47 protein-coding genes and 3 pseudogenes (1 of these 50 running past the window's edge) are annotated in these 57,671 nt (G+C 72.3%); 25 read left to right on the top strand and 25 right to left on the bottom strand.

Going from position 1 to position 57,671, the window contains the following annotated elements:
* Together ACFZBT_RS26455 and ACFZBT_RS26450 are read left to right on the top strand one after the other, a co-directional pair.
* Positions 1-355: the 3' portion of an SMP-30/gluconolactonase/LRE family protein gene (locus ACFZBT_RS26455; protein ID WP_391108027.1), read on the top strand. The gene continues 572 nt to the left of window position 1, outside the view; the window shows 355 of its 927 coding nt (coding positions 573-927); its start codon lies beyond the left edge, outside the window; its stop codon occupies positions 353-355.
* Between the two features lie 173 nt (positions 356-528).
* Complete coding sequence (locus ACFZBT_RS26450) at positions 529-1,851, top strand: aldehyde dehydrogenase family protein (protein ID WP_391108024.1); 1,323 nt, start codon at positions 529-531, stop codon at positions 1,849-1,851.
* Between the two features lie 25 nt (positions 1,852-1,876).
* Here the strand turns inward: ACFZBT_RS26450 and ACFZBT_RS26445 are convergent, their stop codons facing one another.
* The gene (locus ACFZBT_RS26445; protein WP_391108021.1) at positions 1,877-3,400 is read right to left on the bottom strand and encodes an alpha/beta hydrolase; all 1,524 of its coding nucleotides are present in this window, start codon (positions 3,398-3,400) and stop codon (positions 1,877-1,879) included.
* A 122-nt stretch (positions 3,401-3,522) separates the two neighbouring features.
* Between ACFZBT_RS26445 and ACFZBT_RS26440 the strand changes: the two genes are divergently transcribed.
* Positions 3,523-4,467, top strand: coding sequence for a MerR family transcriptional regulator (locus tag ACFZBT_RS26440; protein WP_391108302.1), 945 nt, complete (start codon positions 3,523-3,525; stop codon positions 4,465-4,467).
* 282 nt (positions 4,468-4,749) lie between these two features.
* On the opposite strand, the gene ACFZBT_RS26435 is transcribed toward ACFZBT_RS26440, so the two are convergent.
* Positions 4,750-5,841, bottom strand: a complete 1,092-nt coding sequence (locus tag ACFZBT_RS26435) for a DUF5937 family protein (protein ID WP_391108019.1) — start codon at positions 5,839-5,841, stop codon at positions 4,750-4,752.
* A gap of 22 nt (positions 5,842-5,863) precedes the next feature.
* Positions 5,864-7,438: an AbgT family transporter gene (locus ACFZBT_RS26430; RefSeq protein WP_391108016.1), complete on the bottom strand. Its 1,575-nt coding sequence runs from the start codon at positions 7,436-7,438 to the stop codon at positions 5,864-5,866.
* Positions 7,439-7,675: 237 nt separating this feature from the next.
* On the opposite strand from ACFZBT_RS26430, the gene ACFZBT_RS26425 reads away from it, so the two are divergent.
* The 7 genes from ACFZBT_RS26425 (at position 7,676) to ACFZBT_RS26395 (ending at position 19,874) form a co-directional block, all read left to right on the top strand.
* Positions 7,676-9,586 (top strand): CocE/NonD family hydrolase, encoded by a 1,911-nt coding sequence (locus tag ACFZBT_RS26425; RefSeq protein ID WP_391108013.1) that lies wholly within the window; start codon positions 7,676-7,678, stop codon positions 9,584-9,586.
* Positions 9,587-9,786: 200 nt separating this feature from the next.
* A complete protein-coding gene (locus ACFZBT_RS26420) occupies positions 9,787-12,906 on the top strand; it encodes a SpoIIE family protein phosphatase (RefSeq protein WP_391108010.1) in 3,120 nt (1,039 codons plus the stop codon).
* An 83-nt stretch (positions 12,907-12,989) separates the two neighbouring features.
* On the top strand, positions 12,990-14,558 hold the full coding sequence (locus tag ACFZBT_RS26415) for an ATP-binding cassette domain-containing protein (protein ID WP_391108007.1): 1,569 nt from the start codon (positions 12,990-12,992) through the stop codon (positions 14,556-14,558).
* Positions 14,555-15,628 carry an ABC transporter permease gene (locus ACFZBT_RS26410; protein WP_391108004.1) on the top strand — a complete coding sequence of 358 codons (1,074 nt, stop codon included), beginning with the start codon at positions 14,555-14,557 and terminating at the stop codon, positions 15,626-15,628. Before ACFZBT_RS26415 ends, ACFZBT_RS26410 begins: the two co-directional genes overlap by 4 nt.
* 274 nt (positions 15,629-15,902) lie before the next feature.
* Positions 15,903-17,066: a substrate-binding domain-containing protein gene (locus ACFZBT_RS26405; protein WP_391108001.1), complete on the top strand. Its 1,164-nt coding sequence runs from the start codon at positions 15,903-15,905 to the stop codon at positions 17,064-17,066.
* Positions 17,067-17,234: 168 nt separating this feature from the next.
* Complete coding sequence (locus ACFZBT_RS26400) at positions 17,235-18,341, top strand: FAD-dependent oxidoreductase (protein WP_391107998.1); 1,107 nt, start codon at positions 17,235-17,237, stop codon at positions 18,339-18,341.
* Positions 18,342-18,473: 132 nt separating this feature from the next.
* Positions 18,474-19,874, top strand: coding sequence for a cytochrome P450 (locus ACFZBT_RS26395; RefSeq protein ID WP_391107995.1), 1,401 nt, complete (start codon positions 18,474-18,476; stop codon positions 19,872-19,874).
* A 262-nt stretch (positions 19,875-20,136) separates the two neighbouring features.
* Here the strand turns inward: ACFZBT_RS26395 and ACFZBT_RS26390 are convergent, their stop codons facing one another.
* Positions 20,137-20,274 carry a hypothetical protein gene (locus tag ACFZBT_RS26390; RefSeq protein ID WP_391107992.1) on the bottom strand — a complete coding sequence of 46 codons (138 nt, stop codon included), beginning with the start codon at positions 20,272-20,274 and terminating at the stop codon, positions 20,137-20,139.
* Between the two features lie 101 nt (positions 20,275-20,375).
* On the opposite strand from ACFZBT_RS26390, the gene ACFZBT_RS26385 reads away from it, so the two are divergent.
* Positions 20,376-23,066 carry a family 78 glycoside hydrolase catalytic domain gene (locus ACFZBT_RS26385; protein WP_391107989.1) on the top strand — a complete coding sequence of 897 codons (2,691 nt, stop codon included), beginning with the start codon at positions 20,376-20,378 and terminating at the stop codon, positions 23,064-23,066.
* 13 nt (positions 23,067-23,079) lie between these two features.
* Here ACFZBT_RS26385 and ACFZBT_RS26380 read toward each other — a convergent pair whose 3' ends face one another.
* Entirely contained in the window at positions 23,080-23,271 is a 192-nt protein-coding gene (locus ACFZBT_RS26380) for a hypothetical protein (RefSeq protein WP_391107986.1), read from the bottom strand.
* A gap of 13 nt (positions 23,272-23,284) precedes the next feature.
* A pseudogene (locus tag ACFZBT_RS26375) lies at positions 23,285-23,712 on the bottom strand (acyl-coenzyme A--6-aminopenicillanic-acid-acyltransferase form); the annotation flags it as partial.
* Here ACFZBT_RS26375 and ACFZBT_RS26370 point away from each other — a divergent pair.
* Positions 23,668-23,877: pseudogene (locus ACFZBT_RS26370) on the top strand (transcriptional regulator); the annotation flags it as partial. The pseudogenes ACFZBT_RS26375 and ACFZBT_RS26370 overlap by 45 nt on opposite strands.
* A gap of 127 nt (positions 23,878-24,004) precedes the next feature.
* Positions 24,005-25,486, top strand: a complete 1,482-nt coding sequence (locus ACFZBT_RS26365; RefSeq protein WP_391108299.1) for an MFS transporter — start codon at positions 24,005-24,007, stop codon at positions 25,484-25,486.
* A gap of 22 nt (positions 25,487-25,508) precedes the next feature.
* Here ACFZBT_RS26365 and ACFZBT_RS26360 read toward each other — a convergent pair whose 3' ends face one another.
* The 5 genes from ACFZBT_RS26360 to ACFZBT_RS26340 form a co-directional block, all read right to left on the bottom strand.
* Positions 25,509-28,409: an AAA family ATPase gene (locus ACFZBT_RS26360; RefSeq protein ID WP_391107983.1), complete on the bottom strand. Its 2,901-nt coding sequence runs from the start codon at positions 28,407-28,409 to the stop codon at positions 25,509-25,511.
* A gap of 208 nt (positions 28,410-28,617) precedes the next feature.
* Positions 28,618-29,625 carry a (-)-alpha-amorphene synthase gene (locus tag ACFZBT_RS26355; RefSeq protein ID WP_391107980.1) on the bottom strand — a complete coding sequence of 336 codons (1,008 nt, stop codon included), beginning with the start codon at positions 29,623-29,625 and terminating at the stop codon, positions 28,618-28,620.
* Entirely contained in the window at positions 29,609-31,057 is a 1,449-nt protein-coding gene (locus ACFZBT_RS26350) for a cytochrome P450 (RefSeq protein ID WP_391107977.1), read from the bottom strand. The genes ACFZBT_RS26355 and ACFZBT_RS26350 overlap by 17 nt, the downstream gene beginning before the upstream one ends.
* A gap of 313 nt (positions 31,058-31,370) precedes the next feature.
* Positions 31,371-31,844 carry an SRPBCC domain-containing protein gene (locus ACFZBT_RS26345; RefSeq protein WP_391107973.1) on the bottom strand — a complete coding sequence of 158 codons (474 nt, stop codon included), beginning with the start codon at positions 31,842-31,844 and terminating at the stop codon, positions 31,371-31,373.
* Between the two features lie 35 nt (positions 31,845-31,879).
* Positions 31,880-32,299, bottom strand: coding sequence for a DUF779 domain-containing protein (locus tag ACFZBT_RS26340; protein WP_391107970.1), 420 nt, complete (start codon positions 32,297-32,299; stop codon positions 31,880-31,882).
* Between the two features lie 102 nt (positions 32,300-32,401).
* Here ACFZBT_RS26340 and ACFZBT_RS26335 point away from each other — a divergent pair, with 102 nt between their 5' ends.
* Positions 32,402-33,157: an alpha/beta fold hydrolase gene (locus ACFZBT_RS26335; RefSeq protein ID WP_391107967.1), complete on the top strand. Its 756-nt coding sequence runs from the start codon at positions 32,402-32,404 to the stop codon at positions 33,155-33,157.
* A 122-nt stretch (positions 33,158-33,279) separates the two neighbouring features.
* Here the strand turns inward: ACFZBT_RS26335 and ACFZBT_RS26330 are convergent, their stop codons facing one another.
* The 6 genes from ACFZBT_RS26330 to ACFZBT_RS26305 form a co-directional block, all read right to left on the bottom strand.
* A complete protein-coding gene (locus ACFZBT_RS26330; RefSeq protein ID WP_391107964.1) occupies positions 33,280-34,134 on the bottom strand; it encodes an SDR family oxidoreductase in 855 nt (284 codons plus the stop codon).
* Positions 34,135-34,205: 71 nt separating this feature from the next.
* Positions 34,206-35,393 carry an FAD-dependent oxidoreductase gene (locus ACFZBT_RS26325; protein WP_391107960.1) on the bottom strand — a complete coding sequence of 396 codons (1,188 nt, stop codon included), beginning with the start codon at positions 35,391-35,393 and terminating at the stop codon, positions 34,206-34,208.
* Positions 35,390-35,587, bottom strand: coding sequence for a 4Fe-4S domain-containing protein (locus tag ACFZBT_RS26320; RefSeq protein ID WP_391108296.1), 198 nt, complete (start codon positions 35,585-35,587; stop codon positions 35,390-35,392). Before ACFZBT_RS26320 ends, ACFZBT_RS26325 begins: the two co-directional genes overlap by 4 nt.
* A 41-nt stretch (positions 35,588-35,628) precedes the next feature.
* Complete coding sequence (locus tag ACFZBT_RS26315) at positions 35,629-36,870, bottom strand: cytochrome P450 (RefSeq protein WP_391107957.1); 1,242 nt, start codon at positions 36,868-36,870, stop codon at positions 35,629-35,631.
* A gap of 63 nt (positions 36,871-36,933) precedes the next feature.
* Entirely contained in the window at positions 36,934-37,311 is a 378-nt protein-coding gene (locus ACFZBT_RS26310; protein ID WP_391107954.1) for a hypothetical protein, read from the bottom strand.
* A gap of 172 nt (positions 37,312-37,483) precedes the next feature.
* The gene (locus ACFZBT_RS26305; RefSeq protein ID WP_391107951.1) at positions 37,484-38,968 is read right to left on the bottom strand and encodes an MFS transporter; all 1,485 of its coding nucleotides are present in this window, start codon (positions 38,966-38,968) and stop codon (positions 37,484-37,486) included.
* Positions 38,969-39,062: 94 nt separating this feature from the next.
* Between ACFZBT_RS26305 and ACFZBT_RS26300 the strand changes: the two genes are divergently transcribed.
* Positions 39,063-39,590, top strand: a complete 528-nt coding sequence (locus tag ACFZBT_RS26300; RefSeq protein ID WP_391107948.1) for a MarR family transcriptional regulator — start codon at positions 39,063-39,065, stop codon at positions 39,588-39,590.
* An 18-nt stretch (positions 39,591-39,608) separates the two neighbouring features.
* Here the strand turns inward: ACFZBT_RS26300 and ACFZBT_RS26295 are convergent, their stop codons facing one another.
* The 3 genes from ACFZBT_RS26295 to ACFZBT_RS26285 all read right to left on the bottom strand — a co-directional run bounded on the left by ACFZBT_RS26295 (position 39,609) and on the right by ACFZBT_RS26285 (position 43,236).
* A complete protein-coding gene (locus ACFZBT_RS26295; RefSeq protein ID WP_391107945.1) occupies positions 39,609-42,014 on the bottom strand; it encodes a SpoIIE family protein phosphatase in 2,406 nt (801 codons plus the stop codon).
* A gap of 115 nt (positions 42,015-42,129) precedes the next feature.
* Positions 42,130-42,468 (bottom strand): aldehyde dehydrogenase family protein, encoded by a 339-nt coding sequence (locus ACFZBT_RS26290; RefSeq protein WP_391107942.1) that lies wholly within the window; start codon positions 42,466-42,468, stop codon positions 42,130-42,132.
* A 72-nt stretch (positions 42,469-42,540) separates the two neighbouring features.
* Positions 42,541-43,236 carry an FCD domain-containing protein gene (locus ACFZBT_RS26285; RefSeq protein WP_391107939.1) on the bottom strand — a complete coding sequence of 232 codons (696 nt, stop codon included), beginning with the start codon at positions 43,234-43,236 and terminating at the stop codon, positions 42,541-42,543.
* A gap of 95 nt (positions 43,237-43,331) precedes the next feature.
* Between ACFZBT_RS26285 and glyA the strand changes: the two genes are divergently transcribed.
* The 6 genes from glyA to purU are packed head-to-tail and all read left to right on the top strand — an operon-like array spanning position 43,332 to position 50,464.
* On the top strand, positions 43,332-44,636 hold the full coding sequence (glyA, locus tag ACFZBT_RS26280; RefSeq protein WP_391107936.1) for a serine hydroxymethyltransferase: 1,305 nt from the start codon (positions 43,332-43,334) through the stop codon (positions 44,634-44,636).
* On the top strand, positions 44,633-45,853 hold the full coding sequence (locus tag ACFZBT_RS26275; RefSeq protein WP_391107933.1) for a sarcosine oxidase subunit beta family protein: 1,221 nt from the start codon (positions 44,633-44,635) through the stop codon (positions 45,851-45,853). The genes glyA and ACFZBT_RS26275 overlap by 4 nt, the downstream gene beginning before the upstream one ends.
* 13 nt (positions 45,854-45,866) lie before the next feature.
* Complete coding sequence (locus tag ACFZBT_RS26270; protein WP_391107930.1) at positions 45,867-46,148, top strand: sarcosine oxidase subunit delta family protein; 282 nt, start codon at positions 45,867-45,869, stop codon at positions 46,146-46,148.
* Complete coding sequence (locus ACFZBT_RS26265) at positions 46,145-48,967, top strand: sarcosine oxidase subunit alpha family protein (RefSeq protein WP_391107927.1); 2,823 nt, start codon at positions 46,145-46,147, stop codon at positions 48,965-48,967. The genes ACFZBT_RS26270 and ACFZBT_RS26265 overlap by 4 nt, the downstream gene beginning before the upstream one ends.
* A complete protein-coding gene (locus ACFZBT_RS26260; protein WP_391107925.1) occupies positions 48,960-49,583 on the top strand; it encodes a sarcosine oxidase subunit gamma family protein in 624 nt (207 codons plus the stop codon). The genes ACFZBT_RS26265 and ACFZBT_RS26260 overlap by 8 nt, the downstream gene beginning before the upstream one ends.
* Complete coding sequence (gene purU, locus ACFZBT_RS26255; protein WP_391107922.1) at positions 49,583-50,464, top strand: formyltetrahydrofolate deformylase; 882 nt, start codon at positions 49,583-49,585, stop codon at positions 50,462-50,464. The genes ACFZBT_RS26260 and purU overlap by 1 nt, the downstream gene beginning before the upstream one ends.
* A gap of 2 nt (positions 50,465-50,466) precedes the next feature.
* Here the strand turns inward: purU and ACFZBT_RS26250 are convergent.
* Both ACFZBT_RS26250 and ACFZBT_RS26245 read right to left on the bottom strand, forming a co-directional pair.
* Positions 50,467-50,915 (bottom strand): annotated as a pseudogene (locus tag ACFZBT_RS26250) (PaaI family thioesterase).
* A gap of 46 nt (positions 50,916-50,961) precedes the next feature.
* A complete protein-coding gene (locus tag ACFZBT_RS26245; RefSeq protein WP_391107919.1) occupies positions 50,962-51,588 on the bottom strand; it encodes a LysE family transporter in 627 nt (208 codons plus the stop codon).
* A 111-nt stretch (positions 51,589-51,699) separates the two neighbouring features.
* On the opposite strand from ACFZBT_RS26245, the gene ACFZBT_RS26240 reads away from it, so the two are divergent.
* Positions 51,700-52,152 (top strand): Lrp/AsnC ligand binding domain-containing protein, encoded by a 453-nt coding sequence (locus tag ACFZBT_RS26240; protein WP_391107916.1) that lies wholly within the window; start codon positions 51,700-51,702, stop codon positions 52,150-52,152.
* Between the two features lie 13 nt (positions 52,153-52,165).
* Here the strand turns inward: ACFZBT_RS26240 and ACFZBT_RS26235 are convergent, their stop codons facing one another.
* The 3 genes from ACFZBT_RS26235 to ACFZBT_RS26225 are packed head-to-tail and all read right to left on the bottom strand — an operon-like array spanning position 52,166 to position 54,726.
* Positions 52,166-53,119, bottom strand: a complete 954-nt coding sequence (locus ACFZBT_RS26235; protein WP_391107913.1) for a phosphotransferase family protein — start codon at positions 53,117-53,119, stop codon at positions 52,166-52,168.
* Between the two features lie 48 nt (positions 53,120-53,167).
* The gene (locus ACFZBT_RS26230; RefSeq protein ID WP_391107910.1) at positions 53,168-54,502 is read right to left on the bottom strand and encodes a Gfo/Idh/MocA family oxidoreductase; all 1,335 of its coding nucleotides are present in this window, start codon (positions 54,500-54,502) and stop codon (positions 53,168-53,170) included.
* Positions 54,503-54,546: 44 nt separating this feature from the next.
* The gene (locus tag ACFZBT_RS26225; protein ID WP_391107907.1) at positions 54,547-54,726 is read right to left on the bottom strand and encodes a hypothetical protein; all 180 of its coding nucleotides are present in this window, start codon (positions 54,724-54,726) and stop codon (positions 54,547-54,549) included.
* A gap of 175 nt (positions 54,727-54,901) precedes the next feature.
* Here ACFZBT_RS26225 and ACFZBT_RS26220 point away from each other — a divergent pair, with 175 nt between their 5' ends.
* The 3 genes from ACFZBT_RS26220 to ACFZBT_RS26210 all read left to right on the top strand — a co-directional run bounded on the left by ACFZBT_RS26220 (position 54,902) and on the right by ACFZBT_RS26210 (position 57,583).
* The gene (locus tag ACFZBT_RS26220) at positions 54,902-55,738 is read left to right on the top strand and encodes an alpha/beta fold hydrolase (RefSeq protein ID WP_391107904.1); all 837 of its coding nucleotides are present in this window, start codon (positions 54,902-54,904) and stop codon (positions 55,736-55,738) included.
* A gap of 141 nt (positions 55,739-55,879) precedes the next feature.
* Positions 55,880-56,848 carry a helix-turn-helix domain-containing protein gene (locus tag ACFZBT_RS26215; protein WP_391107901.1) on the top strand — a complete coding sequence of 323 codons (969 nt, stop codon included), beginning with the start codon at positions 55,880-55,882 and terminating at the stop codon, positions 56,846-56,848.
* Positions 56,849-56,914: 66 nt separating this feature from the next.
* Positions 56,915-57,583: a DUF5701 family protein gene (locus tag ACFZBT_RS26210; protein ID WP_391107898.1), complete on the top strand. Its 669-nt coding sequence runs from the start codon at positions 56,915-56,917 to the stop codon at positions 57,581-57,583.
* Positions 57,584-57,671: the final 88 nt, after the last annotated feature.

Below are 57,671 nucleotides of genomic sequence, written 5' to 3'. Positions count from 1 at the left end.
CTTCGCCCGGCTGCGCGATGCCGAAGGCAGCCCCGACGGCATGACCGTCGACGAGGAGAACTGCCTGTGGGTCGCGATGTGGGGCGCCGGCGCGATCCGCCGGTACCATCCCGACGGCCGCCTGCTCCATACCATGACCGTGCCCGCCCCGCACCCCACGTCGGTGTGCCTGCCCCCCAGGGGCAACCGCCTCCTGGTCACGACGGCCCGGTACGGCGTGAGGAATCCGACCGCGGCCTCCGGCGCGGTGCTCAGCATCCCCGTGCCGGTCAGGGGAACGGTGGCTTGTGCCTGGGGGGCCTCTCTGGCCGAAGACCGTGTTCGGCAAGGCAACCCGGCGGATAGCGGGCCTTGAGCCGCCTGAGCATGATGATCAGCGAGGCTCGCGCACATGCGCTGCGCTTGAGTTCCTGGGATGCCCCCCGCGTGCTGTGACGCGTGGCACGAATGTGGGGCGGAAACGCTGGAATCCAGCGGAGCGGTCAGAAGGTTGGTATATACATCCGACTGTGATCCTGTGAGGTACCCGTGAGTCACTCCACCCCTGAGCAGCCCGCCGACGTCGTCGCCCGTCTGCGCGCCACGTTCCGCACCGGCCGTACCAAGCCCGTCGAGTGGCGCACAGCCCAGCTGCGCCGGCTGCGCGACATGCTCACCGAGGACGGCGCGGACGTGGCCGCCGCCCTCCGCGCCGACCTGGGCAAGAGCGCCACCGAGGCCTACCGCACCGAGATCGACTTCACCGTCCGGGAAATCGACCACACCCTCGACCACCTCGACGGCTGGCTGCGCCCCGAGCCCGCCCCGACCCCGGCCCACCTCGGCGGCGACGCGAGGGCCTGGACGCAGTACGACCCCCTCGGTGTCGTCCTCGTCATCGCGCCCTGGAACTACCCGGCCCAGCTCCTGCTCGCCCCCGTCGTCGGTGCCCTGGCCTCCGGCAACGCGGTGGTCGCCAAGCCGAGCGAGCTGGCCCCTGCCACCTCCGCCGTCCTGGCCCGGCTGCTGCCGGCGTACCTCGACACCGACGCGGTCGCCGTGGTGGAGGGCGGGATTCCCGAGACCACGGCCCTGCTGGCCGAGCGTTTCGACCACATCTTCTACACCGGCAACGGCACGGTCGGCCGTGTCGTGCTCCGTGCCGCCGCCGAGCACCTCACTCCGGTCACCCTCGAACTCGGCGGCAAGTCACCGGCGTTCGTCGACCGCGACACCGACCTGGCCGTCGTCGCGGACCGGCTGGCCCGCGGCAAGTTCCTCAACGCCGGACAGACCTGCGTCGCCCCCGACTACGTCCTGACCGACCCGGAGACCGCGGCGGCTCTGGAGCCGCTGCTCGCGAACGCCGTGAAGGCCCTGTACGGCAGCGACCCGGCCGCCTCCGGCGAGTACGGGCGGATCATCAACGAACGGCACTTCGACCGGCTCACCGGCCTGCTCGACTCCGGCCGCACCGTCGTGGGCGGCACGAGTGACCGAGCGGCGAAGTACCTCGCGCCCACCGTCCTGGCCGATGTCGACCCCGACGCGCCCGTCATGCAAGAGGAGATCTTCGGTCCCATCCTGCCGATCGTGACGGTTCCCGGCCTCGACGAGGCGATCGACTTCATCAACGACCGGGACAAGCCGCTCGCCCTGTACGTCTTCACCGAGTCCGGGCAGACGCGGGAGCGGTTCGCCGCGGAGACCTCCTCGGGCGGACTGGGCCACGGCCTGCCGCTGGCCCATCTCACCGTTTCCGACCTGCCGTTCGGCGGTGTGGGGGAGAGCGGCATGGGCAGCTACCACGGCCGCTACTCCCTCGAGACCTTCAGCCACCGCAAGGCGATCCTGGACAAGCCGCTGCGCTGAAGCCCATGGCGGGTCGGACTGGGGGTCACCTGGTCAGGTGGGTGACCACCGAGCGCATCGCGTGGTGCAGGGCAGGGCGTGTCTCCTCTTGTGCGCTGAGAGTTTCGAACCCATGGTGGCCGTTCGGGACGTCGACGAGTTCGAGTCGCGCCGCGCATGCGTCGGCCGCGGTCACGAACGCCTCGACGGTCGCGGCGATCTCCGGTGCCTCCCGCCCGGCGCGCAGCAGGACGACGGGCAGGGGCCCCGCCTGTCCGACCGCCTTGGCGGGGTGGAAGCGGCTGCCGGTCATCCCCCAGGCGGGCAAGGGGGCCAGGATGGGGTAGGAGGCGGCCAGGCAGCGCAGCCAGGCGGGGGGCTGGGTCAGCCAGTCCGCGGTGAGCAGGCCGCTGCCGGAGAAGAACCACAGGGCGATCCGGTCGGCGTCCACCCGGGCGTCGGCCCGCACCAGTTCCACCCCGGCGGCGATGTCCGAGGCGGCGCGTTCGTAGTCCGCCACGTCGTGGAGGCGGTGGTCGAGGGTCGCGCCGATCAGGCCCTCGGCGGCGGCCAGGCGGGCATAGCCCACCAGGGTCGGCCATTCCCGCGGGCTCGGTCGCGCTCCGGCGGGTACCGGTCCGCCGTGCACGAACACCACGGCCGGTCGCGGGCTCCCGCCCTCGGGGACGTGGAGATCGACATGACCCTTGCGGTCGCGAGGCACCTCGGGCACGTCCAGCGGGAACGGGCGCAGGTGAGCGGGCACTGGCGCGTCCTCGCCGGTCGGCCGCAGCCGGTGCCCCTCACCGGCTGCGGCCCGCAGCAGGACGTCTGCCAGCGCTTCAGGGCAGGACAGCATCGGCCAGTGCCCGGTGGGCAGCTCGAAGAAGCTGACCTGAGGTTCGGTCAGGACGGCGAGCGCGGGGTCGCCGAAGTCGACGCGCATCTGCACCAGGTCGATGGTGGCGCCGTTCCGGGCGCACAGCACGCCGGTGACGGGGATCGCGGCCACCGCTCCGGCCAGCCGCAGCGGCTGAGTCAGGGTGCGCAGCGGTTGAGGCGCCGCCAGGGCGGTCAGCCGCTTCAGGGCCGCCTCGCTGACGCCGTCGGTGCTGCCCCAGCGCTCCCACTCGTCCGGGGCCGGTGGCGCCAGCACACCCTCGCGCTCGCCCGCCTCAAGTCGTTCGGTCAATCGCGCGCGCAGAGCCTGGTCCGGTACGGCGGCCAGCGCCGGCACACCGTTCTGCGGCATCCCGCAGTCCAGGTACACGACGCGTGCGACGCGCTCTGCCCGCCGGTCAGCGGCGCCGAGCACCGGATGGATCCCGTAGTCGTGACCGACGAGCACGATCTCACGCCCGGAGGTCACGTCCACCGCGTCGACAGCCGCGATCACGTCTTCGATGTGCGTTTCCAGACTGACGTGGGCCGCCTCGCCGGGCCGGGCCGGGTCGACGCCCGTCAGCGGGACCGCGTGCACCGCGCTGCCCGCCGCGACCAGCCGCGCGGCGGTCTCCCGCCAGACATGGGCCCCGGTGAACGCACCCGCCACCAAGATGAACACCTGCACAAAGCCCTCCTCGGACTCGTCACATGACGCCACGCCGGTCGCGCACGCCATCGCTCGCGGGCCACGGGGCCTGCCCCGGCCGCGCACCGGTACGGTAGGAACTCCCCCAGAGGGAGGTTCAACTGTCCGACTCACATGATCTGTTGTGGAGCATCGGGGAGCTCGCCGAGCGCGCCGGCGCCACCGTGAAGACCGTCCGCTTCTACTCCGACCAGGGCCTGCTCCCCGAAGCCGCTCGCAGCAGTGGAGGACACCGCCGCTACGGCCCCCTGGCACTGGAACGACTGCGCCTGATCCGCTCCCTGCGCGCCCTCGACCTGCCCCTGCCCGAGATACGCCGGGTCCTCGAGGACGACGACGCGGCCGGCCGTGCCCTGGAGGGCGCCCTCGACAGCAGGCTGAGCGAGCTCGGCAGTGAGTTGAAGGTCCTGCGCTGGCGGGAAGCGGCACTCCAACTGGTGAGGGACTGCCCGCCGGCTCAGCGCGCCGGCCGGCTGAGGTTGCTCAGCGCGCTGAACACCCCTCCGAGCACCGCACCACTGGCCGGCTTCTGGCGCACCTGGCTGCCACCACGGATGCCGCGCCTGGCGATCGCGGCCTTCCTGGAGGCGGCCGTCCCCCAGCCACCCGACGAGCCGCACCCGACCCAGGTACTCGCCTTCGCCCGGCTGCACGCGATGACGACCGCTCCCTGCCCGGGCGGCCGGCGGCCCCAGCCTGTCGTGCACCGAGTAGCGGGGGCCCGTGGCGCCGCCCTGCTGTACGCGGGCCTCATCGAAGCATTCGACATCGCGGCCCCCCACCTGCGCCGGGCACACGACCCCGATCCGGGCGAGGCCCTGGATGCCTACGTCGCGGCTTACGCGAGTGCCTACCGCAGCCGCGACACACGCGAGTTCCGCCGTTCGCTCGCGGTCCGCCTGTCGGCCGAGCCGCGCCTGGACCGATACTGGGAACTCGCCGCCGTCGTCCTGACTCCGCCGGGCGGCAGCCCGCAGCCGACCCCGGGCTCCGCGGACGACTGGCTGCGCGAGGCACTCCGGCTGGACAACAGCAGAGCAGCGTGAGCCCCCCGCCCGGGACGTCCGGAGCCCGGCGGCGAGCGCGACACGGCCTGCGAGGTGATCCCATTGCCCCGTCACCGGCTGGACCCGGCTCGAACCCCGGGCCCCGCACCATGGGTGAGGCTCCGTGGCCGCGCCGACCGGATCACCCGCTACCGGCCTGGCGCCGGTGCCCTTACGACGGCTCCATGCCACTGGAGGCGCTCGCCGAGGCGGGGCCCGCCGGGCCCGGCTCCACCGTCCCGGCCCGCCCGGGACGGCGCCTGCCGAACCCGGTGGTCGGTTTCACCGTGCCACGGTCGCGAGGACATCGTGGCCCAGCCGCTGCACGACGTCCGTGGCGAGCCGGTGCCGCACCAGTTTGCCGTCCCGGGTGGAGTGCACCAGGCCTGCGTCGCGCAAGGTCCGCAGGGCTCGGGAGACCTGCGGCTCGCTGGAGCCGAGCCGGGTGGCGAGCTCCGAGGTGGTGATGGGCTCGCCCAGCAGATGGCGGCACAACTCCATCCGGGCGGGAGAGGTCAGCGCCATCAGCCGGGCGTGCAGATCCCGCAGGGTCAGCTCCCCGGCCGGGGAAGTCCCGCGCGCCGCGTACTGCACCACCACGCACGACGGATGCTCCCTCTTGACCGTCAGATGCGGCCACACCCGGGCGGAGGGGACGAGGACGAGGGGGCGCGGAGCCACCCTCACTTCGTCGATCTGCAGCTTGTCCAGCCGTACCCGTTCCCCCGGCCCGACCCGTGCCGCGGTCGGCAGCAGCTCGGTGAGCACGTCCGCGGGCGAGCCGGCCGCCAGTCGGCGCCGTACCTGCCGGGCGTGATCCTCCAGGGGCGGACGCAGGGCGCGCCAGTCGTCTGCGAAGAACGCGGTGTCGGTGGCCCGCAGTACCGCCAGCAGCCGGTCCCGCAGCTGAAGCGGTGCGGCCACCAGCTGGCGCGCCAGCTCACCGCGGGCATAGGAGCGGCGCAGACAACGGCGTGCGTAGTCCTCGGCGGCGGCGGTGCCGGCCCGCAGCTCGCCGGCCGACGGCACGCGCGGTCCGGCGGAGCCGAGAATCCCGGGCGCCACCAGGTCGACGAAGTCCTCGACGGGCAGCGCCGCGATGGCCGCGAGCTCCTCGTCCAGGCTCGCCGCGAGCGGCACCGTACGGGGAAAGAACAAGCGGCAGCGGAAGCGGGCCCACAGCGGAGCGAACACCGACAACTCGTCGTGGAGATCGTCTCCCGCCGCGGCGACGCGGGCCGTCCAGCCGGTGGCCTCCGGGTGGTGCTCGGGTTCGGCGAGCACGTGCAGGCTCGCCATCAGCTCCGACAGCGCGGAGGGCCCGGCCACCACGTCCGCGGGGCCGAGTCCTCCGAGATCGAGAACGATGCTCACGGCGTCAGCGTACGGCCGGCTCTCACCGTACGGGCGCGCCCGGGCCCAGCGGGATGCCCAGCAGGTACCAGGCGAAGAACAGCAGCACCCAGACCACCAGCATGATCATGGCAACGGGCAGGGTGAAGGAGACCAGGGTGCCGATGCCCGCCTTGCGGCGCAGGGTCTGCAGGTAGCCGACACAGAGCATGAACGAGGTGCTCATCGGGGTGATGGAGTTCGTACAGGAGTCGGCGATGCGGTAGAGCGCCATGGTGGTGGCCGGGCTGGTGCCGAGCAGCATGAGCATCGGCACCAGGGCCGGGGCGACCAGGGCCCACAGGGCGGATCCGGAGGTGATGAGGAGGTTCATCAGCGCGACCGCGACGATCAGCAGGGCGAACAACATCAGCGTGGGCGCGCCCAGCCCTTCGAGGAAGTCCGCGCCCTCGACCGCGACGACCGTGGCGATGTTGGTCCACTTGAACAGGGCGAGGAACTGGGACACCGCGAAGAAGAGCACCAGCAGCGGTGCGATGGAGCGCACCCCGTCCGCCATGAACTCCGGCATCGCGCGGCTCCCCTTGATCCGCCCGGTGAGCCGCCCGTACACGGCGCCGACGATCAGGAAGAAGACGGTGAGGAAGACGGCGATGGCGTCCATGAAGGTGGACTCCACGATCGCGCCTTCCGCGCCGCGCAGCGGTGACGAGACGGGCAGCATCGCGAGCACGATCAGCGTGGCGTAGCCGAGCACGGCCAGGCCGGTCAGCTTCAGGGCCCGCAGCTCGGTGGCGTCGTCGACCCCGGTGGCCACCGTCCGCCGTGCCGCGGCGGCCTCCAGATCCGCGTCGGGGATCAGGTGGTGCTCGCGCTTGGCGAGGATCTTGTCCACGACGAGGGCGATGGTGCCGGCCAGCACGAACGCCGAGACGGTGGTGAAGTACATGTTGTCCGTCGCGCGGACCACCACGTTCTTGTCGACGAGCTGCGCGGCCTCCGTGGCCACGGACGCGAACAGCGCGTCACCGGGGGCGATCAGCGGGTTCGCGTCGCCCGCCGCGTTGATGGAGACGAACGCGACGATCATGCCGAGCATGGGGGAGCGGCCCACGGCCCGGAAGGCCACCGCCCCGAGCGGGATGAGGACCACGTACGCGGAGTCGGACAGGAACTTGCCCAGCACACCGCCCAGGGCCACGCTCAGGACGACCGTGCGCGGGGACAGGCCCGACAGCATGCGGCGGGCCAGGGCTTCGAAGAGTCCCGAACGCTCGGCGACCGCCACTCCGAGCATCACCATCAGCACGGTGCCGAGCGGCCCGAAGGTGACGAAGGAGTCCTGTGCGCCGGTGACGAGGTCCCGTACGGCGTCCGCCGACAGGGCGCTGCGTACGCCGACCAGGTCGCCCGAGGAGGGGTCCTCGACCCGCAGGCCAAAGGCGTTCAGCGCCCAGCTGACGACGGCGACGACCCCGCACAGGAGCCAGAACAGCCAGAACGGATGCGGCAGCGCGTTCCGCGCGCGCTCGACCAGGTCGAGGATCCGGGAGCCGCGGCCCCCCTCTTCGGGCTCGGGGGCATGCACCTCCTCGGTGCGGCTGTCGGGTGTGCTCATGGCGGCCTCCTGTGAGGGCGGTGACGGGGGAGCGGGGGCGTGGCGCGGAAGGCGCCGCGGCAGTGGGAAAGAGGACCCGGAGCCGGCCGCGATCCGCCGCGATGGGGATCCCGGGGGGTTCTGGGATGGGCTGCACAGTAGGTCCCGTGTCCGGTCCCGTCACCGTCGTGCGGAACAGTTGACCTGATGACGTCAAGTGATCGCCATGCCCCGGTCCCGCTGCTTAGCGTCACGGGAGTGACCTCGTACGACACCTCCCACGCCGGCCGGCCCGAACCCCTCCAGGGGGGTGCCCTGTGGCGCCGCACCCTGCGCATCCCCATGCGGGACGGCATCCGCTTCGCCGCCGACCTGTACTCCGCCTCACCCGGACCGGCGGCACCCGCGCTGCCCGTACTCCTGGAACGCACCCCGTACGGCCGGCGCACGCGGCGCGGTTCCGACCAGGACCGCGGCGGCGCCCCGGTTCCCCGGCCCGAGGACATCGCCCGGCACTTCACCGAAGCCCGCTACCACGTCGTACGGCAGGACTGCCGGGGCCGAGGCGACTCCGAGGGAACGTTCGTGAAGTACCTCGGAGAGGGGCCGGACGGGCCGGACACGATCGCCTGGCTCAAGAGGCAGCCGTGGTGCGACGGCAGGGTCGTGATGACGGGGGTGTCCTACTCGGCCCACGTCCAAGCGGCCGCGGCCGCCGAAGGGGCGCCGGGGCCGGCCGCCATGTTCCAGGACTCGGGCGGTTTCTCCTCCGCGTACGACGCGGGGATGCGGATGGGCGGCGCCTTCGAGCTGAAGCAGGTGACCTGGGCCCTGCGGCACGCGCGGCACAGCCCGGAGGCGGCGACGGACCCGGTGCTGGCCGAGCAGCTCCTGCGGGTGGACGTGACGGGCTGGTTCGGCGCGATGCCCTGGCGGCCCGGCTGCACACCGCTGCGCCACCTGTCGGCGTACGAGGACTATCTGCTGGAGCAGTGGCGGCAGGACACCTTCGGGGACTACTACCGCAACCCGGCGCTCTACGGGCGCGGCTTCTACGAACGCTTCCCGGACGCGCCGAGCATGCACCTGGGCAGCTGGTACGACCCCTACGTCCGCTCCACCATCGAGAACTTCACCGCCCTGCGGGAACTGAAGGCGGCGCCCTCCTACCTGGTCATGGGGCCATGGACACACGGGCACCGCTGCGAGTCGTACGCCGGGGACGTGGACTTCGGTCCGCGGGCGACACTGGACGGCAACCTCGCCCCGTCGTACCTGGAGTTCCGCCGCCGCTGGTTCGACCGGGCGCTGGGCCGGGACGAGGGACACCCGGAGAGGGCGGACCTCCCCGCCGTCCAGTACTTCCTGATGGGCGGCGGCGACGGCCGCAGGGACGCGGCCGGGCGGATGCGGCACGGCGGCGCATGGCACGCCGACACCCAGTGGCCGCCGGCGTCGACGACCCCCGTGGCCCTGTACCTCACCACTGACGGCACCCTTGCCACCACCCCGCCCACCGCGGCCGCCGCGTCGGTGACCTACGACTTCGACCCGCGCCACCCGGTCCCCACCATGGGAGGCCAAGTCACCTCGGGCGAGCCGGTGATGACCGGTGGGGCATACGACCAGAACGCCCCGGACAGCCGGGTGTACGGGGCACGTGAGCCGTACCTGCCGCTGGACTCCCGCCCGGACGTGATCAGCCTGAGCACCCCGCCACTCGAACGGGACGTGGTGCTGGCCGGCCCGGTGTCGGCACGGCTCCACATCTCGACGAGTGCCCCCGACACCGACTTCACCATCAAGCTGATCGACGTCCACCCGCCGAACGCGGACTATCCGCACGGATTCGCCATGAACCTCACCGACGGCATCGTCCGCTGCCGCTTCCACCGCTCCTACGAGAAGCCGGAGCCGCTCATCCCGGGCGAGGTGTACGAGATCGAGGTCACCGCCCCCGACACGGCGAACCGCTTCGTCGCAGGCCACCGCATCCGGCTCGACATCTCATCCAGCAATTTCCCTCGCTTCGACGTCAACACCAACACCGGCGAACCGGAGGCCACCGCCCGCCGCACCGCCATAGCCGTGAACACCGTGCACATGGATGCCGAGCACCCCTCCCACCTTCGGGTGTGGCTCGAAGGAGGAGCGAGCGCCCTGGGGTAGCAGGACAATGTCACCGTCGCGCCGAACGCGGGCCGCGCGTGCACTGGTGGCGTTCGCGTCAGCTCCATGGCGAAGCCACCGAGGGGGCCTGCCCTGACGGGCCAAGCGAATCGTGACTCATGCCCGCAATGCCCGTATCCTCATCAATGCACGATTCTTTCCGATGAGCGGATTCATCGCAGGCGCAGGTGAGGCGAAGCGTGGTTCGGTCCGGCGAGGAACCCAAGCCGGCGGGGCGTGCGACTGACGGCACGGGGCCCGCCCGTCCTCGCGAGCGGTTTCTCCAGGGTGAGTCCGTCGAGGCGGGCGTACGGACGTCCATCCTGAACTCGTGGCAGCGCTGCCGGACCCTCGGCCTGTCGCCGGACGAGTCCGACCTGCCCTACCGGGAGGACTTCGACCCGGGGGGCCGTATCGTCCGCGCGGCCGTTCCCGTGCTCGACCGGCTGCAGTCCGCCTTCTCCGGCAGCAAGGTCAACATCTCGGTCGCGGACGCGAACGGGACGGTCCTGCTGCGCCGCTTCGGGGATCCGGCGATGGCCAGGGACCTGCCGGCGATCCAGCGGGTCCCCGGGTTCGTGTTCGCCGAGCGGGTGGCCGGTACGAACGGCATCGGGCTGGCCCTCGCGGAGCGGCAGCTCATCCGCGTGCACGGCGCCGAGCACTTCGCGGAACGCGCCCAGCAGAGTGCCTGCGTCGCGCTCCCCGTCCGTGATCCGCTCAGCGGCCGCATCGAGGGCGTCCTGTGCTTCGGCTATCCGCGCGGTTTCGACCGCCCGGCGCTGGCCGCGGCGATCCGCCGGGCGGCCGAGGCGATCGAGCGGCGGCTGCTGGGACAGAGCTCCGCGCACGAGCGCGCGCTGCTCCGGGCGTATCTGGCGACCGGGGCCGGGGCCGGGGCCGTGGGCCTGCGCGGCGGCCTCGCGACGGGTGCGCCGGTACAGGAATTCCACCCTCGTGACCAGGCGGTCCTGCGGGAGAAGGCGGCCGAGCTGATCTCCCGTGCGCAGCGGGCCGCCGTCGACGTGACCCTGCCCGGCGGTCGGCGGGTGACGCTCGTGAGCCGCCCGATGACGAGTGCGTCCGGGGTGCGGGGCGTCGCCATCGAAGCGGTGCCGCATGACTCCCCGGCGAGCGGGTCCCTCCTCCTTCCGCAACGAGCCGGCGAGCTGCCGGACCTTCCCGCCGTCCCCGCCGCCACCCTGACCACCCGCCCCTCGACCACCCTCCCGTCCGGACACCCCGCTGCCGGGACCCGCCCGGTCCTCGCGGCCGACGGCGGCCGGGGAGCCGGGAAGCCCGGTGGGCGCGTCACGACCGACGGCGACCGGGGCGCCGCCGGGCCTTATGACACGGTCCCGGCCGGGCCGGGCGAGGCCGTCGCGGCCGGTGGGGGCCGGGGAACCGCGGGGCGTGGCGAGGGGGTCGCGGCGGACGGTGAGCGGGGCGCCGCCGGGCTTGACGACACCGCCCAGGCCGGGCCGGGTGAGGCCGTCGCGGCTGATGGTGAACGAGGAACCGCCGGACCCGGCGGGACCGTCGCGGGCGGACTCCGCGACGCCGCCGCAGCCGAGGGAGGCCGCGACTCCGGGGCCGACCGCGTCGAGGCGCCCTTCCCGGCCCGAGGTCTCGTGATGCTGGGGGAGCCGCAGGTCGGGGCCTACGCCCTGGCCGCGCGCCGGCGGCTGGAGCTGCTGTCCGAGGCCAGCGCCCGCATCGGCACCACCCTGGACGTGCGCCGCACCGCCGAGGAGCTGGCCGAGACGGCGGTCCCGCGACTGGCCGACTTCGTCACCATCGACCTGCCCGACGCCGTCCTGCGCGGTGAGGAGTCCACCGACCCCCTCGCCGACCTGCGCCGCACGGTGCTGTACGGCGTACGCGAGGGTCTGCCCTTCACCCCGCCCGGCAAGCGCGTCGACTTCGGTCCGACCTCGCCCCAGCTGCGCTGCCTGAACAGCGGCGAGCCGGTGCTGGAACCGGACCTGAGGGCCGCGGCGGGCTGGCTCGCCCAGGACCCCGAGCACACCGCGCGCCTGCTGGCCCACGTCCACTCGCTCATCGCGGTGCCCCTGCTCGCCCGCGGTGTCGTCCTGGGCATCGCGGGCTTCTACCGCGCCGGGAGTTCCTTCGGCGACGACGACTGCTCGCTGGCCCAGGAGCTCGCCACCCGCGCCGCCCTGTCCATCGACAACGCCCGGCGCTACACCCATGAACGCACCATGGTCCTGGCCCTCCAGCGCCGGCTCCTCCCGCACGGGCTGCCCGACCAGGACGCCGTCGAGGTCGCGCACCGCTATCTGCCCGCCGAGTCCGACGTGGGCGGGGACTGGTACGACGTCATCCCCCTCTCCGGCGCCCGCGTCGGGCTCCTCGTCGGCGACGTCGTCGGCCACGGCATGCTCTCCGCGGCCACCATGGGCCGGCTGCGCACCGCCGCACGCAGCTTCGCCGAGCTGGACTTCCCCCCGGACGAGGTCCTCGTCCACCTCGACAACCTCGTGGGGCGCCTGGACCGGGAGGACCCCGACGGCAAGGGCGCCGGGGTCATCGGCGCCACCTGCCTCTACGCCGTCTACGACCCGGCCTCGCAGCGATGCCTGATGGCCCGCGCCGGGCACCCGCCGCCCGCGCTCGTCCACCCCGACGGCACCGTGACCTACCCCGACCTTCCGGCCGGGCCGCCGCTCGGCCTCGGGGGCCTGCCCTTCGACTCCGTCGAGGTCGACCTCCCCGCGGGCAGCCAGCTGGTCCTCTACACCGACGGCCTCATCGAGGACCGCGAACGCGACGTCGACGTGGTCCTGGAGCAGTTGCGTACGGCCCTGGCCCACCCGGAGCGCGCTCCCGAGGACACCTGCCAGGCGGTCCTGGACGCCGTGGCGCCCGCGCACCCGCACGACGACATCGCCCTGCTCGTGGCCCGCGTCCACGCCCTGGACGCCGAGCGGATCGCCACCTGGGAGCTGCCCGCCGACCCGGCACTCGTCGGCGAGGTCCGCGCGGACGCCATGCGGCGGCTGACCGAGTGGGGGCTCGAGGAGACCGCGTTCGCCGCGGAGCTGATCCTCAGCGAGCTGATCACCAACGCCATCCGGCACGGCGCCGGGCCCATCCGGGTACGGCTGCTGTACGTGCACACGCTGATCTGCGAGGTCTCCGACGCCAGCAACACCGCTCCGCATCTGCGCCGGGCGGCCAGTACCGACGAGGGCGGACGAGGGCTGTTCCTCGTCGCGCAGCTCTCGCAGAGCTGGGGCACGCGCTACCTCCCGGAGGGCAAGGTCATCTGGGCCGAATGCGGGCTCGACGCCGCGTGACGGGTTGCCGCCCGTCTGAGCCGCAGCGCCCCGTCGGAGGCTCAGCGCCCTGTGAAATGCCCGAAATGCTGTAATTTGATCGAGTGCGCGACGCTCCCGACACACCGGCGAAGACGGCTTCGCCCTTCGGACCGGAGCCCGTGGTCCGTATCCGCGGGCTCAGCAAGCGGTTCGGCGGAACCGTCGCGCTGGCCGGGGTCGACCTCGATGTGCACGCCGGCAGCGTGCTCGCCTTCCTCGGACCCAACGGGGCCGGAAAGTCCACGCTCATCAAGGTGCTCGCCGGAGTCCATCACGCCGACGCGGGGCAGATCACGGTGGACGGGCAGCCGCTCGGCAGCCCCGCCGCCACCCGCGGCATGTCCTTCATCCACCAGGACCTCGGTCTGGTGGAGTGGATGACGGTCGCCGAGAACATCGCCCTGACCACCGGGTACGGGCGCCGGACCGGGCTGATCTCCTGGCGCCGCACCCGGGAGCGCTGCGTCGCCGCACTGCGCGTCGTCGCCGCCCACCTCGACCCCGACGCGCCGGTCTCCGGGCTCGCACCGGCCGACCGCTCGCTGGTCGCCATCGCCAGGGCCCTGGCGGCCCGCGCGAAGCTCATCGTCCTCGACGAGCCCACCGCCCGCCTGCCCGCCGCGGACAGCGCCCGGCTCTTCCACGTCCTGCACGACCTGCGCGACCGCGGCCACGCCGTCCTCTACGTCAGCCACCGCCTCGACGAGGTCTACCAGGTCGCCGACACCTTCGCCGTCCTGCGCGACGGCCGCCTCGTCAGCCACGGCAGCCTGAGGGACCACAGCCCGGCCCGCCTGGTCCAGGACATCGTCGGCGAGGAGGAATCCCCGGCCACCCGCACCGCCCCCGCTCAGCCGCCCACGCCCCCGGCGGCGAGCACACCCCCCGTCCTGACCCTCGACTCCGTACGCACCCCCCTGGCCGGACCCGTCAGTCTGGAACTCGCGCCCGGGGAGGTGCTCGGCCTGGTCGGGCTCTCGGACGCCGGACACATGGACCTGGGCCGGGCCCTCACGGGCGCGCGGCCGGTCCTGGGCGGGCGGGCCGTGCTGCACGGCCGGTCGTACCACCCCCGTACGGTCGCCGAGGCCGTCGCCCGCGGTGTGGGGTTCGTGCCGGGGGACCGGCTCCGGGAGAGCTGCCTCGCCGAGCTGAGCGTGCGGGAGAACCTCCTGGCCAACCCGCGCGCGGGAGGCGTGCCGGGACCGCGCTGGATCGGTCCCCGCCGTGAACGCGCCACGGCAGCCGCTCTGATCGACCGGTTCTCCGTGCGCCCCCGTGACGGCGAGACCCCCATCGCCACGCTCTCCGGCGGCAACCAGCAGAAGGTCGTGATCGGCCGCTGGCTGAGCGCGGACCTGCGACTGCTGATCCTCGAGGAGCCGACGGCGAGCGTGGACATCGGCGCCAAGGCCGCGATCCACCGCCTCCTCGACGAGGCCCTGGAGTCAGGCCTGGCTGTCCTGCTCCTGTCCACCGATTTCGAGGAGGTCGTGAGCGTGTGCCGGCGCACCCTGGTCTTCGTCCGCGGGTCGGTGACGGCCGAGCTCAGCGGGAGGGCACTCACCGTCGCCGGGCTCACCCGGGCCGCCTCGGCCATGCCCCCGTCCACCGCCGCGACGAACCCATGACGACCCCCCGGACAAGACCGCGCCGGCCGGGCGGACACCACATCGGCGCGTACGGCCTGCTCGCCCTCACCGCCGTGCTCTACCTGGTCTTCTCCCTCGCCCTGCCGAGCACCTTCCCCACGCTGGACACCCTCGACTCGATCCTGTCCAACCAGTCGATCCCCGCCGTCATGGCGCTCGCCGCCATGGTCCCCATCGTCACCGGCGCGTTCGACCTCTCCATCGGCTACGGCCTCGGCCTGGCCCATGTGATGGTGCTGCAGCTCATCGTCAACGAGTCCTGGCCCTGGCCGCTCGCCTGCCTCACCGTGCTCGCCGGGGGCCTGGTCGTGGGCGTCCTCAACGGCGTCATCGTCGAGTTCGGCCGCATCGACTCCTTCATCGCCACCCTGGGAACCGGCAGCATGCTGTACGCCGTGACCGGCTGGATCACCGACGGCAGCCGCATCGTCCCGGGCCCGCAGGGCCTCCCGCCCGCGTTCACCGACCTCTACGACTCCACGTTCCTCGGCCTACCGGTCCCCGCCTTCTACGTGCTCGCCCTCGCGGGAGTCCTCTGGCTGGTGCTGGAGCGGCTGCCGCTCGGCCGGTACCTGTACGTCGTCGGGTCGAACCCGCGCGCGGCCGACCTGGTCGGCATCCCGACCCGCAAGTACACCGTGTACGCGTTCGCCGCCTCGGGGCTGATCGTCGGCTTCGCCGGGGTACTGCTCGCGTCCCAGCAGCAGATCGGCAACCCGAGCGTCGGCCTCGACTATCTGCTGCCCGCCTTCGTCGGCGCCCTCCTCGGCTCCACGGCGATCAAGCCCGGCCGGCCCAACGCCCTCGGCACCGTCGTCGCCGTCGCCGTCCTCGCCGTCGGGCTCACCGGCATCGCCCAGCTCGGCGCCGAGTTCTGGACCGTCCCGCTGTTCCACGGCGGCACCCTGCTCATCGCCGTGGGCCTGGCCGGATACGCCGCCCGGCGCAGGCTGCGCGGCGGGGCCGCGGCACGCGACTCGCCGGCGGCGCCGCCTCCGCCTCCGTCCTCCCCGACGCCCGAGGCCGGTTCGGCGGGAACACCCCCCTGACCCGGGCGCACCCCCTGACCCGGGCGCACTCCCTGACCCGGGCACCCCCCCTGACGCCCGGCACATCTTCCGACCTCCGGCGTCTTCCCGCGCCCCCGGCAAGCCCCGACTCCCCGTACATCTCCCGACCACCGGCACGTGCCCGCGCCCCCGCCGGCAAGTCGCGACCCCCGGCACACTCCCCGCCCCCTGGTACGTACGCCCCGCGACTCCCGGCATGTCCCGCCCGCCCCGGCACACGCCCCACCGCGTCGATCCCCTCACAGGAGCCTCCGTGCACAGCGACCACAAGCCCGCCCCCGCGGCCCGCACCGCGCGGCTCGCCTCCTGCGCCCTGCTGGCGGCGGCGGCCGCCCTCGTCGGCTGCGAACGCGGTTCCTCGGACGGCGCGGACGAGACCGCCACGGGCGCGAGCGGCTGCCCCGCCGTCCACGCCAGGGCTCAGGACGCCGTCACCCGGGCGGAGCGGACCGACATCCCCTGGGGTGGGCCCACCGACGGCCCCGCGGCGGTGTCCGGCAAGACGATCGTCTACGTCGCCCAGACCATGACCAATCCCGGCGTCGCGGGCGCCGCGAAGGGGGTGCGGGAAGCCGCGCGGGTCATCGGCTGGGACGTCCGGGTGATCGACGGCGGAGGCACCCCGGCCGGTATCCAGGCGGCCATGAGCGAGGCCGTGGCCCTGAGGCCCGCGGGCATCGTCATCGGCGGGTTCGACCCCGACTCCACGGCACAGCAGGCCGCGCGGGCCAACGCCCAGGGCATCCCGCTCATCGGCTGGCACGCGGTCCCCGAACCCGGCCCCAGCCGGCGGCCCGATCTCTTCACCAACGTCACCACCCGGGTCCAGGACGTGGCCCGCATCAGCGCGCAGTGGATCATCTCCGACTCGGACGGCCGCGCCGGGGTCGTGGTCATCACGGACGCCTCGATCCCGTTCGCCAGGAACAAGTCCGACCTGATCAGGAAGGAACTCGCCGCCTGCTCCGGGGTGAAGCTGCTCTCGGTCGAGAACATTCCGATCCCCGACGCGAGCAGCCGTACCCCGCGGGAGATCTCCTCGCTGCTCTCCCGGTTCCAGGACCGCTGGACCCACTCCGTCGCCATCAACGACCTGTACTTCGCCGACGCCGCCCCCGCCTTCCGCGCGGCCGGGGAGAAGGGTTCCGGCCCGCCCTTCAACATCGGCGCCGGCGACGGCGACCCGTCCGCCTTCCAGCGCATCAACAGCGAGCAGTACCAGGCCGCCACCGTGCCCGAGCCGCTCACCCTCCAGGGCTGGCAGATCGTCGACGAGTTCAACCGCGCCTTCGCGGACCGCCCGGCCAGCGGGTACACGGCTCCTGTCCACATCGCCACGGCCGGCAACAGCGAGGGCGCCACGACCTGGGACCCGTCGGGCTACCAGGAGGCGTACCGGAAGATCTGGGGGAAGTGACGGCCTGCCAGGGTGCCGATCCCTTCACGGAACATGCACGGAACCTCGGGATCCCTTTAAGTTTCAAGGGCTAGTCTCACCCTCAGTCGAGTGGCCGCCGGGGGTCGATCCGAGCGGGGCCCGTCCACGGCGGCACTCGCACCCCCCACCAGGCACAGGAGACTCGGTGTGTACGACGGCGACGTAGTGGTGATCGGCGGCGGCTACGCCGGTGTCCGGCTGGCGAAGCGGCTGGACGGCCTCGCCCGGGTCACCCTGGTGGACCGCAAGGAGGTCTTCTTCCACCGCGTCGCCTCCCTGCGCGCCGGTGTCCGCCCCGAGTGGACCCACACCCCCTTCATCCCGTACGACCGGCTGCTCGGCAACGGCCGGGTGGTCGCGGGCAAGTGCGTCGGCGTCGACACCGCCGAGCGGCAGGTCGTCCTCGCCACCGGTGAGCGGCTGCCCTACGACGTGGTCGTGATCGCCACCGGCGCCGACTACCCCGAGCCGGCCCGCTTCACCGGCACCACCACCGAGGAGGCGGCCAAGTCGTTCGCCGAACACCAGCGCAACGTCGCCACGGCCGAACACGTCCTCGTCGTCGGCGGCGGCCCCGGGGGCGTCGAACTCAGCGCCGAGATCCGCCTGGCCCGCCCCGACGCCCGGGTCACACTCGCCCATTCCGGGCCGGCGCTGCTCGACTCCACGGGCAGCACCCGGCCGGGGCGCAAGGCGCTGGCCTGGCTGGAGTCCCACGATGTCGAGGTACGGCTCGACGCCTTCATGTCCCCCGGCAACGACTTCGGCACCTACCGCGACGCCCGCGGCACCGTCCTCGAGGCCGACCTGTCCTTCTGGGCGACGGGCACCACCCCCAACACCCTCTGGCTCCGCCTGGCCGGACACGGCGACTGGCTCAACAGGGACGGACACGTCAAGGTCGACCGGACACTGCGCGTCGAGGGGAAGCTCGACGTGTTCGCCGTCGGCGACGTGAACGACGTCAGCGAACTCAAGATCACCCCCGCCGCCCTCGCCCAGGCGGACATCGCCGCCCACAACATCCGCGCCTACCTGCAGAGTTCGGGCAAGCACCGCAAGGAGCCACGCTTCTACCGACCGATCCAGCGCACCCCGCTCATCGTGCCGTTCGGCCCGGCCGACGGACTGACCGTGCTGCCCGTACCCGGAGGCGAGTCCGCCGTCCTGGGCAGCCGCACCACCACCGTCGCCAAGGCGAAGACCCTGATGACGCCGTACATGAGGCGCCAACTCGGATACACCGCGGCCTGATACGGATCGCGTCGCCCTCTCACCCCACCCCCGTCGTTACCCGCGAGTTCGCCCTGGGGTAGGGTCCCCACCGTTTCCGGCTACCGACTGATGGTGTGCCGGTACGCGGTGTGTCGGAGGGGTGGCAAGACGATGGAATCCCAGTGGGGTGACGGCGGATCCGTGGACCTGGACGACACGCGGCTGGAGGCGTTGAGCCCCGAACCGCTGCTGACCCGGGACTACGAGACACGTCCCTCGCTCGTCTACGAGCGGCTGAGGAGCGAACACGGCCCGGTCGCGCCGGTCGATCTGCTGGGAGTGCCCGCCTGGCTGGTCCTGGGCTACCGCGAGTCGCTCCAGGTGCTCCAGGACAACGACGGCTTCCCGAAGGGGCTGGAGAACTGGCGGGCCCGTTCCGAGGGCAGGGTGCCCGCCGACTGGCCGCTCGGCCCCTCCCTCGAGGTCAACCACATCCTGATCCAGGGCGGCCCCGGCTACCGGCCGCTGCGGTCCGCGTGGGACGTGGCCCTCAAGCCGTTCCAGGACCCCCGTCACCCGCAGGCGAAGCGCCTGAAGTCCGCCGTCACCGCCTACGCCGACGAGCTGATCACCCTGGTGGGGCAGGGCGGCAGGACCGGTGTGGCGGACCTGTCCGCGCAGTTCTCCCGGCCGCTGCCGCTGATGGTGGCGAGCCATCTGCTCGGCTTCCCCGGCTCGCAGGGCGACGACGCGCTGATGGACATGTGGCGCGTGCTCGACGCCGGCCCGGACGCCGAGGCCGCGCTGGAGCGACTGCTCGCGACCCTGGCGGAACTGGCCGCGGGCAAGCTCCAGAAGCCGGGCGACGACTTTCCCTCGTACCTGCTGGCCGCGCACCCGGACCTGTCGCTCGACCATCTCGCCCGTGAACTGTTCATGCTGCTCGGCATGACCTCCGACCACGTCGGCATCCTCATCTCCAACACCGTCGTCGAGGTCATCTCAGGGGAGGGCAGCGTGCGCGCCAGCCTGTCCGCCGGGATGGTCAGGGAGACCATGAACCGGGTGGTCATGCGCAAGCCGCCCCTGGTGAACTTCGTCCCGCGGTTCGCGGCCGAGGACACCCCGCTCGGCAACTACACGATCCGGGCCGGCGACCCGGTGTGGGTCTCCCCGGGCGCCGCGCACGCCGACCCGCTCTTCGCCGACCACGTCGCCTCCGGCACCACCATCAGCACCCGGGCGCATCTGTCCTGGGGAGCCGGCCCGCGCCAGTGCCCGGCCCGGGAGCTCGCCTCGACGGTCGCGGCGGCCGGGGTAGGGCGCCTGTTCGAGCGGTTCGACCACCTCGACCTCGCGCTGCCCGCCGACCAACTGCCCTGGCGTTCCTCCCCGTTCATGCGGGGCCTGCGCTCGCTGCCCGTGCGGTACGAACTCGCCTCGGCGCCCGCGCGTCCGGCGGCGGACGGTCCCGCGCCCGGGGTGGCGGAGGAGGTCCTGCCGGACTCGTCCGCCCGGCAGCGCTCCTCGCTGTGGCGCTATCTGACCGGCCTGATCCGCGGCGGCCGCTGACCGCGCGGCCGGTCCGGCGACCGGCCGGAACGCCGGTGACGAACGGTGGTGTCGCGCGGCGCCTCGCCCTGGGATACTCGTCAGAGATCCCGGGGTAAGGGCGTGAGGGCCCGCGGGAGCCGGGCAGGTACACCTCGATGACCTGCCCGGCTCACCCGGTTCACACCCAGCCCGACTCCCCGGCCGCGTCCAGGGCGGCCGGCGCGAACTCGGGGTCGGCGAACCGGGATGCGGCGCAGCCGCTCGGGTGCCGCCGAGGCCATCACCAGTAGCCGGCACTCCGGCAGCCGCGCCCGCGGCTCGCCCCGGACGGTGACGTCCTCACCCGCCCACGGGACAGCAGCGCGGCGTACGCTCCCCGCACCAGGCGGGTGTGCTCGACGAGCGGAACGCTGATCACGATCGGATTATCGCCGCCCGCCCCGGGAATCTCAGTTCGGGCCGCATGCGCGCCCGGCTCGATTGAATCGATTCACATCGCGCGGAGTGAGGAGCGTTCCCATGCAGGCCGAGGTCACCGCCCCTGTCTTCGAACACCACCGGGAGCCGCTCGGGATCGGCGAGCACCGGCCCCGGCTGAGCTGGCGCACCGAGACCGGTACACCCGGCTGGCGGCAGTCGGCGTACGAGATCGAACTGCTCGACGACGCCGGCACCCGGGTCGGCGGGACGGACGGCCCGGTCGCCTCGGACGCGTCGGTGCTCGTGCCGTGGCCCGGACCGGACCTGCCCTCGCGCACACGGGTCGGGGCACGGGTGCGCGTCCGGGACGCCGAGGACCGGGTCTCCGCCTGGTCGCCGGTCGCCTACGCCGAGACCGGACTGCTGGACGCGGGGGACTGGACGGCCCGCCCGGTCGCCCCGCACCCGGACCTGGGCATCGACCCGGGGCGACCGCAGCCCGTCGTCCTGCTGCGCCGCCCCTTCCGCCTCCCCGCCCCGGTCGCCTCGGCCCGCCTCTACGTCACCGCCCTCGGCGTCTGCCGGCCGGAGCTCAACGGCCTGCCGGTCGGCGCGGACGTCCTCACGCCGGGCTGGTCCTCGTACCACCACCGGCTGCGCTACTCCACCTATGACGTGACGGAACACCTGCGCGAGGGCGCGAACGTGCTCGGCGCCCAGCTCGGCGAGGGCTGGTACAGCGGCCGGCTCGGCTTCCACGGCGGCCGGCGGGGCGTCTACGGCGACCGGCCCGCCCTGCTCGCCCAGCTGGAGATCCGCTACGCCGACGGCAGCCGCGAGACCGTCGCCACCGACGGACGGTGGCAGGCCGCGACCGGCCCGGCACTCCGCTCCGAGCTGTACGACGGCGAGGAGTACGACGCCCGTCTGGAGCGCCCCGGCTGGTCCGCGCCCGGCGAGACCGGTGACGGCTGGCTGCCCGTCGTCGAACTGGACATGCCCCGGGGAGACTTGGTGGCACCGACCGGCCCGCCCGTACGCCGCACGCAGACGCTGAAACCCGTACACGTCCTGACCACGCCGACCGGTCGCACCGTGCTGGACTTCGGGCAGAACCTGGTCGGCCGGCTGCGGCTGAGGGTGCGGGGTGAGGCGGGGCGGACGGTCACCCTGCGCCACGCCGAGGTCCTGGAACACGGCGAACCCGCCCTGCGCCCCCTGCGGCAGGCCCAGGCCACCGACCGCTACACCCTCAAAGGTGCACCCGAGGGCGAGACGTACGAACCCCTCTTCACCTTCCACGGCTTCCGATACGCCCAAGTGGACGACTGGCCGGGCGAGTTGAACCCCGACGACATCGAAGCCGTCGTCCTGCACACCGACATGGAACGCACCGGCTGGTTCACGTGCTCCGACCCCCTGGTCGAGCGACTGCACGCGAACATCGTGTGGGGCATGCGCGGCAACTTCCTGGATCTGCCGACCGACTGCCCGCAGCGCGACGAACGCCTCGGCTGGACCGGCGACATCGCCGTCTTCGCCCCCACGGCCGCCTTCCTCTACGACTGCTCCGGCATGCTCGGCTCCTGGCTGCGCGACCTCGCCGCCGAGCAACTCGCCCGGCCCGGCGGCGCGATCCCGCCGCTGGTCGTGCCCGACGCCCTGCCCGAGGGCTTCCCGGACGCGGCGAACGCGATCTGGGCCGACAGCGCGGTCCTCGTCCCCTGGGCGCTGTACCGGGCCTTCGGCGACGAGGGTCTGTTGCGCACCCAGTGGGAGTCGATGTCCGCCTGGGCCGACGAACTGGAGCGGTATACGACGGAGGGCGGCGGCCTGTGGCGCGCCGAGTTCCAGCTCGGCGACTGGCTGGACCCGGGCGCCCCGCCCGACCGGCCCGGAGACGCCCGGACCGACGGTGACCTGGTGGCCAACGCCTACGCGGCCCGCACGGCCGAGATCATGGCCGACGTGGCGGACCTGCTGGGGGAGCCGGAGCACGCCGAGCGGTACACGCGGCTCGCCGGGCGGGTGCGGGCCGCCTTCGCCGACGAGTTCGTCACCCCGGGCGGCCTGCTGGCCTCGGACGCGCAGACCGCGTACGCCCTGGCCCTGCGGTTCGCGCTGCTGCCCACCGCACGGCAGCGCGAGCGGGCCGGCCGGCGCCTGGTGGAGATCGTCCGCCGGGCCGGGTTCCGGATCGCGACCGGGTTCGCCGGCACCCCGCTGATCTGCGACGCGCTCACCGAGGCGGGCGCGCCCGAGATCGCCTACCGGATGCTGCTGGAGACCGGCTGCCCGTCCTGGCTCTACCCGGTGACCATGGGCGCCACCACGGTCTGGGAGCGCTGGGACTCGCTGCTGCCCGACGGCACCGTCAACCCGGGCGAGATGACCTCGTTCAACCACTACGCCCTCGGCGCGGTCGCCGACTGGCTGCACCGCACCGTCGCCGGGCTCGGGCCGGCCGGGCCCGGCTGGAAGCGGCTGCGTGTCGCGCCGGTGCCCGGCGGCACGCTGACCCGAGCGCATGCCGCGCACCTCACGCCGTACGGGCGCGCCGAGGCCGGGTGGGAGCGGCGGGGAGACACCGTCACGGTCACGGCGGTCGTTCCGCCGAACACCACCGCCCTCGTCGAACTCCCCGGCGGCGAGCCGCCGTTCGAGGTCGGGTCGGGAAGCCACACCTTCACCGTGGAGAACCGCGCGATGCCGCCGTGGCCTCCGCTGCCGCTCCGCCACCCCTTCTCCGCACCGGAGGCGGACGCGGAGGCGGAGCCGGTGACGGACTGACGGGGCGCGCGCCTCAGGGGCTCAGCGCGGCGGCCCGGGCCTCGACCGCCGTGGCCGGGTACCCCTCGCCGGGGACGGCCGCGAGCAGCGGCTTGGTGTACCGGACGAGGGCGACCCCGGTGTCGGCGCCACTGCATCCGACGGCGGTGAGGAGACCGGTGACGGCCAGGCCGCAGGTCACCGTCCCGCGTGAGTTTCTGTTCATCGGCGTTTCTCTTTCAGCTGGTGCGGCGGGCCGCGGAGCCGTCGGGACCGTCGTAGAGGTTCCACGGAAGGTCCTGGTAGTCGCCGGTGGTCAGGTCCACGCAGGAGGGGACGGGCGTGGCCCAGTGCTCCAGGGCGGGCCTGCGGGTGTCGGGGTGCCTGCACAGCGACTCGGGCAGGCTGAGGTGGTCGGAGAGGGCCTGCTTGATCAGCTTGCGGGACTCGTCGGGGCCGGTGGAGCCCGCAGCCTAGTAGTGGTATCCGTGCACCAGCAGACCGTCGGTCGGATACATCCAGCCGTAGCCCGCGGGGGTCGTCTCGACATCGACGGCGAAGCCCTAGCGCAGGTCAGCAGCGCGTTGGAGGCGATATGGGCCCGGGTGCGGCACAGCACGTCGAGGGCGTCGGCGACCGCGTCGACGCCCTCCTCACCGCGCCGCACACCCCGACCGGCATCACCTCGGAGGAGCTCACCGCGCTGGTCGTGGCCGATGTCCTGCTGCTGGCCCTGACCACCCTGGACGAGGAGAGGGCGGTGGACACGTCGCACCAACTGACTGTCCTGCGCGAGCAACTGCTCTCACCGAAGGGCAATCGCAGGGGCTGACGGTGATCGAGTGGTGAGGTCCAGGGGGCGGGCGTACCGTCGAACGGTGGACACCGCAGGCAGCGGCCCGCAGCCGGCTTCACCACAGGCGGCCACCACCAGGGAATCCGGTGGTGGCGGAAGCGCGATGGCACTCCTCGTCCTCGCCTCGTGCCAGCTGATGGTGGTCCTCGACATCACCATCGTGAACATCGCGCTGCCGCACATCCAGAGCGCGCTGGACTTCTCCACCACGAGCCTGTCGTGGGTGGTGAGCGCCTACACCCTGACCTTCGGCGGCCTGCTGCTGCTCGGCGGCCGGGCCGGCGACATCCTGGGCAGGCGGCGCGTCTTCATCTTCGGCGTGCTGCTGTTCGTGCTGGCCTCCCTGCTCGGCGGGTTCGCCCAGAACTCCGGCCAACTCCTCGGCGCCCGCGCCTTGCAGGGCGTCGGCGGCGCCATCGCGTCCCCCACCGCCCTCGCCCTGATCAGCACGACCTTCCGCGAGGGGCCGGAACGCAACCGCGCCTTCGGGGTCTTCGCCGCGGTCTCGGCCGGCGGCGGCGCGATCGGCCTGCTCGCGGGCGGGATGCTGGTGGAGTGGCTGAACTGGCGGTGGGTGCTGTTCGTCAACGTGCCCATCGGCCTGCTCATCGTGCTCGCCACACCCAAGTGGATCAGGGAGTCCGAACGCCACCCCGGCCGCTTCGACCTCAGCGGCGCGCTCACTTCCACCGCGGGCATGGTGCTGCTCGTCTACGGGTTCATCAGGGCTGCGGATGACGGCTGGCGAGACGCGCTCACGCTGGCCTCGTTCGCCGGGGCGGTCGTGCTGCTCGCGGCGTTCATCCTGATCGAGCGGCGCTCGAGACAGCCCATCACGCCCCTGCACATGTTCGCCGACCGCAACCGTGCGGGCACCTACGGCATCATGCTGTGCCTGGCCGCCGCGATCTTCGGCATGTTCTTCTTCCTCACGCTCTTCGTGCAGAACGTGCTGGAGTTCAGCCCCATCGAAGCCGGCCTCGCCTTCCTGCCGGTCAGCGCGGTCATCGCGATCGGCGCGGGACTGGCCTCGCGCTTCCTGCCCGTCTACGGGCCCAAACCGTTCATGGTGGTGGGCGCGATCCTGGCGGCGGCGGGCCTCGCCTGGCTCACCCTGACCGACGTGCACTCGACCTACGCGGGCAGTGTCCTCGGCCCTATGCTCGTCTTCAGCCTGGGCATGGGCATGGAGTTCGTGTCGCTGACCCTCATGGCGCTGTCCAACGTGTCCACCCCGGAGACCGGCGCGGCCTCCGGACTCCTCAACGCCACCCAGCAGGTCGGCGGCTCGCTCGGTCTGTCCATCCTGGTCACGATGTACGGCACGGCCAGCACCAACGAGGCGGAGAAACAGATCCCGGACTTCCTCCGGCAGGCGACCCCGGCCGAGCGCCTGCGGTTCGAACAGACCGGGCAACTGCCCAAACCCTGGTCCGACGAGATCCTCACCGCCGGCGTCTCCGCCGCCTTCATCATGGCGGCGATCTTCACCGCCGTCGCCGCGCTGATCGCCCTGATCGTCATCCAGGTCCGCCCCTCCGACCTGGAACGCCTCAAGGGAGGGTCGGGCCCCGGCCCGATGTGAGGCCCGCCTCCCCCCGGGCCAGCTACCGGGCGCAGTTCTCCAGCGCGTCGGCGAGGCCCGCCGCGTCCGTGCCGAGCTTGCGGTACACGGAGGACAGCAGCTGGCGTACGCCCTGCTCGGTGATCCGCAGGTCCTTCGCGACCACCGGAGCCGGGTGGCCCTGGGCCGTCTTCTCGGCGGCCCGGCGTTCCGGGCCCGTCAGCATGTCCGTCTGCGCGTAGCGCAGGGGCAGCGGGCGCAGACCCGCGGCAGAGAGTTCCCGCCTGGCCCGGTCCGCCAGACCCTCGGCACCGCAGTGCACCGCTCCCTCCAGTCCCTGGTACAGCCGGTCGGCGGCGTCGTGCAGCCGGCCGGCGCGGACCAGCGCGGCGCCATGGCCCACCAGGGCACGGGCCAGCTCGTACGCCGCGGGCGACCGCTCCAGATGATCGACGGCCTGCGTGTGCAGTTCCAGCGCAGCCTGCCCGCCCGTCACCTCCGCCTGGACCCGCAGCGCCTGGCCGATCGCGGACGCCGCGCCGAAGTCCCGGGCTCGCTTGGTGGCGTCCTGGGCGTGCAGCACCGCCTGGTCGGGAGCGGTGCGAGCGAGCGCCGAGGCCAGTCCCAGCTGCCAGGGGCACCACGACGGGTTGTGCCAGTCCCGCCCCTCCAGCCAGTCCCCGACCCTGGACAGCAGACGCGCCGCCTCGGCGAGCCGGCCTTCCGCCAGGAGCAGTTCGGCGTAGACCGTGCGGGGGTCGGGGAAGATGACGGCGTTGGGCACCACGTCGCCGTAGCGGTAGGTGTCGGCGAGCCGGCGCGCTTCGGTGGTCCGCCCGCGGGCCAGCAGGATCTGGATGAGGATGCCGATGGCGAACCACTGGGCGGGCACCGCTCCTTCGACGCGCTCGGCGGTGTGCAGCCCGGCCCGGACGAGTTCCTCGGCCTCGGGCAGGGAGCCCCGGCGGTAGCGGATGTAGCCCAGCAGCGTCTGGCCCTGCGCCAGATGGGAGCCACGCCACCCCCGGTGCTCGCACTCGGCCATCCCGTCGGCGAACAGGTCCTCGGCCCGCCGCGGCTGGTCGCAGTACATGAACAGCAGGGCGACCGCGGCGGGCACCTCGAAGCCGCGGTTCTCGTCGGTCCAGCTCATCCCTCCGCTCAGCGCCTCCTCGGCATACCCGAGGGCGCTCCGCCGCGGCTCGCCGCGCACGAGGGCGTCCCACGCCCGCAGGCCGAGGATGTAACGCTCCTCCAGACCCCGGCCGGTCAGCTTGTCGGCCAGCTTCGCCAGCCGGCGCGACCGGGCGGAGGAGTCGGACTCGTCGGCGCGAAAGGCGCTCCACACGAAGTGATCCGCCTGCATGCGCAGTCTGACGCGCGGGTTGGTGGCGCGCCGCGCCTCGTCGGCGGCCACGGTCGCGGCCTCGGTCAGCCGGTCGGTGTGGGCCAGTGCCTGGGTGAGCCGGTAGACCATGGAGGCACGCAGGTCGGGGTCGATTCCGGGCTCCTTCAGCGCCTCCCGGAGATGGCTCACCGTGGCCGTGGGATCGATCAGGAAGGTCGAGCCGGCCAGCTCGTGGAGCAGGGCGGCGCGGTCCTCGGCGGGCGGCGGTTCCCGCAACGCCCGGGTCAGCACGCGCCGGGCGGCCTCCGGGGCCCCGGCGCGCAGGTACTCACGTGCCGCGGCGCGCAGGCACGCGACCGTCTCGGGCCGCCCCTCGCAGGGCACCTCCAGCAAGTGACGGGCGGCGGCGGTGGGGTCGGACTCGACCGTCCGGGCGGCGTTGGCGGCCGCGTCGTGCATGCCGACGCGCAGGCCCGAGGGGATGTCGCGGTAGACCGTCGTGGCGATCAGCGGATGGACGAACTCCAGGGCGCCCACCGCCTCGTCGGCGTCCCTGAGGATGCGGCAGGCGCGCAGCTTCTCGGTGGCTTCCACGGCCTCCGCGCTGCCGACCACCGCGAGGTCCGCGGCGGCCTCCGCCGCGAAGGGACTGCCCAGGACGGCCCCGGCCCACGCGAAGCGGACCGTGCCCGGGCCGAGGCGCTTGAGGCGCTTGATCAGGCCCGGTCCCTTGACCGCCGCGGCGAGGTCCCGCATCACGGGCACCTCGTCCTGGGTTCCCCGCAGCCGTCGCTCGCGCAGTCTGATGGCCAGTTCGACGGCCTCGAAGGGGCTTCCGTTGGTGACCGTCCAGCACTCGCCGCAGAACTCGTCCTCGGCTTCCTCGCCCACTTCCTCCCTGATGATCCGCGCCACGCCGGCCTCGCCGAGCGGAGACAGGACGTGCGGGCGGCGCTCGTGGCGTTCGACGAGTGTGCGGAAGGAGGTCGCGTCGGGCGGGAGTTCATGCGGCCGGTAGCCGACGACGACCAGGAGCGGGAGGTCCGCGACCCGGGGCGCGAAGGAGGCGAGCCAGTCGAGGGATTCGGTGTCGGCCCAGTGCAGGTCGTCCAGGAGCAGAACGACGGGCGCGTTCAGCATCGTCAGGCGTGTCATGACCCAGTCGAGGCCGTCGCGCACTCCGGTCGGGTCCGGCATCCGGGCGGCGTCCGTCGCCTCGAGTCCGAGCGCGGCGCCGACGATGTCGTACCAACTGCCCAGGAAGTCCCGGCGCTCCGTCCCGCTCATCCCGGCCAGAACGGGCTGCATGACCTGGCGGACGACGCGGAACGCCAGCCCCTGCTCGTTCTCGCCGCCCTTGCCCGAGAACACCGTGAACCCCTGTGCGGCGGCACGGGCGCGCGCCGCCGCGATCAGGGTCGTCTTGCCCAGCCCGGCCTCACCCGTGAAGGCGAGCAGCCCGCCGCGCGGGACCCGGGGCACGCCGTCGACGGCGTCCCGGAGATCCGCAAGTGCGCGGTCGATGGCCCGGAGTTCCTCGTCGCGTTCGAGGAGTGGCCGGTGCTCGGTGATCGGTTGCCGCAGCCCGTGGGCCATGTGATCCACCGCTTCCTGTCGTTGCTCCCCGCTGGACGGGGCGAGCGTACGCCCAGATACAGGCCGTTTGGCCTGGGCGTAACAGCAGGTAGACAGGGCGAGTGAATTTCCCGAAGCAGAGCTTTGAATGCCCGTCCCTCGGGGTAGCGTGGCCCGTTTCCGCCCCTTTCGGGAGTCCTGCGGGGGAGGCGACCGGTCGTGTCAACGGTCAGAGTCCTGCGGGTGCTGCCATCGTGTCGGCGTACCGCGGCACGGTCCGGGACCAGAAGTAGCATCCCCGGATCCAGCCGGCCATGCCCTCCACATAGCCGACGCCGGAGGGACTCAGCTCCGGCCTGATCTCACCGTAGACCTCCTCGAACTCGCGGATGGTGCGGTTGATGCGCCGTACGGCCAGGGTGACGGCCACCGGGAGGGAGCACCGGTGTGTCCGCTGGTAGGCGAGGGCCAGGTTGATCATGCCGCCCGCGCGCTGTTCCTTCACCGCGGAGAAGAGGTCGGGTATCCACACCGCCGCGTCGGCCGACAACCGGCTCAGGCGTCGCATGACGGGGTGATGGATCTCCTGCGGCGACAGCTCGCACGGCTGCGCGGCCTCGCACAGCGGCCAGAACGGCTCGACACCGGCGATGAGGGAGCGTATGGACCGGCACAGTCCGCTGCCCACCGGGTCCGCATGGGCCTGGGCCACCGCCTCGTACAGGAGACCGTGCACGTACTCACGGCTGGCCCAGGCCCATCGCGCGGCCTGATCGGGCGTGCACCGCTCCCGGACCTGGCGGTACAGGTCGGCCAGGGCCGCCCCGAGCGGGGTGGCGGGCGGCCGGCCGTCCCGCAGGATCGCGACACTCTCGCTCAGCATGGGCAGCAGCAGGCCGGGCGAGCGCTGGCCGACGTCCTCCGCCCGGTCGTCGAAGACGAACTGGTAGGCGATCTGATTGGCCACGATCTGGAGGAGCCCGGAATCCATGGACGGGCTGTTGCAGGCGGCGAGTTCGGCGGGACGTGTATAGGAGATCATGGCCGCCACCGCGGGGTCGTCGGTCAGCCCCCACGCGCTCAGCCAGGTGCCGACGCCCGCCGCCGCTTCGCAGGCGTGGGGATTGCGCGCGAACGGGAACGGCATGTAGAGGTTCGCGTCGATCAGTTCCCGCAGGTCGACCGCTCGAGTTCCGTCCTGCGCGGCGAGCGCTGTTTCCTCATGCGTCGTGGACATCGTCGCCACCTGCCGTTCGGGAGTCGTGGACGGCGGGCACGGCAGCCGTGCCCGCCGTGCTCCTGACGCGCTGTTCGCAGGTCATGACCAGTCCCCGCGGCCCCAGCGACGCCGCCGGACGCAGCCGCTCCTGGTAACCGGGCAGATGGCGCAGCCGCCAGTGGCGGGTGAGGAACGCGACGGCGACCAGGGCCTCCGTCAGGGCGAGTGTCTCGCCGATGCATTTACGGCGGCCGGCCCCGAACGGGATCATCGCTCCGGGGCGGACGACGGCCTGACCGGGCAGCCAACGGCCGGGGAGGAAGCGGTCGGGGCCGGGGAACAGGGTGGGGTCGTGGTGCAGGAGGTACGGGCTGAACACGACCGTGGCGCCCCGTGGGAGCCGGTGCCCGGCGAGCTCCGTCTCCTTCGTGGCGACGCGGGTGAAGAGCCAGCCGGGCGGGCGATGGCGAAGAGTCTCGGTGAGGACGGAGCGGGTGTGGACGAGGCGCGGCAGCTCGTCGGGGCCGGGCGGCCGTCCCGAGGCGAGCACGGCGTCCACCTCGGAGTGCAGACGGCCTTCCTCCTCGGGGTGCCGCCCCACCAGTTCGAAGACCGAGGAGAGGCACAGGGCGGTGCTCTCGGCGCCGGCGAACATCAGCGTGATCACCTGGCCGTGGACTTCCTGGTCGGTGATCGGTTTCTCCCCGCCTTCCCCGCGCGCGGCGGCCAGCAGGGTGCCCAGCAGGTCGTCCCGGTCGTCCCGGGCGGCGCCTCGCCGGCGCTCGGCGACAGCCGCGTCGACGATCGCGCGCAGGCGGTCGGAAGCGTGCCGGTAGCGCCGGTTCGCCGGAGTGGGAACACGGAACAGGGCGTCGACCGGCATGACCGTCCGGACGAACATGCCGCGGACCACGGTGGCCAGGCACCCGCGCATCTCGGCGGCCGTCGCGGCGTCGAGCGAGTCGGAGAAGAGGAGGCGGCTGATCACGCGGGTCGACAGGTCCATCATGGTCGCGCTGACGTCGACCGCCTGCCCGTCCCGCCATCCGCCGCACACCGACTCCACTTCCTCGCCCATCAGTTGCACCTGGTCGGCGACGCGGGCCTTGCGGAAGCCGGGTTGCAGCAGCCTGCGCTGGCGCCGGTGATCCTGATGGCGGCAGGTGCCGACGCCGTCCCCCAGCAGCATCCGCAGCCGGTCGTAGAGCGGGCCGCCCTTGTCGAACGTCTCCGGGTCCGCGAGTACCTGATGGACGAGATCCGGGTGACAGGCCATCCAGGCACGCCGCGGACCCAGGCGTATTTCGACCAGATCCCCGTGCGCGGGCAGAGATTCCAGAAAAGCCAGCGGGCGACGGACCAAGTCGATACCGTGGCCCAGGAATGGGAATATGCCTGGAGCAGTGCCCACTGTCCAATTTCGGGCCGGTCCGGGAACGGAGCCGCTCATCGAATACCACCTGCTTCGGTCGGCACACGGGATTGTGGTGCGCGCACGTCGATTTGACGCACGCCTCAGTCCTGCCCAGTGAAATCTTCCGACGGCTCGCCGAATCCTTTCTCCATAGGGGCGCACGGAAGCACGGAGGGGCGTCGAGCGCGTCACGGTTGCTGCGTGCATTCAGTTCGTCAATGTATTTCTGTGCACAGAGAAATCCGTGTTCCGGCTGTGCTCCTGAAGTGCACGGCTGTCGCCCGGTGCGCCTGGCATGAGCATGGGAAGCGAGGCAACCGGAGGCCCGGCAGGATGTGTTCGTCCCGCCCTAGACGGCGTCCGGATCGGATTCGACGAACCGGGCCAGGTTCGCCAGCGCCATGCGGGTGCCCGTCTCGTTGTCCGCGGCGGGCACGACGTCGGGGATGCCCTCGTGGACCACGAGGACGTCGGTGCCGCCGCCCTCCGCGTCGGTGAGCGTCGTCGTCATGGTCATCGAGCCGCCCAGTGCGGGGTCGGCGGACTCGAACGCGAGCACCTCGACCACCTGCTCGTCGGGCACGAGCCGCGCGAAGTGGCCGTGGTACGTGTCGGTGTGCGCGGCCGACTTCCCGGTGGCCTCCGGTGCGTCGTACGTCAGCGAGACACGGAACCTGCCGCCCTCGCGGGCGTCGAACTCGTGCACCGCGCCGCGCATCCCGTCCGGCACCCGCCAGCGCGCGATCGCCTCCCCGCTCACCAGCGCCCGGTAGACGGCCGGACGCGGCGCGTCGACATGACCCGAGACCCGCGTCGTGTACATGCGCCCACCCTACGGCGGCGCGCGCACCGAGCCGTTCAGGCCCGGCCGGGCTCGTCCGCCCCGGTCGGCAGCGGTGGCTCCGCCTCGATGTGCCGCAGTTCCTCGTCGGTGAGCAGTCGGGAGCGGATCAGGAAACGGACGCCCTCCGGGGCCTCCAGGGAGAAGCCGCTGCCGCGGCCGGGGACGACGTCCACCGTGAGGTGGGTGTGCGACCAGTACCTGTGCTGGTCCGCGCTCATCCAGAACGGGGTGTCCCCGGCCACCTGCCCCAGCAGCACGTCCGAGGCACCGACCCGGAACTCGCCGCGCGGGTAGCACATCGGGGCGCTGCCGTCGCAGCAGCCGCCGGACTGGTGGAACATCACCGGCCCGTGCGTCCCGGTCAGCCGCCGCAGCAGTTCCTCGGCGGCGGGGGTCAGTTCGACACGCTCGGTGCGGGTGGGGTGGTTCGTCATGCGATCCCTCCTGGCCGGTCGGTCCGTCTATCTTGGCAATCGGTACGAGCATGTCGTTCCGAGCATGAGAAGTCGTTCCGAGCATGAGAACAGGAAGGCCCCATGACCGCCACCGACCCGTGGATACGACGCTTCTTCCCGAGCCCCGACGCCCCCGTGCAACTGGTCTGTCTGCCCCACGCGGGCGGTTCGGCGTCCTTCTTCCGGCCGGTGGCCCAGGCGTTGCACCCCCGGATCGAGGTGCTCTCCGTCCAGTACCCGGGCCGCCAGGACCGGCACCACGAGCCCATGATCGACACCATCGACGGTCTCGCGGACGAGGTCGGCCGGGCCGTGACCCGCACGGTGGACCGCCCCTTCGCCCTCTTCGGGCACAGCATGGGAGCGGCCCTGGCCTTCGAGGTCGCCGTACGGCTGGAGCGGGCCGGGCGATTCGCCGAGCGGGTCTTCGTCTCGGGGCGCCGCGCACCGTCGTGCCACCGAGAGGAGCGGGTGCACCGGCTCGACGACGCCGGGATCATCGCCGAACTGCGCGGGCTCAGCGGCACCGACCAGCAGATCTTCGGAGACGAGGAGCTGATGCGCATGATCCTGCCGGCCCTGCGCAACGACTACCGCGCGGTGGAGACCTACGTGCGGGCGTCGGACCACCGGCTCCGCAGCCCCCTCACCGCCCTGACCGGAGACGACGACCCCAAGGCGAGCCACGACGAGGTACGCGCCTGGAGCGCCCACACCGAAGGGGACTTCGAGATGAGGCGCTACCCCGGCGGGCACTTCTTCCTCATCGACCACGCGCCGGACGTGATCGGCGTCATCGGCGAGCGGCTGGCCCGGCCCGCCGCGACCCCGCGCTGACTCACCGGCCGTTCAGATATACAGGTACAGGCCGAAGGCCAGCGGCGCGGCGACGAACAGCTGGAGCGTGGCCCGCCCGGCCTGCCGCAACGCCCTGCCCGAGCGGGCCGGTGCCGCCGTCGTCATCCGGGGCGCCGCATGTGTCGCCGGATCCAGGCCGCCTGCCCGCCGTCGACGAGCAGATCGGTGCCGGTGACGTACCGTGCCTCGGGGCCGGTGAGGAAGGCCACCGCGTCGGCGATCTCGCCCGGTGTGCCCGGTCGGCCCGCGCCGCACGCGTCCAGCATCTTGAGCATGTGCCCGTCGGCGTCCGAGTCGGCCTCCGCCTTCGCCATGGCGGTCGCGACGACACCGGGGCTGAGGGTGTTGACGCGCGCGCCTAGCCGGTTCCAGGCGAGGGCGGCGGCCTGCACGCGGACGTGATTGGCGCGCTTGGCGAGGATGTAGGCGGCGGTCGCGTCGTCACCGAGGCCCGTGACGGCGTCGAGACCGAGCAGCTCCTCGGCGGGAGCCGTCGCCAGGGCGGCCTCGTCCTCGGCGCTGATCGAGGCCATGTGCCCGGCCAGGCTGGCGACACAGACGAGCGAGGTGCCTCTGCCGGCCACCTTCTCGAACGCCTCGATCACATACACCGTGCCGAGCAGATCCACGTCGAGGATTCTGCGCACCGAGGCCGTCGCGGCGGCGACCCCGGCGGTGTGCACCACCGCGGTGATCCGCCCCTGCTCCGCCGCGCTACGGGCGAGTTCCCCGACCGAGGCACGGTCGGAGACATCGGTCGGCACGCCCCGCACGGCGTACCCTTCGGCGCTCAGCTCGGCCACGACCTGGTCGAGCCGCTCGCGCGAGTGGTCGGCGAGGATCAGCGTCCGTCCGCTGCCCAGGCGGCGTGCGACCGCCGTTCCCATCCCGCCCGCTCCGGTGACGACGACCACATCGCGCGGGTCGTCCGTACGGTTCTGCGTCTGGTTCTCCATCTGAGATCTCCTCGCTGAAGGGGCGGGGGCGGCAACAGGGCCGCCCCCGCCCGGGGTTGATGTGCCGAGGGTCAGGCCGCCCCGGTGCCGGCGGCCGGTACGGCCTCGTTCCAGGCTGTCCCGCCCGCGATGGCCTGCCGCCAGCCTCGGACGGCCTTGGGCGGCATACCGACCGCCAGGGCGCCGGTCAGCCGCTCGCCCGTGCGATAGGCCGCCACGAACCTGCGCTCGGCCAAGTCCCCCTCGACGAGGTTGACTTCGTCGTGCCCGCGCAGATGGCCGTACGCCTGGATCTTCATGTCGTACTGGTCGGACCAGAAGTACGGCACCGGCGCGAACGGCCTGCGCGCATCCGGCCCGGCGAGCAGGTTGCGGGCGGCGGCCATGCCCTGCTCGGCGGCGTTCGTGCGGTGCTCGATCCGCATCGACGTCCCGAACAGCGGGTTGTCCCAGCGGGCCACGTCACCGGCCGCGTACACATCCGGCGCGGCGGCGCAGTACGTGTCGCAGAGCACCCCGTCGCCGACCGGAAGCCCGCTGTCGGCCAGCCACTCGGTGTTGGGCAGCGAGCCTATGGCGACCAGGACCTCGTCGGCCTCGACCCGTTCGCCGTCCGCGAGCCGCACGCCCCCGTCGGTCACCTCGGTCACGGTGACGCCGGTGCGCAGCTCCACGCCGTGGTCGAGGTGGGCGTGCGAGAGCACCTGCCCGACCTCGGTGCCGACGGCGTGCGCCAGCGGCACGGGGGCCGGTTCCAGCAGGGTCACCCGGGCGCCGCGACCCCAGGCCACCGCGGCGGCCTCGGCGCCGAGGAACCCGGCGCCCACCACGACCAGCCGGCAGCCCGGCCTCAGCCGCTCGCGCAGCGCGAGGGCGTCGTCGAGGGTGCGCAGCACGTGTGCGCGGCCGTCACCGGGCAGCCGCCGGGGACGCACTCCGGTGGCCACGATCAGTCCGTCGTAGGGCACTCGCTCCCCGTCGGCCAGACACACCGTACGGTCCGTCATGTCCAGCCCGGTCGCCGCCGACCCCAGCCGCAGGTCGAGGCCGAGGGCGTCGAGGTCGGTCCGCGGCCGCAGCGGCAGGCGCTCGGCCGGCCACTCGCCGGAGAGGATCTGCTTGGACAGCGGGGGCCTGTCATAGGGGTCCCGCGGCTCGTCACCGACGAGGGTGAGCGTGCCGTCGTAGCCCGCCCGGCGCAGGGTCTCGGCCGCCGCGAGCCCGGCGGCCGAGGCGCCGACGACCACGACCCGCCTCACGACTCCACCAGCCGGATCGCGGCGGCCGGGCAGATCGCCACGGCCTCCTCCACCTCGCCGCGCAGTTCCTCGCCGGGCCGCTCCTCCAGCAGGATCGCGACACCGTCGTCGTCCCGCTGGTCGAACACGTCAGGAGCGGCCATCACGCACTGCCCCGACGCCACGCACTTCGGTATGTCCAGTTCCACACGCATGCTTGTCATCTCTTGTTCCTCAAGGAGGGGAGAGGGCGGGGTCACCAGGCCACGGGCAGGCTGTGCACGCCGTAGGTCGTCCCGGTGTGGTCGAACTCCAGGTCCTCGACCGCCGTGTCCAGCCGCAGGGTCGGGACGCGGCGGTAGAGGGTGCCGTAGACGACCTGGAGCTCCAGGCGGGCCAGGTTCTGGCCCAGGCACTGGTGGGGGCCGTAGCCGAACGCCTGGTGGATCCGGGCCGGGCGGGTGATGTCCAGCCGCTCGGCCTCGGGGAAGACCTCCGGGTCCCAGTTCGCGGCGTGCAGGTCGAAGATGATGCCGTCGCCCTTGCGGATGACGACATCACCGATCTCGATGTCGTCCTTGGCGACCCTGCGTACGCCGGTCTGGACGATGGACAGATAGCGCAGCACCTCGTCCACCGCCTTCGCGACCAGCTTCGGGTCGTCGGTCTCGCGCAGCAGGGCCAGCTGGTCGGGGTGCTGGAGCAGGGCGAGGGTGCCGAGGCTGATCATCGTCGCGGTGGTCTCGTGGCCGGCGATCAGCATGGCCACGCCCATGTGGACGGCCTCGGTGTGCGTCATCTCGCCGTCCTGGACGCGGCCGGCCATCTCCGACAGCACGTCGTCGTCCGGGTCGGCGGTCTTCAGCTCGATGAGGTTGTCCAGGTAGGCGGCCAGCGCGCCGCTGGCCTTCCTGGCCTCCTCCGGCGCCGCCGAACCGTCCAGGACCAGGCTGCTGCTGCGCTGGAAGAAGTCGTGGTCCTCGTACGGCACTCCGAGCAGCTCGGCGATCACCAGCGAGGGCACCGGCAGGGCGAGGGCCGTGAGCAGGTCGGTCGGGTTGGGGCCGGCGAGCATCCGGTCGACGAGCTCGTCGACGATTTTCTGGACCGGCTCCCGCATCTTCTCGATGCGCTTGACCACGAACGGTCCGTTGACGGTCCGCCGCAGCCGCGTGTGCTCCGGCGCGTCCGTGTTGGTGATCAGCCGGGGCGTGATCGGCGCGATCTCCGCCCGGTGCGCGTTGACGTAAGGGAAGCCGGGGTCGAGGTCGTCGTCGCTGACACGGGAGTCGGGCAGCAGGGCCCGCTGGTCGGCGTGGCGGGTGACCAGCCACGGCGTGCTGCCGTTCCAGATCCGCACCTTGGTGATGGGCTTCTCGTCGCGCAGTTCCTGGGCGACCGGGGCCGGGGCCAGCGGGCACTCCGCCGCCCGCGGCAGCGGGTACTCGGGCAGCGGGCCGGTGGCACCGGTGACGGGGCAGGACAGGGCATCGGACATGACGTCTCCTCAGTGATGTGGGGTGGGGGAGGGGGGGAGGGGCACCGCCGCGGGGGCGGAGCCTCAGGCGTGGGCCGCGCCGCGATGGTTGGCGATGATCCCGCCGGCCGCGACGAGGGAGACCAGGCCCATGGCGGCAGCGGCGGCGATTCCCTTCGCGCCGTCCAGGGCGAAGTACATCGCCACGGCCGCAGCGCCGTTGAACAGGAACAGGAACCGCGGCGTGCCGGGCCGGGCCAGGAAGCCCTTGATCCTCGGCCTCCTGGCGAGCCGCGTCCCGGTGACGACCGCGACGGCGGACCCGGCGATCGTGGCCACGTCCTGCTGGGTGCCGTCGACGACGGCACCGGCGCCCAGGGCGGCGCCGAGACCGACGGTGAACAGGCTCCAGAGCAGCAGGTTGGCGGCGAACGACTTGACGGTGGCGAGGAGGGAAGACATGGAGGTACCTCTCGGGAGGGAATGCGGGGGAGGGAGGGGTGGGTTCGGCGTTTCCGGCCTGCTCACCACGATTCCGTCCGCCGTGTGCCGCTACGAGGGAGCGCGTTCCCGAAACGGGGGTGGAGCCCGCTGCACCATGGCCGTCCGGGGGCCGGTGCTCAGCGGACGCGCACTAGGCGCGCGCTCCGGAGATCTCCGCCGGTTCGGTGAGGGCTTCGGCCGGCTCGGCCGGTTCGCCGGCCGTCTGCCGTCGCGGCAGGAAGGAGGCGAAGAAGAGGGCCAGCAGGGCGGCGCCGGCACCGATGGCCATGACCGTCTTGAAGCCGTTCTCGGAGGGCAGGGCGTGGCCCCCGAAGTCGGTGGTCAGCTGCGCCAGGATGACGCCCGCGAGGGCACTGGCGAACGACGTTCCCATGGAGCGCATCAGGGTGTTGAGGCTGTTGGCCGCCGCCGTCTCGGAGGCCGGCACCGCGCCCATGATCAGGGCGGGCATGGCCCCGTAGGCGAAGCCGACACCGCCGCCGATGACGCAGGCGACCAGCATGATGTGCCAGACCTCGGACATCAGCGCGAGGCTCAGTCCGTACCCGGCGGCCACGACGACCGCGCCGGTCATCAGAGTGACCTTGGGGCCCTTCGCCTTGGTGAGGGCGGCGGACACGGCGGACATGGCCATCATCACCAGCCCCTGCGGGGCCAGGATCAGGCCGACGGCCAGCATGGACCTGCCCAGCCCGTAGCCGGTCTGCTCGGGCAGCTGGAGCACCTGTGGCAGGACGAGCGACATGGCGAACATCGAGAAGCCGAGCGCGACCGAGGCGAGGTTGGTGAACAGCACCTGGCGGCGGGCGGTGGTCCGCAGGTCCACCAGCGGCTGGGCGGTGCGCAGTTCGTACCGTCCCCACAGCAGGAAGATCAGGACCGCGGCGGCGAACAGACCCAGCGTCGTGCCGCTGGTCCAGCCCCAGTCGCCGCCCTTGGAGACGGCCAGCAGCAGGGCCACCAGCGCGGCGGACAGGCCGAGGGAGCCGAGCAGGTCGAAGCTGCCGCCGGTGCGGACCTTCGACTCGGGCACGATCAGCACCAGGAGCGCCAGGGCCACGACACCGAGCGCGGCGGAGATCCAGAACAGCGTGTGCCAGTCGTAGCGGTCGGCGATGAAGGCGGCCGCGGGCAGACCGAGGGCGCCGCCGACGCCCAGGGAGGCGCTCATCAGTGCGGTGGAGCCGGCGAGCCGCTCGGCGGGCAGGACGTCCCGCATGATGCTGATGCCCAGCGGCACGACGGCCGCCGCCAGACCCTGGAGCGTCCGGCCGACGATCATCGGGACGAGCGAGTCGCTCAGGGCGCAGACGACCGAGCCGGACACCAGCAGCACGACGCTGACGAGCAGCATGCGGCGCTTGCCGAACATGTCCCCGAGACGGCCGACGACCGGGGTGGCGACGGCGGCGGCCAGCAGGGTGGCGGTGATCGCCCAGGCGGCGTTCGACGCCGACGCGTCGAGGTAGCGCGGCAGCTCGGGAACGATCGGGATGACCAGGGTCTGCATCAGCGAGACCACGATCCCGGCGAAGGCCAGTACCGCGACCACGGCGTTCGATCTGGGTGGGGCGGGTGATCCGGCCTTCGCGTGGCCTGCGGCGGGGTGGGACATGGAAGCCTCCGTGGATGACGGGGAAGCGCGGTTGCTTGACTTAGGCAAGCAGATTCTCCTTGCCTAAGTCAAGCAATGTTTTTAGGCTGGCCTCATGCCCACACCGCGTCCCGTGGCGGAGCCCGCCTCGACGGCCCTGGCCGAGATCGACCAGGCCCTCACGCGCCTCACGTACCTGGCCGGCCGGGCCCGGCAGCACGAGCGTCTGATGGCCGAGTCGGGACTGACGCTGGACCGGGCCGCCGCGGCGGTCCTGCTGCACATCGCCGGGAGCGAGCCACCGCGCCCCGGCGTACTGGCCGCCCGGCTGTCGGTGGAGGCCTCCCACGTCACCCGGCAGCTGAGCCGACTGGAGCGGGCCGGCCATGTCGTCCGCGTCGCCGACCCGGACGACCGGCGCGCCCAGCGTGTCCAGCTCACCGGGGCCGGCCAGGCCGCCGTCGAGCGCATGCGGGAAGTCCGCCGGCGGGGCATGGAGATGGCGCTGTCCGACTGGCCCGCCGGGGAGCTGCGGCAGCTCGCCGTGTTCCTCCGCCGGCTCCTCGACGACTTCGTCGCGCACACCGAGAGCGCCCTCGATGCCGGACCTCCGGCACACGGCCCGGGGGAGCGGCGGACGTAGGGCCCGGAGCCGTCCCCGTCAGCCGGACGCCTCGGCGGGCAGCGGCTGTTCCGCCCAGATCGTCTTGCCCGTGGCGGTCTGGCGGGTGCCCCAGCGGTCGGAGAGCTGGGCGACGAGGAGCAGTCCGCGTCCGCCCTCGTCGAAGACGCGGGCCCGGCGCAGGTGGGGCGCCGTGTTGCTGCCGTCGGACACCTCGCAGATGAGGGTCGAGTCGCGGATCAGGCGCAGTTCGATGGGGGCGCCGCCGTAGCGCAGGGCGTTGGTGACCAGTTCGCTGACGATCAGCTCCGTGGTGAACGCCGCCTCCGTCAGTCCCCAGGCGGCCAGTTGCCCGCCTGCCAGCTTGCGCGCCCGGGCCACGGCGGCGGGGTCCGGCGGCAGCGGCCAGGTGTGCACCTGCCCGGCGCCGAGCGCGGCGGTCCGGGCCAGCATCAGCACGATGTCGTCGGCGGAACGGCCCGCCAGCACGGTGCGCAACACCTGGTCACAGGTCTCCTCCAGTACTTCGGCGGGGCTGCTCAGCGCCTGGCGCAGCAGGCCGAGCCCGACCTCGATGTCGTGGTCGGCGGCCTCGATCAGCCCGTCGGTGTACAGGGCGAGCAGGCTGTTCTCCTCCAGCCGCACCTCGGTCGCCTCGAACGGCAGACCGCCCAGTCCCAGCGGCGGTCCGGCCGGCAGGTCGAGGAACCGTACGCCGCCGTCGGGCGTGACCAGCGCCGGCTGCGGGTGGCCGGCGCGGGCCATGGTGCAGCGGCGGGACACCGGGTCGTACACGGCGTACAGGCAGGTCGCTCCGACCTGCCCCGACGCCTCCGCCGACCGCCGCACCTCGGGGCCCTCTTCCCGGTCGAGCCTGAGGACGAGATCGTCCAGCTGCGTGAGCAGCTCGTCGGGGGCGAGATCGACATCCGCGAGCGTCCGTACGGCGGTCCGCAGCCGGCCCATCGTGGCCGATGCGTGGATGCCGTGGCCCACCACGTCGCCCACGACCAGGGCGACCCGGGCGCCGGACAGCGGGATCACGTCGAACCAGTCGCCGCCGATCTCCGCCCCGGAACCGGTCGGCAGATAGCGGTACGCGACCTCCATCGCCGCCAGTTCCGGGGGCCGGTCGGGCAGCAGACTGCGCTGGAGCGCCAGAGCCGTACGGCGTTCCCGGGTGTAGCGGCGGGCGTTGTCCACGCTCACCGCCGCCCTGGCCACGATCTCCTCCGCGAGCAGCAGATCGTCCTCGCTGAACGGGTCCGGGGTCCGGTGCCGCAGGAAGTGCACCAGCCCGAGGGTCACCCCCCGGGCGCGCAGCGGCACCATCATCACCGAGTGGATCAGGTGCTTGGACACGGACTCGGCGCGGGCGGGCGAGGACCTGATCCACTCCCGCATCCCCGGATCCCCGGGCCGGTGCCGTGAGCCCCGGCCGGCGACGAGCGTCCGCACCGGCAGCGTGTCCACCGGGTAGAAAGTCGTGTCCCCGGAGGGGATCACCGACTCGGGGCAGCCCGCCAGCACCGACCGCTGCGCGGTGCGCCGTACGGTGACCGGCGCGTCCAGCGGCAGCGGTTCCGGCTCGTCACCCAGGGCGACGGACTCCAGCAGGTCCACGGTGACGAAGTCGGCGAACCCGCTCACGGCGACCTCGGCCAACTCGTCCGTGGTCCGGGCCACGTCCAGGGTGCTCCCGATGCGGAGACTGGCGTCGTTGAGCACCGCCAGCCGGCGGCGGGCCCAGGACTGCTCCGTGGTGTCGAACACGGTCGCGGACAGGCCCTGGACCGTGCCGGTCTCGTCCTTCAACGGCGACATGTACATGGACCAGGCGTGCGGCCGGGTCTCGCCCGGGGCCAGGCCGTGCTCCTCGTGGAAGATCATCTCGCCGGTGCGCAGAACCTCTCGCTGGAGGCGGTCGTACTCGTCGAAGGGCCAGGTGGGGTGGATCTCCCACAGGGTCAGGCCCTTCATCTCCTCCTCGGTCCGGCCCATCACCTGCGCCATGGTCTCGTTGGCGGCCACGAGCCGGGCCTCACGGTCGTAGACCGCCACCGGGACCGGGAGCTGGGAGAGCGTGAGGTCCCACAGGGGCGGGGCTCCCTGCCCGGCCCGCCGCGCCGTGTGCGCCGGTACGATGCCGGTCACCAGCCAGAGCCGCTCCCGGCCGGTGTCCGTCAGCGGCGTTCCCTGCAGCCGCACCACGATCCGGTGGCCCTCCCGGTGCCGAAGCGCCACCTCACCGGCCCACCGCTGCCCGTCGGCCACATGCTGCCGCGTGGATTCCGGGAGATCGGCGGCGAGCAGTCCGCCGACGGCCCGGCCCACGATCTCGGCGGCGTCGTATCCGAGCAGGCGGCGGGCGCCGTCGCTCCACGCCATGATCGCCCCGCGGGCGTCGACGACGACCGCGAGATCCTCCGGTACACGTCCCTCCACGGTGCCTCCGCAGGTGACCCCGAGCTGTTATATGCCCTTCCTGTTCGCATTTGACCGTATTCGGAGGCGGGTACCCTCGCAGGACGCCCGCTACCGCGACTTCCGCCGGGGTGGATCAGCGCTCGTGGTTGTGCATGACGTGCTTGGTTCGCGTGTAGTCGTCCAGGACGGTTCCGAAATCGAGGCGCGCGGCCACGGCGCGAGCGCGGCGGGCGTTCTCGGTCCAGACGGAGGCCGACAGGCCCAGGGGGACGTCGCCGACGCGCCGGACCGCTTCCTCGTCGCTGAAGGTCGCGACCGTGATGACGGGGCCGAAGATCTCCTCGCGGGCGACCTCGGCCCCTCGGGGACGTCGACCAGCGGGAACGAGGCGGCCCGGCTGTGGCGGGTCGAGATCGAGCGCTGTGTCCGTTACATGATCGCCCAGCTCCCCGAGGGCGACATCGCCCCGCACCTGTGGGCCACGCCGGCGGGACGGCCCCGCCTGGGCTGAGAGCCCGGGAACCCCGGGGCTCCCGTCGCGCCGTCAGATGGCCGCGCGGATCGCCTGCTCGAACCCCTCGACGTGACCGCGGGCGAGCTGTGCCGCCTTCTCCGGTTCACCCGCCACGATCGCCTCGATCAACGGCCCGTGCTCCTCGACGTGGCCGGCCATGTCGGACAGGCGGTCGAGGAACAGGCACCAGATGCGGGTGGCGAGGTTGTCGTGGCGGACGAGGGTGTCCTCCAGGTAGGGGTTGTGCGCGGCGGCGTAGACGGCGCGGTGGACCTGGAGGTCCAGGTGCATGAGCCCGGTGTCGTCGTGCCGGCCGGAATGCGCGCTCTCCAGCTCCTGCCGCAGGGCCGTCAGGACCGCCCGGTCCGCGGCCGTGGCGCGGCGCGCGGCCTGGGCGGCGGCCAGCGGCTCCAGCTCCTGGCGCACCTCGGAGATATGGGCCAGGTCCGTGATGTTGACCTCGGTGGCGAAGGTGCCGCGCCGGGGGAAGGTCGTGATCAGCCGTTCGTACTGGAGCCGCTTGAGCGCCTCGCGCACCGGCGTCCGGCCGACGCCGAGGGACTGCGCGAGCTGCTCCTCGTGGATCGGCGCGCCCGGGCGGATCTCGAGCATGACGAGCCGGTCGCGGATGGCGCGGTAGGCCCGCTCGGCGAGCGACAGCTCCTCGCCCCCGGGCGCTGGGCCACTCGGCTCTCCGCCTGCGGGCTCGGTCGCCAGCTGCTGCATGAATGCCCCCTTGACCTGTCCGGCGAGCTCCCATACCGTACCGCAGAGTCTGATATATCAGTTGCGCATTAGTCGGCCACCAGAATGGTGCACAGATGGCAACCAGCCCGTCGACCAGCACACTCGCCTCCCCCCTCACCCTTCCGCTCGGCGAACTCGACCCGGATGTAGCCACCGCCGTGAACGCCGAGTTGCACCGCCAGCAGTCCACCCTCGAGATGATCGCCTCGGAGAACTTCGCCCCGGCCGCCGTCCTGGAGGCCCAGGGCTCGGTCCTGACCAACAAATACGCCGAGGGCTACCCGGGCCGCCGCTACTACGGCGGCTGCGAGCACGTCGACGTGGTCGAGCAGATCGCGATCGCCCGGGTGAAGGAGCTGTTCGGCACCGAGCACGCCAACGTCCAGCCGCACTCGGGCGCCCAGGCCAACGCCGCCGCGATGTCCGCGCTGCTGAAGCCGGGCGACACGATCCTCGGGCTCGACCTGGCGCACGGCGGTCACCTGACCCACGGCATGCGCCTCAACTACTCCGGCAAGTTGTACGACGTCGTGCCGTACCACGTGCGCGCGTCCGATCTGCGCGTCGACATGGACGAGGTCGAGCGGCTCGCCCTCGCGCACCGGCCCCGGATGATCGTCGCCGGCTGGTCGGCCTATGCCCGGCGGCTGGACTTCGCCGCGTTCCGGCGCATCGCCGACCGGGTGGGCGCGTATCTCCTCGTGGACATGGCGCACTTCGCCGGGCTGGTGGCCGCGGGCCTCCACCCCAGCCCGGTGCCGTACGCCGACGTCGTCACCACCACCACGCACAAGACCCTCGGCGGCCCCCGCGGCGGTGTGATCCTCAGCCGGGCCGACCTGGCCAGGAAGATCGACTCGGCGGTCTTCCCGGGCCAGCAGGGCGGCCCGCTGGAGCATGTCATCGCGGCGAAGGCGGTCGCCTTCAAGGTGGCGGCGGGGGAGGAGTTCAAGGAGCGCCAGCAGCGCACCTTGCACGGCGCCCGCATCCTCGCCGGACGGCTGCTCTCCGACGACGTGGCCGAGGCCGGGATCACGGTGCTCACCGGCGGCACCGAGGTCCACCTGGTCCTCGTCGATCTGCGTAACTCCGCGCTCGACGGCCGGCAGGCCGAGGACCGGCTGCACCGCGTCGGCATCACCGTCAACCGCAACGCGGTGCCGTTCGACCCCCGCCCGCCGATGGTCTCGTCGGGGCTGCGGATCGGCACCCCGGCCCTGGCCACTCGTGGCTTCGGCGGCGTGGAGTTCCGTGAGGTCGCCGACATCATCGCCGAGGCCCTCAAGGGCGAACAGCCCGAGGACGCACTGCGCGACCGGGTCGGCCAGCTCGCCGCCGCCTTCCCCCTCTACCCTGACCTGAAGGGAGACGCGGCATGACCACTCAGCCGCTGCCGGAGCACCCGGACTTCCTCTGGCGCACCCCGGAGCCGCGCTCCTCCTACGACGTCGTCATCGTCGGCGCGGGCGGCCACGGCCTGGCCACCGCCTACTACCTCGCCAAGAACCACGGCATCACCAAGGTCGCCGTCCTGGAGAAGGGCTGGCTGGCCGGCGGCAACATGGCACGCAACACCACGATCATCCGCTCCAACTACCTCTGGGACGAGAGCGCGGCGATCTACGAACACGCGCTGAAGCTGTGGGAGCGGCTCCCCGAGGAACTGGACTACGACTTCCTGTTCAGCCAGCGAGGAGTCCTCAACCTCGCCCACACCCTCCAGGACGTCCGCGAGGGCGTGCGCCGGGCGGGCGCCAACCGCCTCAACGGAGTCGACGCACAGTGGCTCGAACCGGACGAGGTCGCCAAGGTCTGCCCCATCCTCAACGTCTCGCCCCGCACCCGCTATCCGGTCCTCGGCGCCACCTTCCAGCCCCGGGCCGGCATCGCCAAGCACGATCACGTCGCCTGGGCGCTGGCCCGCCGCGCCGACGAGCTGGGCGTGGACCTGATCCAGGGCTGCGAGGTCACCGGCTTCCTCAAGGACGGCGACCGGGTCGTGGGCGTGGACACCAACCTCGGCCGCATCCACGCCGGCCGGGTCGGTCTCGCGGCGGCCGGGCACAGCAGTGTGCTGGCCGAGCGGGCGGGCGTACGGCTGCCGGTGCAGTCCCATCCGCTGCAGGCACTGGTCTCCGAGCTGCACGAGCCCGTGCACCCGACCGTGGTGATGTCGAACCACGTCCACGTCTACGTCTCCCAGGCCCACAAGGGCGAGCTGGTGATGGGCGCGGGCGTCGACTCCTACAACGGCTACGGACAGCGCGGCTCCTTCCACGTCATCGAGCGGCAGATGGCCGCCGCCGTCGAACTGTTCCCCGTCTTCGCCCGCGCGCACGTGCTGCGCACCTGGGGCGGGATCGTCGACGTCACCCCGGACGCCTCCCCGATCATCGGCAGGACCCCCGTCGAGAACCTCTACGTCAACTGCGGCTGGGGCACCGGCGGTTTCAAGGCCACCCCGGCCGCCGGCTGGACCTTCGCGCACACCCTCGCCACGGGCGAGCCGCATCCGCTGAACGCCCCCTTCGCGCTCGACCGCTTCACGACGGGCGCCCTGATCGACGAACACGGCGCGGCGGCCGTGGCCCACTGAGGAGGACACCACCGTGCTGCTCATCACCTGCCCCTGGTGCGGTCCGCGCGACGAGACCGAGTACCACTACGGCGGCCAGGCCCACGTCCCCCACCCCGAGAACCCGGGCGAGCTCACCGACGAGCAGTGGGCCGCGTACGTCTTCTACCGGGACAACCCCAAGGGCCCCTTCGCGGAACGGTGGATGCACGGCATCGGCTGCCGCCGCTGGTTCAACGTCCTGCGCGACACCGCCACCCACGAGGTGCTGACCTCGTACCGCCTCGACGAGCCCCGCCCCGGAGGGAACCGATGACCGACCAGCGCTTCCGGCTCCCGCAGGGCGGCCGTGTCGACCGCGGCACCGTGCTGCGGTTCACCGTCGACGGCCGGGAACTGACCGGCCACCCCGGCGACACCCTCGCTTCGGCCATGCTGGCGAACGGTCTCGTCGAGGTCGCCCCGTCCCTGTACCGGGGCCGCCCGCGCGGCATCGTCGCCGCGGGCGCCGAGGAGCCCAACGCCCTGGTGCAGCTCGACGGCCCCTGCTCGGAGGGCATGCTCCCGGCGACGACGGTGGAGCTGTACGACGGCCTGTCCGCCACCACCCTCTCCGGGATGGGCCGGCTCGACCCGGCCCCCGACCTCGCCGTCTACGACAAGAAGTTCGTCCACACCGACGTCCTCGTGGTCGGAGCCGGACCGGCCGGGCTCGCGGCCGGCGCCGCTGCCGCGGCTTCCGGTGCCCGCGTGATCCTCGTCGACGACCAGCCCGAACCCGGCGGTTCGCTCTTCTCCGACACCGAGTGGATCGCCGGCGTCCGCGCGGCCCTCGACGCCGCCCCCGAGGTCGTCGTGCTGCCCCGCACCACGGCCTTCGGCTCCTACGACGACAACTACGTGCTCGCTCTCCAGCGGCGCACCGACCACCTCGGAACACTGGAAGGCGTCTCCCGGCAGCGGCTGTGGCACATCCGGGCCCGTCAGGTGGTCCTGGCGACCGGCGCGCACGAGCGACCGCTGGTCTTCGCCGGCAACGACCGGCCCGGGGTGATGCTCGCCGGGGCCGTGCGGACGTACCTCAACCGGTATGCCGTGGCGCCGGGTTCGCGGGCCGTGGTGAGCACGACCAACGACAGCGCCTACGACACGGTCACCGATCTGCACGACGCGGGCATCCCCGTCGCCGCCGTCGCGGACGCGCGCGCCGGGCTGTCCCCCCGGGCCGCCGAGGTCGCCGCGGCGACCGGGACACGGGTGCTGACGGGCAGCGCCGTGGTCGGGACCGAGGGGGACGGACGGATCACGGGTGTGACCGTCCGGGCCCTCGACGGCGGTGAACCGGAGTCGTTCGACTGCGACTTGCTCGCCGTGTCCGGCGGCTGGAGCCCGGTGGTGCATCTGCACAGCCAGCGGCAGGGGCGGCTGCGCTGGGACGAGGAACTGGTCGCGTTCGTCCCCGAGGGCGCCGTGCGGAATCAGCAGGTCGTGGGGGCGGCGCGGGGATCGTACGACCTCGACGGCTGCCTGGCCGAGGGAGCGCGGGCGGGAGCGCGGGCCGCGACGGAGGCCGGGTTCCCGGTGCGGGTGCCGCCGGCGCGGTCCGAGCCGACGCGCTCCGAGGTGCGCGCCCTGTGGCTGGTGCCGGGTGACTCCTCGGTGCCGGGCGACTCCTGGGACACCCACTTCGTCGACCTGCAACGCGATGTCACCGTCGCCGACGTCCTGCGCTCGACCGGGGCCGGCATGCGCGGCGTCGAGCACGTCAAGCGCTACACCTCGCTCGGCACCGCCAACGACCAGGGCAAGACGTCCGGCGTCAACGCGATCGGGGTGATCGCCGAGATCCTCGGCGGTTCACCGGGCGAGATCGGCACCACGGCCTACCGGGCGCCCTACACACCGATCGCCTTCGCCGCGCTGGCCGGCCGGGAGCGCGGCGAGCTGTTCGACCCGGAGCGCACCACGTCCATCCACGGCTGGCATGTCGCGCACGGCGCGGAGTTCGAGGACGTCGGGCAGTGGAAGCGCCCCCGGTACTACCCGCGGTGCGGTGAGGACATGGACACGGCGGTGGCCCGTGAATGCCGTGCGGCCCGCGAGGGAGTGGCGTTCATGGACGCCTCCACCCTCGGCAAGATCGAGATCCGGGGCGAGGACGCGGGCGAGTTCCTCAACCGCGTCTACACCAACGCCTTCAAGAAGCTGAGGCCCGGCATGGCCCGCTACGGCGTGATGTGCAAGCCCGACGGGATGATCTTCGACGACGGTGTGACACTGCGCCTCGACGACGACCGATACTTCATGACCACCACGACCGGCGGCGCCGCCGGGGTCCTGGACTGGCTGGAGGAGTGGCTGCAGACCGAGTGGCCCGAACTCGACGTGCACTGCACCTCGGTGACCGAGCAGTGGGCGACGATCGCCGTGGTCGGTCCGCAGTCGCGCGAGGTCGTGACCCACCTCGCACCCGACGTCGACCTGTCCAACGCGGCCTTCCCCTTCCTGGCCTTCCGCGAGACCACCCTGGCGTCCGGCATCCCCGCCCGCATCTGCCGGATCTCCTTCTCCGGCGAACTCGCCTACGAGATCAACGTCTCCGCGTGGTACGGCCTCGCGGTGTGGGAGGAGGTGGACGCGATCGGCCGACCGTACGGCATCACCCCCTACGGCACCGAGACCATGCACGTCCTGCGGGCCGAGAAGGGCTACATCATCGTCGGCCAGGACACCGACGGCACCGTCACCCCGCAGGACGCGGGCATGTCCTGGGTGGTCTCGAAGCAGAAGGACTTCATCGGCAAGAGGTCCTTCGCCCGCGCCGACACTTCCCGCACGGACCGCAAGCACCTCGTCAGCCTGCTGCCGAGCGACCGCACGACCCGGCTGCCCGAAGGCACCCAACTGGTCGCGCCGGACGTCTCCTTGGAGACGGTGCCAGTGCCGATGCTCGGCCACGTCACCTCCAGCTACCACAGTCCGGCCCTCGGCCGCCCCTTCGCCCTCGCCCTCGTCGCCGACGGGCGGGCCAGGATCGGGCAGACCCTGCTCGCTCCGGTGGGCGAGGACCTGGTGCCCGTCGAGGTGGCCGATTGCGTCCTCTACGACCCCGAAGGGACCAAGCGAGATGGCTGAGCCGACGATCGACGCGGGCCCGGTGGCCCTGCGCAGAAGCCCCCTCGCGCATCTGGAGGACCGGATGCGCGCCGCCGCGGTCACCGGCGCCCGGGGGGTCACATTGCTGGAGCGGCCGTTCCTCACCATGGTGAACGTGCGCGTCGCCCCCGGCTCCGAAGCCGCCGGGCGTATGGAGAAGACCCTGGGGGCGCGGCTCCCGCGCGAGTGCGGGCAGACCACCGAGTCCGGGCCCCACACGGCCGTCTGGCTGGGTCCCGACGAGTGGCTCGTCATCTCCCGGGCCGACGGGACCGCCCTGACCGCCGAATTGCGCGAGGCACTCGGGGCGGACCCGGGGTCGGCCGTGGACGTCTCCGCCAACCGCACCACGCTGGAGCTGCGCGGCCCGTCCGCCCGGCCGGTGCTGGAGAAGGGCTGCCCCCTGGACCTGCACCCCCGGGCCTTCGGTCCGGGCAAGGCGGTGTCGACCACGGTTGGCCCGGTCCCGGTGCTGCTCCGGCAGATCGACGACGCGCCGGCCTACCACCTGCTCCCGCGCTCCTCGTTCGCCGACCACCTGGCGCGCTGGCTCATCGACGCGATGAGCGAGTTCCGTGGCGCGGAGGTTCCCTGATGAGCACCTCGCCACGGACGGCGTCACCCCAGACGGAGCACGTCCTGACCCTCGACTGCCCCGAGGCCCCCGGCATCGTCCACGCCGTCTCGCGGTTCCTGCTGGAGCACGGCAGCGACATCGTCGACAACCAGCAGTTCGGTGACCGCCGTGACGGCCACTTCTTCATGCGGGTGCGCTTCGCCGCCGCCGCCGACGAGACCGTGACAGGGAGCCTGCGCCGTGACTTCGCCGCCGTGGCCGCCCCCTTCGCCATGCGGTGGCTTCTCGAACCCGTCAGCACCCGCCGCCGGGTGCTGGTCATGGTGTCCCGTTACGGCCACTGCCTCAACGACCTGCTCTTCCGCACCCGCAGCGGTGACCTGCCCGTCGACGTGGTCGCGGTCGTCTCCAACCACCGCGACCACGAGGCCCTCGTCGCCTGGCACGGCATCCCGTTCTTCCACGTGCCGGTCACAGCCGCGACCAAACCCGAAGCCGAGGCCCGGCTCCTCGAACTCGTCGACGCGTTCGACGTCGACCTGGTCGTGCTGGCGCGCTACATGCAGGTGCTCTCGGACGGCCTGTGCTCCCGCCTGGCCGGCCGGGCGATCAACATCCACCACTCGTTCCTGCCGAGCTTCAAGGGCGCCAAGCCCTACCACCAGGCCCACGAACGCGGCGTCAAACTCGTCGGGGCGACCGCCCACTACGTCACCGCCGACCTCGACGAGGGCCCGATCATCGCCCAGGAGGTCAGGGACGTCGACCACAGCCACACCCCTGACGACCTCGTCGCCATCGGCCGGGACGCGGAGTCGGCGGCCCTGGCCCGCGCGGTCCGCTGGCACTGCGAGGGCCGGGTGTTCGTCCAGGGCAGACGCACGGTGGTCCTCCGCTGACCTCAGACGCGGTGGACGCGGATCAGGGTCTGCTGCCCGTTCGCGACGAGCTTGGTCCGGCCGTCCTGGACGCCGAACACCTCCAGTCGGCACACGGTCAGGGTCCGCCCGGCCTTCAGGACCGTGCCGACCGCTTCGAGGTGGTCGACGACGGCCGGTGAGGGGAGGTTGATCTTGTACTCCACGGTGAGCACGTCGGTGCCGTCGGGAAACAGGGTGTACGCGGCGTAGCCGCCCGCGCTGTCCGCGATCGCGCTGGTGGCGCCCGCGTGGAAGTAGCCGTGCTGCTGGGTGACTTCGGGGCGGTTCGGGAGCGCGATGTGGACGCTGCCGGGCGCGACGCGGGTGAGCCGGGCGCCGAGATGCGCCATCAGCCCCTGGCGGTCGAAGCTCTCCGGACGCGGGCCCGGATCTCGGGGCTCGCCTGTTCCGGCCGGATCTGCTCTGCCACGTGCTCTCCTTCGACGGCGGGTACCGGGTGCGGTGCGCGGGGTTCGTCAGCCGCCCAGGCGTTCCACGAGCAGGAGACCGCCGATGGCGATCATCATCGCACCGGAGACCCGGGTGACCGCCCGGGCCGCCGCGGGCCTGGTCCTGAGGACGGTGCGGGCGAGGACGCCGACGCCGAGATAGACGACCGCGCAGGCGGTCATGTGCAACGTGCCGAGCAGGCCGGTCTGCCCGGCGACAGGCCAGCCGCCCGCCGGGTCGATGAACTGCGGGAACAGCGAGAAGTACAGCAGCAGGGCCTTGGGGTTGAGGCCCGAGATCCCGATGCCCCTGAGCATGGTCCGCAGCCGGGAGGACCCGGAGGGTCCGGCCTCCGCCTCGGCCGCGGTGAGAACGGCCGGCTGCCGCAGCACGCCCCAGCCGAGCCACACCAGATAGCCGGCTCCCGCCACGGTCAGCGCGGTCAGCAGAGTCCCCGAGCTCGCCACGATCACCACCAGCCCCGCGACCGCGAGCAGGGTGTATCCGGCGTATCCGGCCACCAGTCCGGCGACCGCCGGCATGACCGAACGGTCCCGAAGACCCGCCGAGATCGCGTAGGCCCAGTCGGCGCCGGGGGTGAATATCAGCAGCAGATCCACTGCCAGAAATGCCGCCAGCGTCGTCGTGTCCATGGATGGGTCCCTCTCACGTGCCGTGTCGCGAAAGGAAGGCTAGGCCGGATCTGCCCGAAAGTGTTCCCTTGTTTACTCCTTGATCGCGGGATCTGGGGCAGAATCTTCTCCATGGATGCCCTGGACCGGAAAATTCTTACCGAGCTGCAGTTGGACGGCCGTCTCACGGTCACCGAACTCGCCGCGCGCGTGAAGCTCAGCGTCTCTCCCTGCCACCGCCGCCTGCGCGACCTCGAACGCGAGGGCGCGATCCGCGGCTACCGGGCGGTCGTCGACCCGGCCGCCGTGGGCCTCGACTTCGAGGCCCTCGTCTTCGTCACCCTGCGCTGGGAGGACGCCGACACCGTCACCGCCTTCGAGGAGGGGGTGGCCGCCGTGCCGCACGTGCTCCAGGCCCAGCGCCTGTTCGGCGACCCCGACTACCTCCTGCGCGTCGCCACCACCGATCTCGCCGCCTTCCAGCAGCTCTACGACCAGCAGCTCGCCCGCCTCCCCGGCATCCAGCGGCTGACGTCCACCCTCGTCATGAAGCACGTGGTCGACGACCGGCCCCTGCCGGAGTGAGCCGGAACCCCGGTCACTCGGCGCCCAGTCCGCCCGCGAACGGCATGGTCCGCCACTGCTCGACCGCCGGCTTCAGCGCCTCCACGAGCAGGGGCAACTGCGGTGCGAGGGCGAGGCAGGCCACCGCGCGGGACATGCCCACGGCGTTGACGACGCGCAGGACGCCCTGGTCGAGCCGCCGCAGCCCCCGGCGTTCGGCGGCCGTGTCGTACGCGGCCTCGCACTCGGGGCCGAGTGCCGCGAGGTCCCACTCGACCGGGCCGAGCGTGGTCAGCTCGAAGTCGGAGTACAGCTCGCCGTCCGCGGCGGAGACGATGTTGGCGGCTGGGGAGTCCCCGTGGATCGGCTGGAACCCGATGCCGGGGAACGCCGCCTCGAACGCCGCGCGGGAGCTGACGACAGGCTCCAGGACCTCCCACTCGCGCCGCGCGCGGTCGAGGTCGGCCGGCTCCAGCAGATCGGGCCGCCCTTCGAGCACGGCGAGTCCCTCGGAGACGAACCGCGGTTCGGCCGCGGACAGGAACGGCAGCTCACCGGGGTACTCGCGCAGCGCGGCGTGGAGATCGGCGACCAGAGCGGAGTTGTGCGCGTAGTCCGGCTCGGCGCTCTCGTCCAGCGCGACGAACTGCCAGAAGGTCATCGAGAAGCCGTCGCGCGACACGGGCTCCCGGGGCACGAGCGGGCTCGGCGGAATCACCGGGTGTCCCTGTTCCGCGAGCCACGCCACGACATCGAGCTCCGTCCGCTGCCGCGCCGACTGGAAGCCGGGGTCGGAGTACGACGGCAGGACGGTCGGCACCCGCACCACCACCGGCGACGGAGCGAGATGCACCACGACGGAGAACACGTCGTAGATCACCTTCGCGTCGGTCACCGTGAGCCCCAGATCACGACCCGCGGCGACGGCGGCGGCGAAGGCTCGGGACGTGCGGGCCTCGATCTGATCGGGAGTCAAGAATCCATCCATGCCGCCGATGGTGCCACGCCAGGAACGCGCGATGCGATGAGTTTACGATCAGTCAGATGGAAGCAAGTCCCTTGTCCGCACCGGGAGTCCCGTCTCGAAGGAGCGGTTCGCGGCCAGGCCGGTGACCAGGGAACGGGCCCCGTCGGCCGCGTCCGCCGCCCGGTGCAGGGGGTCCGGCGCCCGGGTGCCGAACAGGTCCTCCAGCATGCGCACGTCACCGCCGCCGTGCCCGCCCTCACCGGTCGCCACCTCGATCTCCCGCGGCTCCTCCCAGAAGGGGCGCAGCAGCAGTTCGGTACGCCCGGCCGTGTCCTCGGCCCCGGCTCCGTGCAGGACGGGGTCGGAGCCGTTCACGCGTACCCGGGGGCGGGTCCACGTCGACTCCTCCACCAGTAGTTCCAGGCGCCCCTGGCTGCCGTTGAAGGCGACCCGGTAGCCCTCCCACGGGGAGTACGCGGTCAGGTGGTACGTCAGGGTCGCGCCGGTGGCGTACCGGACCAGCACCGCCATGTCGTCCTCGATCGTCACCCCGGGCCCGAACACGTTCTGGTCGCGGTGGTAGCCGTCCTCCGCCTCCGCGTCCAGATACAGCGCGCTGAGCACGGAGGAGTCGGAGAGGTGCACGGCGAACGGGTCGGCCTCTGCGGCGGGGGAGCCATGAGCGCGGTCGTACTCCTGGGCGAGGTTCCGGCGCCGGCCGGCCTCGTCGCCGTAGAAGAACAGGCCGCCCTGCGCGAAGACCGTCTCGGGACGGGTGCCCAGCCACCAGTTGACCAGGTCGAAGTGGTGGGTGGACTTGTGCACCATCAGGCCGCCGGAGTTGGCTTTGTCGCGGTGCCAGCGGCGGAAGTAGTCGGCGCCGTGCCGCAGGTCGAGCAGCCACTCGAAGTGCACCGAGCCGACCTCGCCGATCTCCCCCGAGGAGATCAGCTCCCGTACGGCCGAATGCGCCGGGTTGTAGCGGTAGTTGAAAGCGACCCGGACCTCGCGTCCGGTGCGCCGTCGCGCTTCCAGGATGCGGCGGGCCTTGTCGGCGTCGGTGGTCATGGGCTTCTCGGTGACCACGTCGCAGCCCGCTTCCAGGGCCCGCACGATGTAGTGGTCGTGGGTGTGGTCCACCGTGCACACCACGACCAGGTCGATCCGCTCGCGACGCAGCATCTCCTCGAAGTCCTCGGCCGCGTACGCCGGTATAGGAGGAAGGCCCGGGTGGTCGTCCGCGATCCAGGCGTTGTGGACCGCCATACGGTGGGAGTTGACATCGCAGAAGCCGGCCAGTTCGAACCGGTCCGCGTAGGGGCCGGCCAACGCCTGGGTGAACAGCCGGGCGCGGGCACCCAGGCCGACCACGGCGGCTCGGCGGCGTGCGGTGTCGGACGACATGCGGGTCTCCTTCGGTCGAGGTGGAGGGGAACGTGCGGGGTGGCTCAGGGTGTCACGGGCCGCCAGGCGTCCGCCGCCGTCGCGGCGAAGGCCGGCGGGCCGAGAACGACGCACAGCACGACCGGTGTCAGGGCCAGCAGCCCGACCGCGGCGCCGACGGCCCCGGCGAGCAGGACGGGCACGAGCGGGTGCCGCGGCACCGACCGGAACAGCAGATTCGGCACGATCAGGCCCGTTTCCTGCGGAGTCGTGACGGCAAACCTTTCCGCCCCTGTTGCAGACTGACAGGAGTGCGCGCCCGGTCAAGGAGTCGTGCGCTGCACGGTAACCGGCCGCACGGCTCCCGGCCTAGCGTGGCCGCGTCCCTTCCACCCGCCCTCCGAAACGAGGAAGCAGCGCATGCCGTACATCACCGTGGGCCAGGAGAACTCCACCGCCATCGACCTGTACTACGAGGACCACGGCTCCGGGCAGCCGGTCGTCCTCATCCACGGCTTCCCGCTCGACGGGCACTCCTGGGAGCGGCAGAGCGCCGTACTGCTCGACGCCGGATACCGCGTGATCACGTACGACCGGCGCGGCTTCGGGCAGTCCTCCCAGCCGACGACCGGCTACGACTACGACACCTTCGCGGCCGACCTGAACACCGTGATGGAGACCCTCGACCTGCGCGACGCCGTCCTCGTCGGCTTCTCGATGGGCACCGGCGAGGTCGCCCGCTACGTGTCCGCCCACGGCTCCGGCCGGGTCGCCAAGGTCGCCTTCCTCGCCTCCCTGGAGCCCTGCCTGCTCAAGTCGGACGACAACCCGGGCGGGGTCGCCCCGAAGGAGTTCTTCGACGAGATCGTCGCGGCCGTCAAGGCGGACCGGTACGCCTACTACACGAACTTCTACAACGACTTCTACAACCTCGACGAGAACCTCGGCACCAGGATCAGCGAGGAGGCCGTCCGCAACAGCTGGAACGTCGCCGCGGGCGGCGGCTTCTTCGCGGCGTCCGCGGCGCCCTCCACCTGGTACACCGACTTCCGGGCCGACATCCCGGCGATCGACGTGCCGGCCCTGATCCTGCACGGCACCGGCGACCGCATCCTGCCGGTGGACGGGACGGCGCGGCAGTTCCACAAGGCTCTTCCGGCCGCGGACTACGTGGAGATCGAGGGCGCCCCGCACGGTCTGCTCTGGACCCACGCGGAGGAGGTCAACGCGGCACTGCTCGCCTTCCTGCAGAAGTGACCGAGCAGAGGTGATCGAACAGAAGTGATCGAATTCTTCCTCCGATTCTTCCTGGACCGCCCCCGGCCGGGGTGGTGACATCGTCAAGGGCGGCAGCCGAACCGAGCTGCCGGCCCTTGACCGTGCCCGGAGGGGAATCAGGTGGCCGTCGTCCTTTGCACCGCGTCACTGTCGGCGGCCGACCGGGGGGAGCGCTGGCACCACGCCGTGTCGCGCACCTTCATCCCGCTCGATGTGCGGCTCCTGGAGGAAGACCCGTCGCCCGGAAAGATCGTCAGCTGCGAACTGGGTTCCTTACGGGTCGCGCACGTCCAGGCGGGCCCGCAGGTCGTGACGCGCAGCAGACGGCTGATCGCCCGGGACGGCAAGGAGTTCCTCATCCTCACCCTTCAGCGGCGGGGCAGCTCCCTCAAGGAGCAGGACGGCAGGGAGGCCCGGATAGGGCCGGGTGACTTCTCCCTCTCGGACTCCTCCCGGCTGTTCCGCAAGAAGGTGCAGGACAGCTTCTCCTTCACCTCGTTCCACTTCCCTCGGGAGGATCTCCGAGTGCGGGACGACGATCTGCGGGCGGTGACCGCCACGGCGTTCTCCGGCCGGGAGGGCGGTTCCGCACTGGTGGCGACCTACTTCGCGCGCCTGGCCCGTGAAGCGGCCGGATTCGACCCCGTGGCGGGCCGTCAGTTCGCCGCCACCGCCCTCGACCTGCTCGCGCTGCTGATCAACGAGCGCAGCGGCCGCTTCACCACCCGGGCTCCGGAGACCGCCGCGGCCACTCTCGTACGCGTGCAGGACCACATCCTGCGCAACCTCTCCGACCCCGGCCTGTCCCCGCCGGGCATCGCCGCCGCGCACTTCATGTCGGTCCGCTACCTGCACAAGCTGTTCCAGCTGGAGGGCGTCACGGTGGGGGAGTGGATCCGGACGCAGCGCCTCGAACGGTGCCGCAGGGATCTGCTGCGGTCCCCGGCCCTGGGCCACGGGGTCGCGACCGTCGCCCGGCGCTGGGGCTTCGTGAGCCCCAGCCATTTCAGCCGTGCCTTCCGGGCGGCCTACGGTGTGACGCCCCGTGAGTGGCGGCAGAACGGTCTGTCCGGACGATTTGATGCCTGATTCCGGGAACGTCCCGGCAACGCGCCGCGTTGCATCGATGTTCACGCCGCCGACCCAGGGAGCATCGTGCCCGAGACCACGCCCGGAACCACCGCCGTACTGCCCGTTCTCCCGGCCCTGACCGCGCAGGCGGAGCGGCTGATCGAGACGGGCGTGCACGAGATCGCGGGCCTGCCGGCCACCGAGATCCGTACGTACGCGGCAGGCGCCGAGGCCTCGGTGGGCGGCGAGGGCGCGCTGCTCGCCGTTCACCCGGATCGCGCGCCCGCCTCCGCCCTCGCGCCGCTGCTCCGCCGCCAGGGCAAGCCGGGCTTCGTCGTCGTCGACATGTCCGACGTCGACGAGTTCACCCCCACCGGCGTCGAACTGCCCGACACCCCGCTCTACGTCCTCACCGGCCTCGACCGCGGTGACCGCATGAGCAACTGGAGCCCGGACGAGGCACTGCCCGCCCTCAGCAAGGAGGACCGCACCCCGCTGCTGCTCACCGAGGGCATCCACTGGGTGCTCCAGCAACCGGACGTCCTGGACCGCAACCTGTGCTTCATGACCATCGGCTCCCGGCTGCGCAAGCCGAACGGCGCGTTCGACGCCCGCACCCCGGCGATCTGGATCAGCAACGGCACCGGCCGCGACGGCCGTGAGCGCCGCGAGGCCCCGAAGGTCGGCTGGTGCTGGTGGAACAACCGCCACACCTGGCTGGGCTTCGCCTCCACCACGGGCCGTACGGCCTAGGTCGTGTCCGCAAAGTGGCGGCATCGTTGGTTTGTTCGTGGTGCGTCGTCATGAGCTGACTGATGAGTCGTGGGCGGTGATCGAGCCG

The organism is Streptomyces sp. NPDC008137, assembly GCF_042957035.1.
In the GTDB taxonomy this organism is placed as follows: Bacteria; Actinomycetota; Actinomycetes; order Streptomycetales; family Streptomycetaceae; genus Streptomyces.
This window is presented reverse-complemented; position numbering and strand designations above follow the sequence as displayed.

Bases quoted from the DNA above. Each gene is read 5' to 3' on its own strand.
- ACFZBT_RS26430 (WP_391108016.1), bottom strand. From the start codon at position 7,438: ATGAGCACACCCGACAGCCGCACCGAGGAGGTGCATGCCCCCGAGCCC.
- ACFZBT_RS26410 (WP_391108004.1), top strand. From the start codon at position 14,555: ATGACGACCCCCCGGACAAGACCGCGCCGGCCGGGCGGACACCACATC.
- ACFZBT_RS26395 (WP_391107995.1), top strand. From the start codon at position 18,474: ATGGAATCCCAGTGGGGTGACGGCGGATCCGTGGACCTGGACGACACG.
- ACFZBT_RS26385 (WP_391107989.1), top strand. From the start codon at position 20,376: ATGCAGGCCGAGGTCACCGCCCCTGTCTTCGAACACCACCGGGAGCCG.
- ACFZBT_RS26380 (WP_391107986.1), bottom strand. From the start codon at position 23,271: ATGAACAGAAACTCACGCGGGACGGTGACCTGCGGCCTGGCCGTCACC.
- ACFZBT_RS26365 (WP_391108299.1), top strand. From the start codon at position 24,005: ATGGCACTCCTCGTCCTCGCCTCGTGCCAGCTGATGGTGGTCCTCGAC.
- ACFZBT_RS26360 (WP_391107983.1), bottom strand. From the start codon at position 28,409: ATGGCCCACGGGCTGCGGCAACCGATCACCGAGCACCGGCCACTCCTC.
- ACFZBT_RS26355 (WP_391107980.1), bottom strand. From the start codon at position 29,625: ATGTCCACGACGCATGAGGAAACAGCGCTCGCCGCGCAGGACGGAACT.
- ACFZBT_RS26350 (WP_391107977.1), bottom strand. From the start codon at position 31,057: ATGAGCGGCTCCGTTCCCGGACCGGCCCGAAATTGGACAGTGGGCACT.
- ACFZBT_RS26345 (WP_391107973.1), bottom strand. From the start codon at position 31,844: ATGTACACGACGCGGGTCTCGGGTCATGTCGACGCGCCGCGTCCGGCC.
- ACFZBT_RS26340 (WP_391107970.1), bottom strand. From the start codon at position 32,299: ATGACGAACCACCCCACCCGCACCGAGCGTGTCGAACTGACCCCCGCC.
- ACFZBT_RS26335 (WP_391107967.1), top strand. From the start codon at position 32,402: ATGACCGCCACCGACCCGTGGATACGACGCTTCTTCCCGAGCCCCGAC.
- ACFZBT_RS26330 (WP_391107964.1), bottom strand. From the start codon at position 34,134: ATGGAGAACCAGACGCAGAACCGTACGGACGACCCGCGCGATGTGGTC.
- ACFZBT_RS26320 (WP_391108296.1), bottom strand. From the start codon at position 35,587: ATGCGTGTGGAACTGGACATACCGAAGTGCGTGGCGTCGGGGCAGTGC.
- ACFZBT_RS26315 (WP_391107957.1), bottom strand. From the start codon at position 36,870: ATGTCCGATGCCCTGTCCTGCCCCGTCACCGGTGCCACCGGCCCGCTG.
- ACFZBT_RS26310 (WP_391107954.1), bottom strand. From the start codon at position 37,311: ATGTCTTCCCTCCTCGCCACCGTCAAGTCGTTCGCCGCCAACCTGCTG.
- ACFZBT_RS26305 (WP_391107951.1), bottom strand. From the start codon at position 38,968: ATGTCCCACCCCGCCGCAGGCCACGCGAAGGCCGGATCACCCGCCCCA.
- ACFZBT_RS26300 (WP_391107948.1), top strand. From the start codon at position 39,063: ATGCCCACACCGCGTCCCGTGGCGGAGCCCGCCTCGACGGCCCTGGCC.
- ACFZBT_RS26285 (WP_391107939.1), bottom strand. From the start codon at position 43,236: ATGCAGCAGCTGGCGACCGAGCCCGCAGGCGGAGAGCCGAGTGGCCCA.
- glyA (WP_391107936.1), top strand. From the start codon at position 43,332: ATGGCAACCAGCCCGTCGACCAGCACACTCGCCTCCCCCCTCACCCTT.
- ACFZBT_RS26275 (WP_391107933.1), top strand. From the start codon at position 44,633: ATGACCACTCAGCCGCTGCCGGAGCACCCGGACTTCCTCTGGCGCACC.
- ACFZBT_RS26265 (WP_391107927.1), top strand. From the start codon at position 46,145: ATGACCGACCAGCGCTTCCGGCTCCCGCAGGGCGGCCGTGTCGACCGC.
- ACFZBT_RS26260 (WP_391107925.1), top strand. From the start codon at position 48,960: ATGGCTGAGCCGACGATCGACGCGGGCCCGGTGGCCCTGCGCAGAAGC.
- purU (WP_391107922.1), top strand. From the start codon at position 49,583: ATGAGCACCTCGCCACGGACGGCGTCACCCCAGACGGAGCACGTCCTG.
- ACFZBT_RS26245 (WP_391107919.1), bottom strand. From the start codon at position 51,588: ATGGACACGACGACGCTGGCGGCATTTCTGGCAGTGGATCTGCTGCTG.
- ACFZBT_RS26240 (WP_391107916.1), top strand. From the start codon at position 51,700: ATGGATGCCCTGGACCGGAAAATTCTTACCGAGCTGCAGTTGGACGGC.
- ACFZBT_RS26235 (WP_391107913.1), bottom strand. From the start codon at position 53,119: ATGGATGGATTCTTGACTCCCGATCAGATCGAGGCCCGCACGTCCCGA.
- ACFZBT_RS26230 (WP_391107910.1), bottom strand. From the start codon at position 54,502: ATGTCGTCCGACACCGCACGCCGCCGAGCCGCCGTGGTCGGCCTGGGT.
- ACFZBT_RS26220 (WP_391107904.1), top strand. From the start codon at position 54,902: ATGCCGTACATCACCGTGGGCCAGGAGAACTCCACCGCCATCGACCTG.